We start from the raw sequence: 53,627 nt of genomic DNA on the forward strand, positions 1-53,627 counted from the left end.
ATTCGGATTGGATTGGAGTTCAAGGCAGCGCTGTACGGTGTGTAATTTGATTTCTAAAGAAATGGGACTTCTTTTAGACATGAGAAAACTCCCCTCATAATAGACGTAGAAGTTTTGTTTTTTTCTACTGTCTACTATGAGGGGAGCATATCAGGTCATGCCGGGAGTACTCTTTTTAATTCGGATCAGGTACTCGTTACGTACCTGCCTGCAATAATGTTTTACGATATTCCGCTGGCGTGATGCCCTCCATTTTTTTGAACACTTTGCTGAAATACTTCTCATCCTGGAATCCAACCATCTCCGAAATTTTGACGACTCGCAGGGAAGGATTTTGCAGTAACAGCTTGGCGTTGTTGATCCGCAGTTTGCCCAGATATTCCGACCAGTTCAGACCAAATTGCTGTTTGAATTTGCGGGAGATATACTCCCGGCTCAGATAGAAACGCGCGGCAATCTGCTGTAAGGACAGGTCCTCCTGATAATGGGCGTCCATATAACGTGCAATCTCACTCATGGGATCAGGATTGGCGTGGTGATGAGCGGTGAGTGCCTTTCCAGCGGCAAGCAGTCGTTGTTCCAACAATGAACGAAGCAGGGGGAAGGATAACATTCCTTCAGAGTCCAAAGGTAACTCGGCAAAGGGAATAGACTGTTCCTCCATCACTTCTTCCTCTTTGAATGACGAACCTGCCGTATCATCAAGCCAGCGGCTCAGCATCCATTCCAGCTCATCAATCCATTGCTGGATCTGCTCAGCACTGACAACCTCAAGATCAGTAATCGGGTCAAGCCACTCGGCGACCGCAGCAGATACACTGGAAGCCCGGCAACTCATGGCTGCCATACGCAGGGGTTCTTCATGGGCGGTTAAACGCCTGATTTTATTCCCATTCAATGATTCCACGGAAGCGTGAATTCGCTGTTTGATTTGCACACCATTACGTCGCCACAACCTTGAACTTGCTTCCAGATAGGCCGCTGCGATTCCGCCAGGGTAGGACTCACACGTGGAGATGCCGAAATGAAGCCGGCGCTGAATCGTCTGCTCCAATCCATGATTGACCTTGTCCAGAATATGTTCCAATGAAATAGATGGACCCCAATGCAGCAGAACAATCTCGTCCGGCTGATCCAACTGACGAAACATAACGCCTTCGTCTGGTGTGGATAACATCTCCGCACAGATATTGAGTACCGAGAACACAAGCAGGTCGGGTTGACTGCGATATTTTGCCAGACAATCTGCATCCAGATGGGACAGGCTGGTGACAGCGACACTACAGACAGAGATTAGACAGGGGAGATTTAACTCATCCTGCAATCGCTGCATGTGTGATGGGCTGCTGCCTCTTCCGACGGCAAGTTCGGTGAGCAGACGATCCTGGTAGTGTGGGCGCATTCGATTAACGACAATGGATTGCCTGGTGGATTGTATCCGAATGGCGTCTTCCTCTTCCCAAGCTGTAACGGCCTTTAATAGAGATGCATTCAGCTCATCTGCTTCTACAGGTTTCAGGAGGTAGTCCATGCCACCATGCCTGATTGCATGTCTTACGAGTTCAAAATCGTCATACCCACTAATGACCAGCACCTTGCTGTGTGGGGCCTGAGCCGATATCCACTCAAGTAATGCCATACCGTCCTTGCCCGGCATACGCATGTCACTGAGTATGATTTGAGGTTGATGTGCTATGATGGCGGCGATGGCTTCATCCCCGTCTGCTGCTTCAAGTAATGTATCAATGCCAAACTCTTCCCAATGACCAAGCAACCTTATGGCATCGCGGACATGTTTTTCATCATCTACAAGCAGTGCCTTCATGTTGTTCACTCTCCTGCGTATAGTTTAACCCTGATCTTTACACCATTGGGTTCCCGATTACTGATCTCAAGCTTGGCTGAGTGACCGGGATGTGAGTTCAATTGAAGTCGGCGTATCACATTTCGTAGACCGATGGACTCAGACTCGTCGGATTCCTGCGTGGATAACCCGGTTGTTGTATGACTTTGATGTAGCCATCCGCGGATCTCCAGTAATTTATCTTCAGGTATGGAGGGGCCGTTATTGTTCAGTTCTATTTCAATCCAATGATCGTTGATCCGGCGGCTGGATAGGGATATGTGACCTTTGCCAGGGTGAATATCTGCTCCATGTTTGAAATAGTTCTCAATTAAAGGTTGTAACGTCATTCTTGGCATTTCGACAGATAGCGTATCTTCGGCAAAATCCAAATCCACCTCAAGGCGGTCACCAAACCGCTCTTGCTGCAGTTCCAGATATAATCGGGCATGCTCCGCCTCTTCGCGTAAGGTCACGCAGGTCTGATCCCGCATGCTGTAGCGCAGCATTTTGGACAGGCTAGAGAGTAGTGTATACGCCCGTTGTCCTTGCTGTTGAAGGGCAAGTGTACCTATGGATTGCAGTGTATTATACAGAAAATGCGGATGAATCTGCGCTTGCAACGCTTTGAGCTGATTCGTCTTATTGGCGATTTCGAGTCGATATTCTCGCAAAATAAGGTTATTTACCGTATCCATCATATCTCGGAAATGACGAGCGAGCACCCCGAATTCATCTCGGCTGGATAGATGGATATCCACATGCAGGCGCCCGGCTTGAATCTGGTTCATATACCGCATGAGTTGCTTGAGCGGACCGGTGATTCGGATGGAGATGAACAAGGTTGCAACAATGACCAATACAAGTGCTGCAATGGCAATCATCGCGTTATTCCACGTGAGTGTGGTGGCTCTGGCATATAACGTCTCATTCGGAATCTGTTTGACGATGGTCCAGTTAGCGTACGTGCTGCCAAGTTGCTGGTATACATACATGGAACGATCCTGTTCAAAATGCCCTGCGACATTCTGGGCTGTACCTGCGCTAGATCGCGCAATATTCAGTTCACTAGCCGTTTCCTCTCGTAGTGCATCCGTATGATTGACCTCGGAATGTCCTTGGTAAATGATCTGATTCTGACCATCCACAACATAGATCTGTTCCTTAGCCGGATCATACAGCCTGCCACAGATTGCTGCAATGGTATTCATATTCAGATCAATGGCGAGTACACCCAGACGCTCGGTGGACGGAATATCCTTGATGACCCGATGCAGGGTAATGACCGTTCTTGCAGAATCATCGGGGGAGGCGGCCTTGAATCCGTACGTGTGACTCATATGGGCCGATTCCACCCAGATATCCGGGCTGTCACCGCCTGTTTTTCCATGAAGCGAGCCGGAATAGGCCTGTTTGCGTTCCTCCCGCTTCGGAAAGGGGTTCGTAATTAAGGTGGATTGATTGGCGGCAAAAGAGTGCAAATACAGCTGGAATACATCCGGCACAGCCGCGCGGATGGTCTGCAAAGTGGTGTACACCTCGGCTACCGCACGATAATCACCAGGAATCTTTGCCAAGTTACGCAGAAAGTTCGGGTCGTTATACACAGCGAGCGACGCTCTGGCCACGTTATCCACATAGTTATTGAGATTGGTGGATGCTTGGTAGATCAGGCGTTTGTTCTCTTCAACAGCCTGTTCCCGCAGGGCTGTCTTGGTCTGGATAAACGTCATGCTGATCGATGCGATCAGCGGAAGGGTGGTAGCAATAAGCATAAAGGCAATCAATTTGGTGCGTATACTGTAGTATTTGGACATCGGAACACCCCTTCTGGTTGCAGGTTAAGAGAGGACAATATTTTACCCCCAACTGTTCACAAGGGTCGGTGTTTCCCTCGGCGATAATGGGGTTTAATAGAAAAAGAGACCAATTTCATCCATCTATAGAAGGGGAGAACGATATGAAGCATCGCAAATCTTCACAGCTGTTACAGCAGCTTGTGTTCGTGGGTCCCTCCATCGTGTTTTTTATTCTCATCATCGTGGTCCCTTTCCTGCTTGGCATGGTGTATTCCTTCACGGACTGGAACGGGGTATCCGAGAACATTAATTGGGTAGGGTTTGATAACTTCGTGCATGTTTTTGCAAATGATCCCAAGTTCCAAACGGCGTTTTGGTTTACGGTGCGCTTCACCGTGGTTGGTGTGGTACTGACCAATGTGATTGGCTTTTTCCTGGCGTATTTCCTGACCAAACCGCTCAAGACGAGAAACATTCTGCGTACGATCTTTTTTATGCCTAACGTGATCGGTGGGTTGTTGCTCGGCTTTATCTGGCAGTTCATATTTGTGAAAGGGTTTTCAGCAGTAGGCGATGTAACCGGCTGGTCCTTCTTCAACCTTCCTTGGCTGGGAGACGAACCAACCGCCTTCTGGGGAATCGTGATTGTGTTTGTATGGCAGACCGCAGGATATCTGATGGTCATCTACATCTCATCTCTGACAAATGTATCCCCTGATCTGCTGGAAGCTGCCGAGATTGATGGCGCAAGTCGCTGGCAGGTACTGCGGAGCATCATTCTTCCGCTCATTATGCCGGGTGTAACGATCTGTCTGTTCCTGGCGATCTCCTGGTCGTTCAAAATGTTCGATCTCAATCTGTCACTGACCAAAGGTGGACCTTTCGGATCAACAGAGTCGGTTGCACTTAATATTTACAATGAAGCCTTTGTGAATAACAGATATGGCATCGGAACCGCCAAAGCACTCGTGTTCTTCGTAATCGTTGCCATCATCACCATGATTCAGGTACGTCTGACGAAGAGCAAGGAGGTAGAAGCCTGATGGAGACGACGAAAAATTACCGCTTCAGTACCATTGTAACCGAGATTGTCATGGTACTCCTTGGACTTTTATTCCTGGTTCCGTTTTACTTCCTGTTTGTCAATTCTGTCAAAACCTTCGGTGATTTGCTCACCAATTCGGCCGCATGGCCGGAAGTATTTCAGTGGGGAAACTATGCGAACGCCTGGGAGAAAATTAACTTCCCGTCCGCGCTGATGAACTCGCTTATCGTTACGGTAGTCAGCAATCTGTTGCTTGTGCTGATCAGTTCCATGGCCGCGTACCGAATGGTCCGCAGTAATACCCGATTCAACCGGATTTTGTTCGGCATGTTCATTGCCGCGATGGTGATCCCGTTTCAGTCTATCATGATTCCACTCGTTACTGTAACCAGTAATCTCGGACTGATCGATAGCCTTGGTGGACTCATCATCTGTTATCTTGGTTTCGGGGCACCGATGTCGGTCTTCCTGTTCCACGGATTCGTGAAATCCGTCCCATTGGAGATTGAGGAAGCGGCTCGGGTGGATGGAAGCTCGGTCTACGGGGTGTTCTTCCGCATCGTATTTCCACTCATGAAACCGATGTATGTAACCGTCATCATTTTGAACACACTCTGGATCTGGAATGATTATCTGCTTCCATCTCTGATCCTGCAAAGCTCCAACCTGCGTACGATTCCAATTGCGACCTTTGCACTCTTCGGACAATATACGAAGCAATGGGATCTGGCCTTGCCTGCACTTGTGCTCGGCATCATGCCAATCATTATCTTCTTCCTGCTGATGCAGAAGTATATCATTCAGGGGATTACCGCTGGATCAGTTAAAGGGTGAGTGTTGCGAGGGAAGGGTCGCTGGCGGGATCAAGTTGCGCTTTCGGTCGCTGTTGCTCCTCGGTGGCCTGAATGGATTGGGGCAAGGAAGCCACCGAGTATCAAAGGCGAACGCTCCGCTCCTACAACGCATTCTTGATCCCTTTGCTCCCACCTCGCATGGAGGTGTGCAAAGGGAAGTCATGCCCGCATAGCTTGGGCATGATTCCTAGGGAAGAGATCAATAAAGAAAAGAGATCCTTAAAGAAAAGATTTAAAGCTAAATCCGGTATGGCAGAAAAGGGTCGCTTGCGGGATCAAGTTGCGCTTTCGGTCGCTGTTGCTCCTCGGTGGCCTGAATGGATTGGGGCAAGGAAGCCACCGAGTATCAAAGGCGAACGCTCCACTCCTCCATCGCATCCTGATCCCTTTGCTCCCACCTCGTATGGAGGTGTGCAAAGGGAGTCATGCCCGCATAGCTTGGGCATGGCTCCTGAAGGTAAGATTATGAAAGGGAAAGACCATAAAGGAAGGTTATTCTGTCATCGGTGTGCCAGTGTAAATATGCATTAGTGGAACTGTTATACTGAAACTACTATAGGGAGAGTGTATGTATGAAAAGAATGACAAAATTGACGTTGCTTATGCTGATTGCTTTTTCGGTAATGCTCGCGGGTTGTGGCAATGGAGACAAGAGTGGCAGTCCGGTCAATACGGATGCTCAAGGTGGTGGAGAGGCTGCTGCTGGAGATAAAACCATTAAAATCTTCCAATTCAAAGTCGAAATTGCGGAAGCGCTCAATCGTCTCAAAGCGGAATATGAATCCTCACATCCAGGTGTCAAACTGGATATCCAAACTGTAGGTGGCGGCAGTGACTACGGTGCTGCATTAAAAGCCAAGTTTGCCGCAGGCGAACAACCGGACATTTTCAACGTAGGTGGTTATCGTGAGCTGGATACATGGCTTGAATATCTGGAAGATCTATCTGGAGAATCATGGGCCAAGGATGCGCTTGAAGTAGCCAAAGAGCCCATGACCAAAGACGGCAAGCTCTACGGACAGCCACTCGCGCTGGAGGGTTATGGTTTCATTTATAACAAAGACCTCTTCCAAAAAGCTGGTATTACCGAAATTCCAACGACACTTGAGCAATTGGATCAGGCTGCACAGAAACTTCAGGCCGCAGGCATTACGCCTTTCTCGAACGGATATCAGGAGTGGTGGGTGCTGGGTAACCATAACGTAAACGTGGCATTTGCGAATCAGGCAGATCCAGTGAAATTCATCCAGGGACTCAACGAAAGCACGGAGAAAATTCCTGGCAATCAGGTGTTCACTGACTGGATGAACCTGCTCGACTTAACGTTGAAATATAGCAACAAAAACCCGCTGACAACCGACTACAATACGCAAGTTACGTTGTTTGCGAGTGGAGAAGCGGCGATGATGCAGCAAGGAAACTGGACTCAAGTACAGATCGATGGAATCGATCCGGATCTGAATCTGGGTATCCTCCCAATGCCAATTAATAATGAACCAAATGACAAATTGTTTGTCGGCGTGCCGAACTACTGGGTTGTGAACAAGAACTCTCAAGTGAAAACGGAAGCAAAAGAGTTTTTGGAGTGGCTCGTAACTTCGGATATCGGGAAACAATACATGACCAAAGAATTCAAGTTCATCCCGGCGTTCAGCTCTATCACGGCATCCGAGGAGGATCTGGGTGACCTCGCCACAGAGATCATGAAGTATAGCCAGGAAAACAAAACACTCAGCTGGAACTTCAACCGTTTCCCTGAAGGGGTTCCACAAGAGTACGGCAGCACGATTCAAGCTTACGTTGCAGGCAAATCGGATAAAGCCGGATTGCTCGACGCATTGCAGCAGAACTGGGATAGTCTGAAAAAATAACAGGTCCCCATGTATTTAATGAATGTGTGAATAAGAAAAAACATAAAAAGAGGTGATTCCGGATGAATTGGAGTCACCTTTTTTTGATGTGAAAATTTCCAGTTAGGAACTGCCATTATGAATGAATGGAACGACTAATACAGAAAGTGGAGGTGTTTGTATAATGTCTACAACCTGTTGTTAGTACAAAATTTGGCAACAATTAGCCAAAATTTAAATATTTGTAATTTTTAGATTGACATACCTGAACAATATCCATATTATAGAAAAATATAACAGAAAGTAAAGAAGTTTGAATTGGAGGTGAAGTTCTTTATGAGGGATATCGTCTTTCTATGTGACAAGCGAATGAACACCAAAACGGGGTTTCTCGATGCTTTGTCCAACATATCGGAAACAACCAACATTTTGTTGGTAGAGCAGGGATATGAACATTTTTACTCCTTACCCGAAGGGTTGTTCAGAGCTGTGTTCGAAGTGGAAGATATTACTCGGATTGATCAGGTGGAAGAGGTTTTTGAGCGCATTTTGGATGAATACGATGTGGAGCGAGTGATTGCCCCGACCGAAAATGTGGTGGAGACGGGTGGGTATCTCAGAACGCGTTTTGGCATACCTGGCATTCAAAAGAATCAGGCCGAGACGGTTCGGAACAAATGGATCATGAAGGAGACATTGCGGCAGGCGGGAATCTACACGTCACAGACGCGTATAGCATCCAATGCAGTACAGATTAGAAAGATTGTCACAGGTATTGGCTTTCCTATCATTATCAAACCCATTAGTGGCTGGGCGACGATCATGACTTACAAGCTCAATAATCAAGAGGAGCTTGAGCGGTATATCAGCCAATCCTGGAATCGGGAATCAGTGCTCATTGAGGAATTCATTACGGGTAGGGAGTTTCATATTGATTCGATCGTTTCAGAAGGTGAGCTTGTATTTTCCTCCGTCTCTGAATATTTGTTTAATTGTCTTGAGATTGTCCAAAATGATCGCCCTTCCGGCACGATCTGTTATCCCGCTAACACACATTATGAATATGTGGAACGGATGCAGTCGTTCAATGAAAAGATCATACGGACACTCGGAATACGTAACAGTGTGTTCCATGCAGAGGTATTCCTTCTGCCGAATGGGGAGATCTGTTTTGGAGAGATTGGAGCACGCATTGGAGGGATTGTCATCATTCCACCTATGGTGTTGAATTCCCATCAGGTGAACTTGTTTGATGCAGCCATTCAAACAGAACTTGGGATATATGAAGCTCCAACCTTGGTTAATACAGGCAAGTACACCGGTGCGGTTAATTTCCCATCTGCTGTAGGCAAGATCGAAAGCATCTCATCAGCAGAAGATTTCAAATCGATGGAGGGACTCATTGATATCCGAATTAACTATACATCAGGTCAGTCCATTTCAGGTGGTCGAGATACGATGTCCAGATCCGGATATGCCATTGTGGAAGGTCCTGATATTGATTTTGTTAGAAAACAACTTCTAGAACTACATGACAAGTTTGTCCTGGTTCACCAATAAACCATTCTAGGAGGGCTTTGGGTTGTTGCTAGATAACGCTGATGTGAAGAGACTGGATAGTCATGATTGGAGAAAGCAGGAATTTGAGCATTTTGAGAAGGACATGACCGGTGAGAATCCACGGTTTCCCTGTATATTCGGTTCCATGGGACTTAACCGTAATGAGCTACGTTTCTCCTTTTTTGATGATGTGGATGACCATTCCATAGAAGAACTGGGGAGGGCATTGAGAGAATACGTGGAACAGGCAAGGAGCTTTGGAAACTACACCTCCATGGTCACGTTCTTTAATATTGATAAGGATCTATCCATCCATGAATATCAGCATACGTTCTGGTCCATCCTGACCCGGCTGCACACCATTGACTTGAAAGAATGGCCAGAGTTCATACCGAATGAAGAGAATGATCCCTTGTGGGAATTTTGCTTTCATGGGGAACCCATTTTTGTCGTTTGTAACACACCAGCACATGAGGTCAGAAGGAGCAGACGTGCCAATACATACATGATTACCTTTCAACCCCGATGGGTCTTTGATTCGATTGGCTTGGGAACACCAAAAGGAGATAAATCCAAGGATTTGGTGCGAAGCTTGCTTCGGCAATACGATGCAATTGAACCATTCCCGCATCTAGGGGTCTATGGGAATCCAAATAATCGAGAGTGGCTGCAATATTTTATTCCAGATACTAATGAAGTTTCCGCTACAGCGCAATGCCCATTTCATCATATGAGGAGGAATAGTATGAGTTCAGTTCAATATATCCAAGGGTCTGACGTAACACTTGAAGAAGCTGTAATGCAGTTGTTGCCTGTAACCGGTTCGGTAGAGGTACAAAGAGATACACCGTTCAGGGAGCACAAATCCCATACACATCCTACAGACGAAACCCTGTTGATTATAAATGGAGATATTACTTTCTTCACAGAGGAAGGAGAACTGTATTGTACGCCAGGTGACCGCATTCTGCTTCCTGCTAATACGGTGCATTCATCCAAGGCTGGGGAGAATGGAACATTGTATATTATTGCTTTGGAGTTTGTGGAGCAGCCGAAAGAAGAGGTTCTGGCATGACTCGTTCCTCCGTTGGTCTGCTCATGAGAAAAGGTTTTTCCCTGCACGGGGATCATATTGAAGCTCTGGGAAGAATTTTTGAAGAGGTCCATTTATGGACCTCTGTTTCTGGATATGAACAAGATCCGCGCTTTCGGTCTGTTCAGCATATTCCCAAGTATGAGAATGTGGAAGAAATGATCACGCAGGCGAGACAAAAAGGAGTTCCGTTTTTCATTACCTGGCAGGAGACAGATATTGTACTGAATGCGAGATTAAATGAAGGATTGGGAAGACAGGATATTCCTGTCCAGGCGGCTGAAATTGCCAGAGATAAGTCAAGACAGCGTCAGTTCCTAAAGCAGGAGGGCGTGGCCTGTCCTGAATTTTATGCTGTAAATACGTTGGATGAGGCTGTTTCAGCGACAGCAAGCGTAGGCTATCCGGTTATTATTAAACCCACGCTGGCCGCATCCAGCAGCCATGTTGCACTCGTGCATTCGCATGCCGAATTGAAGGAGGCCTTCGATAGCATATCGCAACTTGCTATCTCGCAATCGGGGCTATATTTTGACGAGGAATGTCCTGCAATAGCGCTGATTGAAGAGTTCCTGCCAGGGGAAGAGATTACGCTGGATGGAGTAGTTGTTAATGGACGGTTTTATCTGGGCGGAGTCCATAACAAGCTCAGAATGCCAGGTCCATACTTTGAAGAGGATGAATATACGCTACCTTTTCAGGGACAATCCAATGTGGAACAAGACCTTTGCGAGATGGCTCAGCAAATATGCACAGGTCTGAAACTTGTAAATGGGCTGTTTAACGTTGAAGCCAGACAGAACGCCAACGATGAGTATAAAGTGGTGGAGTTCAGCTGTCGTATCAGTGGGGGGCATGTCTATCGCAATATTCGCGATGTGTACGGGACTGATTTGGTGACCGCCCATGCTTATGGTCTTCAGGGGGAGGAGACATTGGCTCCCCATTTTGCGAAAAGAACGGCTCCCAAGTGCGCAACCTGTATCAAATTTGTGTACCGTGATGGCAAGGTGTTGAATAATGCCAGCGGTGAGGCAGCAGACGATGTGAGGTACCGGGCTTATTATCCAGTGGCTGCCAAAGGTAGAGTGGTTCATTCTGCTCCGAAAGGATTCGATATTACAGGTCTTCTGTCTGTGCGTACTCAATATGAGGGACCTGAGGACATCGAATCAGTAAAACAAGTCGCAAGATTGCTGGAACAAAAGCTGGATTTGCAAGTTGCTGAGGTGAGACAGCTTCAATGATACAGACTATTTTGTTCATCCTCTTCCTGTCAATTACCTTATGCGGAGATACAATTCTAAATATTACCTTGATCTGGTCGGTACTGGAGCAGGGCGGGTCGATTACTCATCTGAGTATTATTATTACGATCATGAGTTTGGTACCTATTTTGTTGCAAAAGTATAGTTTTTTTCTTAAAACTGCACTTAAAGAACGACCTTTGCTGATTTTCAGCTTAGCACGCATCCTGGGTATTGTGTTTCTGCTGGTGTTTTTAATTCAATTTGCCGGTAATACCAATGTGTATGGCTTATATCTGATTGGTGGCGTATTCTCCGTGATTCTGTTTTTGACCAATCAGAGTCTGGAAATCTACATGTCCCAGATGGTGTTGGATGGGAAAATCAAATCACACAAGGCCTCGCATGACTTGCAGACTGCGATTCAGATTGGTGCATTTGGAGGAAGTGCGGTAACTGGAGTTTTACTCAGTATAGGCGGATTGCCAATGATCTCAACGGTACTGATGGTGACGCTGGCTGTGGGTATGATGGCTCCTTGGCTCATTCCAATTCTGTCCCGATCCGGTCAGGCTGAGCAGAACGTACAGAAAGAAACAACGGAGGCTCCGCAGATTACGTACTCCGACGCTGTGCGAAAAAAAGTACTGAACATGACCATATTGGCGGTGGTTGTATTAACCGTGCAATTGGGAGCAATCAATTTTATCGTACCGATTTTGTTCCATGATATCTACAATTGGGATTCATCCCGTTACGGGGCTATCGGAGCAGCGATGGGGCTTGGTGCCTTTCTTGCAACGCTGATTCGTAAGTGGGAACACCGAATTCCAATGTATCTATTTGTACTGATTGGCGTTATTGATATCATCATTGGCACGGTACAGGTGTTTGCTGTATCGTTAATCTGTGGATTTCTGCTTGGGTTTGTGTTTAATCGGACTCGTATTATGCAAAGATCTGTCATGTTTGATAACTTGCGCAGCCGCGAAGAGACCATGAAGTGGTCGGGAAGATCAACGTTCGCCACTCAATTCACAAGATCTGTTGTCCCGCTGGTACTGGCACTTCCGCTGTCCCTGATGGGACAGGAGAACACGGGCGTACTGCTAGGAACAATCGGTGTTACGGTGACAATAATCCTGTTTGTCGCCATCCGTTTGGAGAACAGATTGCCACTTCAAGGCATCGAGCCGATTATTGCCGGGGACAGTAAACCTTCAATTTGAAGCAGGCAAACAGTTGTTAAAGGTTGGGAAATGAAGTGTATGTAGGGTCAGCCAGATACGTTCTGGTTGGCCTTTTTTTGGTGGTTCAACCGGAAGACATGTGGATAACCCGAAAGCAGTTAACGATCTCATGACGTATTTAACACAGAGTTAATACTATATGTGGATATCCTGTGTGTATAATACTCTAAATGTGGACAAGTAAGGAGTAGCTTGAGCTAGAGACGATCTTTTGTTAACAGAAATACTTGTTTTCAATTAACTAGTACTATATAGTTCTATATATGACAAATCAAAAAATGAACACGGGACCTGCCAAATCCAAGAGTTCCAATCCGGTGAACCGGACCAAGGCAGTTGAAGTGGCGGCACAATTATTTCTGCGTCAGGGGTACAGCTACGTCAGCATGGATGAAGTCGTGCGAGTGAGTGGGGTATCCAAGTCTAATATTTATTATCATTTTAAAAACAAGGAGGAACTGCTTCAGGCCGTGGTTCAATACTGGATTGCCCAGTATGAGTCAGAGCTGTATCTGCTGCTCAGTCAGCGTGAGCGAGGAGTGGAGGAGCGTATCTACTCGTTCATGGCATTGCTGTCGGCAGGTATTGAGGGCCGAAATTACGAAGGGAGCTGCCCTTTTGTTACGTTATATATGCAGACACCGGACAGTGCACCCCAAGTGAAGGAAAGTATATCCAGATTCTTTCGTGAGCTTAGACCTATGGTGGAGAAGTTGTTTCAGCAAGGTTTGGATCGCGGTGAATTTCGCAAAGAAATCGAACCGGGACCGGCTGCGTTGTTGTTTATTGCAGCATTGGAAGGTTCACTAATCCTAGCGGGAACTGCCCGTGATGTAGGGATTATAGAACAATCGGCACGTACGTTTTGTCAGATGCTTCGTTAATCGAAGCTCTTTTTTTTGAATTTAACTAGTACTATTTAGTACTAAAAGGAGCCGAAAAAGAATGATTGTACATACTAACCGTGTATCCAATGAAGAAAACACAGCATCAAATTCAACAAACATGAATCAGGTAATAAGCGATTCTGATATTGCAGCCACGACCATTTTTATGACAGGAAGCACAGGTTTTATTGGCAAAGAAACGGTCAAACAACTCACACAGGGAGATGCAAAATTACTCTTGCTGGTTCGTTCGGAACAGCGAGCCAGAACTGTGCTGAAGGCTTATGGAGTGAAGTGTTTCGACCGAATTACCTTTATTACAGGTGATTTGTCCATGTCGGGTCTTGGACTTACCGCAGCGGACCGGGAGCGTGCTCTGGAAACGAATGTGATCATTCATGCGGGTGGAACGATGGACGTCACTTTGGAACGAAAAGTAGCCGAGCAGATATTCATGAACGGAGCCAGAGAAGTGGCCCAGCTAGCACAAGAAATTCACCATACCCGCGGATTGAGACACTTTATCCACGTTGTTGGTTATATGAGTCCTTATGGAGAGCGGAATGAACAGGGGAATTATCTACAGGTTGAGCATGTGGATAACAATGAAAGTGCATATGAAGAGATGAAGTTTCATGCCGATCTGCATATTCGCGAGCATGCAGAACAGCATCACTATCCCTTATCGGTTGTAAATCCGAGTACAGTGGTTGGACCACGTCCCACAGGTGAAACCGAGCAAACGGGTGGGATTGGACTGCTCATTCAGGCGATTCAGAAAGGACTTATGCCGGTAGTGCCGGGAGGTTCATCCTATTGGTTACCGCTTGTGGAGAATGACATTGTTGCACAGACGCTTGTTTTTCTATCCAGGGAAGCTGCTCCAGTCGGAGGAACTTATCCACTGTTGGTGCGGAAGGAAGACAGTCCCAATATGAAGGAACTGCTGCAACTCTTGGCGCAGCAATTGGACGTACCCAAGCCCAAAGGGGTTGCGCCACTACCATGGATTCAATGGATCATGAGATCAGGTGGTTCACGCATTAGTGGTGTTCCAGCGGAGTCGGTTGCTTTTATTACCAACAGGTCATTCCCGGTTGAAGAGACGGAGGCCCTGTTTACACGTATGGGGCAATCGTGGCCGGATATCCGGGAACAGCTTCCGCTGGTTACAGCCGATCTGGACTATCGTCTGCGGTATACGCCGTTACCTGAGGATTTTCCGACAGATTATATTCGGTCACGGAGCGGAAATATGGCTACGCTTGGTTGGGAGGGTGAGGGGGAGCCTTGGATTATTGTGCATGGTTTGCTTCAATCTGCAGATGAGATGTTACCGTTAGGAAAACAGCTTAGGGCCCGGACCGGGAACCCGGTATGGTTAATCGATCTCGCTGGATTTGGACGGTCCCCGGTGCATCAGGGAGATGAAGCATTTGAAGGTCAGGTGGATGCACTGCTTGCGGCTCTTGGTGAGTTTGAAGGTCCGGTGAAGCTGGTGGGGCATTCGATCGGTACTGCTATTGCAGCTGCGGCACAGATGCGTAGCGAGCGGACAGACATTCGGCTGGGGTTGCTCCAGCCAGTTGCCAACAATTCGAATCCGAATGTCCTAAGATGGGTTTCCCGTTTGCCAAGAGGGGTGATGCGCTCCCTGCTGCGTGGCAGATCGGAGAAAAGTTGGAATCAAATGTTCAGTTCATTTAGCGGCGTAGGCGTCAGCAGTGTTATGGCTGATACCATGGGCAAGAGAATACGCTCCAGTCTCCAGTCCCCTCGCATTGCAGGAGCACATGCAGACTTGTTGCGCTGGATCCACTCGGGTCAGAGGAAAGGCGCCAGATCAACGTTGTGGGCGAAAATGGAAAGTCAGCATTTTGCCAAGAATGTATTAGTTGTATGGGCCAATCAAGATCAGGAATATCACTATCCCCAGGATATGAACTCACAGGTCGAACGGATAGATGTACCCTATGGACATTACTTTCCGACGTTTCAGTATAAGGAAACAGCTGCAATTCTCGCCGAATGGGCCGATACCTTGAGGTGAGTTCAGGTTTGGACATGCAGGAATCCCGTGCCAATTGTCGAAAGGGTCAAGTCGACTTTTGAGAGCTGAACCAAAGACAGGAGAGATGAATGTATGAGCAAGCAACGTGTGGAAATCAGTAAAAATGTACTAACGGAATGTCTCGGACTGCGCAGCGGAGAGAATCTGGTGGTTGTCGCAGACGATATGAAACGGGATCTGGCTGAATCCATCTATGAGGCAGGTAAAGCACTTGCCGCAGGTGTTCATATTGATGCAGTTGTACAAAAGCCGGACGTATACATCGATGACAAGCTGATCATGCGTCAGGGTGAATTGGTCGAATAACTACAGCGAAGGAAATTGGGCATGTCCACAACGTGTCCACAGTAATGGATAACTGAAGCGGAAATTCAGATTTTACGTCAGATTTACAAACAAATACACAACATGTCCACATTAAATTAATGAATATCCACATGAAACGCCAAAGATATCCACAGCATGTGTGCAATATGTGCACAACTTATCCACAAATCAGATATAACTCGTGTTTTCATCCGATAAAACAGTCGTTTTGGAGTGATAAAACAAGTTATCCACAGGAATATCGCTTTTTTGTTCCAAGTATTTGAAAACATAGAAACAGACTGACTTCCACCACCCGTCACAACCGGGCAAATGAGCAGAGCGGAGACAGCAACCGTATTGCAACGTCTGTTGAAGTTGGCAAAATTGATCTGAAGCCTAAACATTTGATCAAAAATAACCGATACACCAAAGTAACATCTAATGGGACGAAAGCAGTCTGATTATAAGGAATGAGAGGGTATGGGGATAACTATGGACGAGGGAATGCAATATATTAATTTTTCGGTAGGAGACCAGATCTTTGCACTACGAATTGATGAAGTTCATGAGATCATCAGAATGGTGCAGGTGACAACGGTCCCGTTTGGAAGCCCGGAGATCAGAGGTTTTGCTTCGCTGTACGGTAAGGTTGTTTCGGTGGTGAGTCTTCGTGTATTGTTAGGCATGCCGGATCAGGAGGATACTTCTTCTACACGTATTATTGTGGTGCCTTACAAAGGTGGATTTGTACCTTTGATCGTCGATATGGTCGATTCTGTCGTAAGTTACGATCGTTTCGAGGAACCTGCTGAGGAACACCGCCGTTTCATGCTTGGCGTTTTTGACAAAATCGGGTTCTGTAAGGATCATCGTGCGGGCATTTTGAACCTGGATGTATTACTGGGCAGCTTGATCAGATCATCGTAAGGTAACGATCGTAATTCTTTCAATATTCAGTATTATCCTTTGGTTTACCCAAATGTTCCTCATCCGCTTTTCGGGAGAAGGGACATTTTTTTGTGTTGCTAACCATCGAAATAACCACTTTTTGTGGGCGAAGGTTTTTAAATCCGGTCATTTTCGTATATGATGGAGAGTAACAATGCGAAGGGATGACGGGAGACTTTAATGATGCAATCGCTGTATGGAGTGTGGCTTGGTGACGTATTTTTTTGTTTTTCCGGTGAAACATCGGAACCGCGTGTGGATGCATGGAGCCACGTGGTAAGAAGGTTGAATTTTGGCGACGGGGGTCGTCTGTTTCAGCCTGCCGCTCTGCGTCTTGCGGAGCTGCGCTGGCCGAATCCGCTGAGGAACACGGCCGAAGCCAAGAATACGAAGCGGCGTCAACTGCTGGGGCGCACATTGGAAGGATTGGCAGTCTCGCCTAAGGATGCCTTCAGGTTGCTGTTGCAATGGGATGACCGTTTGTTAAATGCAGCCGGAATTCAGGTTGGAGAAGAGATGCGTTACTGGATCAAAGCAGCGCAGTTCACACAGGAGCTGCTGTTGCGGGGAGCAATTGCTCCATCGGCTGAATTCTCAGCAAAGACCGGAGCACGGCGACGGACCGGGCAAGAGACACTGACAGGCGTATGGCGGCCACGCTTGCAGCAGGAGGAGGACATCGAACGATTCCGCGATCTTGCTGAAGCGATGCCTCCGATTGGACTTTCTGCTCCTGGAGCTTATGCTTCATTGGAACCGGAAACGCGTGAAGAAGCAGGTGCTGCGGTATTATTTTCATTCATGAGTGGCATGATTCATGCTGTAGTGACAAGTGAACTGGAGGGCATGGACAGTGAACTGTCCCGTTACCGCACCCCATATCGACGCGGATCTTCGCCAGTAGCCGAGCTCTGGTGGAACAGTCTGATCTCGATGTTCCGTCCTGTGACGGTGCAAGGGCCGACGAACGATATGACAGCGTTTATTCATACGCTGCAAGAAGTTGGTGGAACGTCAATGCCAATCGTGGGAGCAGAAGAGATGGCACCTGCGGAAGGCCAATTGAAGCTGGTGCTCCGCTTGGAGCCGCCGCTGGGCGAACATGAAACGATCTGGGGAATAAGCTTTTGGGTGGACAGTGAGCAGGAACCAAGCCTGAGGTTGCCTGCACGGACTATCTGGGCACATCCAGAGCGAGATCTGGACCGAGGGAAGGTGTTATATACCTCGGCGGCAGAGCAATTATTGATGGCACTCGGGCAAGCAGCAGAAATGGCACCTGAACTGGAGACGGCGCTACTTACCGCTCGTCCGGAGGAAATTAAGCTGGAGCAGCAGGGTTTCTTTGAATTTCTCACGCATGCGGTTCCACGTTTGCAGAAGGCCGGGATAACCGTTCTTATGCCTTCAAGGTGGAGTCGTGCCGGGAAACGTCGTGCGGGACTGCGTCTGCAGATGTTGAATCGGGGAACAGAGCGGTTGCCTGGGGCCACATCGGCACTTGGAATGGAACAATTGGTTGCTTTCAAAGCAGAGCCCATGCTGGATGGTAAACCGGTCACGGCGGAGGAACTGGCAGCACTTGCTGAATCCACAGTCCCGTATGTCATGTTCCGCGGTGAATGGATTGAAGTGGATACAAAAGAGATTCGCCAAGTCCTGCGTTATATGAAAAAAGAAGAAGAACAATATATGCCTCTCTCCGAATGGTTGCATCTGGCAGCGGATGAAGGGGAGGATTCTGCATGGAAGGGTCTTTCCGTCTTTGGCGCAGAATCTGATGGGATGCTTGCTTTCCTGCTCGATGGACAGGTGCTTCGCAGCATTGAGCCTCGTCAGGTTCCGGCAGAATTGCATGGTGAACTAAGACCTTATCAGGAACGAGGCTACCAATGGTTATCCGCGATGCGTGAGCTGGGCTTTGGCGTATGTCTGGCGGATGATATGGGACTTGGGAAGACGATTCAGGTCATTACCTGTCTGCTGGACCGCAAACACGAGGAACGTCAGGCGGCTGAAGAGGAAGCCCGTGAAAATGAGCTGTTGAATGGATCAGATGATTCATTCGCGGTGGATCAGCATTCTAATGTGCAGCAGCCTGTTCATCTGCCTGCACTTATTGTGTGTCCTACCTCGCTGCTTGGAAACTGGCAGCGTGAGCTGAAGCGATTTGCCCCGGATCTGTCGCTGTACATTCATCATGGCGGACAACGGCTGCACGGGAATGATTTTCAGGCAGAAGCGCAGACGCATGACATTGTACTGACGACCTATCATCTGGCAGGCAGAGATGGACCGGATCTGGCTTCGCTGCATTGGTCCACCATTGTGCTGGATGAGGCTCAATATATTAAGAACTACCGTACCAAACAAGCGCAAAGCGTGATGCGCCTGTCTACACTTCATCGTATTGCGATGACGGGTACACCCGTGGAGAATCGACTGAGCGAACTTTGGTCAATTTTCCAGTTTCTCAATCCGGGGTATCTGGGCACAGCTTCATCGTTTCGCCAGCGGTATACGGGACTGGGTCCATCCGAAGAAAATGCAGCAGCCTTGCGTGAGCTTCATCGACTGGTATCTCCATTCATGCTGCGCAGGCTGAAAAGTGATCCGGATATTCGCAAGGATCTGCCGGAGAAGCTTGAACTGAAATCCTATTGTTCTCTGACGCCAGAACAAACGGTGTTATACCAGCGTGTGGTGGATGATCTGATGGGTGGTCTGGACGGCAGAAATGGCATTGCCCGGAAGGGGATTGTTCTGTCCTCCCTGACCAAGCTCAAGCAGATCTGTGATCATCCGGTGCTGGCGGACAGCAATCGAAAAGACCATGGCAAGGCTGAGGCATCCGGTAAGATGGAACGATTGCTTGAACTGCTGGACGCCATCCGTGATAACGGGGAATCGGCCTTGATCTTCACGCAGTATGTTGCTATGGGAGATCTGCTGGTATCGAGGTTGAAACAGCGATATGAGGAAGAACCTTATTTCCTGCATGGTGGTGTGTCCAAGTCGCAAAGGGATGAGATGGTGGAGACTTTCCAAAAAGGAGAGGGTCCGTCCATGTTTGTTCTATCTCTTCGTGCCGGAGGAGTAGGTCTGAATCTGACACGGGCGAGTCATGTCGTTCACTACGACCGGTGGTGGAATCCTGCGGTTGAAAATCAGGCGACGGACCGTGTATTCCGAATTGGGCAGAATCGCAACGTGCAGGTGCATAAGTTGATCTGTCAGGGAACTCTGGAGGAACGGATTGATGAGCTGATTGAGAGCAAGAAGGCACTCTCCGAGCAGGTCGTTGGTTCAGGTGAGAATTGGCTGACCGAGATGTCGGATGATGAGCTGCGTGGCCTGATTTCACTTCAGGGTGAGACGTGGCTGTGACCTTGAACATTCAGGGGAATATAGATGTTGAGAAAGGGGGATTGTTGTGAGTGAAAAATGGAAGATCGAGCTGCATATGTCCCCCGGTGGATGGACAGCAGAAGTAAAAACAGCAGCGGATGCGGATCAGGAAGTTTCCGTTTCTGCTTCCGCTGCTGAGGGCAAGACCGGATCAGCCGCAGGCATGTTCACGGTCACGGGAACGCCGGCGCGACTGAGCGGAGCCCAGCGCGAGGCTGTACTGGCTCAGCTGCGCAAGCGCCCGCTGACGCTGTACGCCTTGCTGCGCGGCGGCCCGGCGCCCGAGGAGCTTGCCGGGCTACTGCCGGCAACGCTCGCGCCCGAGGGCTCGCCAGGCGCAGCCACGGCCCGGGCGGCCGTAGCGTGCACCTGCGGCCGCCCGGGCTGCGCGCATGCCGCGGCCGCTGAGCGCGCCGTAGCCGCGCGCCTCGCGGCCGCCGCGCCGCTGCTGCAGCTGGCGCACGCCGGCCTGCCGCGCGAAGCGCTGCTCGCCGGCGTGCTGGGGGCATGGGCGGAGGAACTCGCCCATGATCCCAGCGGCCCCGGCCGCGCAGCGGAAACGGCTGGCCGCCCGCAAGTGCGGGGCGGCGAAGGCGGCGCGGCCGTCGGCGAGTGGATCGCCGAGGCCGCCGCGGACGGCGCCATGCACCAGCCAGGGCCGGGCTTTGGCGCGGTTGAGGTGCGCCTCGCGCAGCCGGGCAAGCCGCCGGCCTTGCCGGAGCTGACGGCGCTGCTGCCTGGCGTGCCGGCCACCGCAGGGCTGGATCTGATCCGCGAGCGTGTAGCCGCGCGGATGTGGCAGGCTGTCCAGAAGAAGACGGACAGCCCGGCAACCAAATGATGCACCCATTAGAGCGGGGGAGATCTCAGATCACCCCTGCTTGTTTTTATTGCAGCCTGTTGCTCTAAAAGTCCAAAAAACGATCATACAGGCTGTACAGCCCGTATATGTTCATTCGGATCTCTTCTAAAGGACGTCTTTACTAGTGGAGCTTCGCTCCCAATTAAGGTATACTGTCGCAGGGAACATTGCATACAACAACTAGACAACATTTATATTATTGCGATAGGAGTTTTTACATGAAATCAACTACAGGAAGACAGCGCCGCATGGTGGTTATGCTGTCCTCATTGATGATATGCGGAGCTTTGCTTGCCGCGTGCCAGAACGGTTCAGGCACAGAGGAGAGCCAGAATCCGAATGGAACAGGTAACACACAACAGGAGACGGACGGCACAACGGTTCATTTTACGGAGGATAAGGGAACGGATGGCGACAATGCTGGCGGGGATGACACATCATCTTCTGGCAACAGCGGTGAAGGCACGGATAGCGAGTCTGGGAATGCTTCAGCGGGCGAAGGGCAGGGCTCTTCGGACAATGGGAATGGTGCGACAGCGGAAGATCCATTGCTGGAGAAACGCAGTATCAGCGCACTGCAAACGACAATTGATGCACAATCCGTGGTAACCAATGCTGAGTCCATGACCGTCATTGTGAACAAGCAACGGAGTCTGCCTGACGGTTACGAGCCGGACGATCTGGTGGAGCCGAATGTACCGTTCTCCTTCGACGAACCTCACGAGAAGCGGCATATGCGCAAGGAAGCTGCGGAGGCACTGGAGAAGTTGTTTGCAGGTGCAAAAGCGGATGGCATTGAGCTTCGTGCGGTGTCGGGCTATCGTTCATATCAGCGTCAGGTATCCATCTACAACAACAATGTCAAAACCAAAGGTCAAGAGTACACGGATCGCGTGAGCTCTGTGCCAGGCCGAAGCGAACATCAGACTGGTCTTGCCATTGATGTATCCAGCCCGAGTGTGGGCAATGTGCTGGAAGAGGTATTTGGTACATCGAAGGAAGGCCAGTGGCTGGCTGAACACGCTGCAGAATACGGATATGTCATCCGTTATCTGCAAGGTGAAGAAGATACAACAGGTTACGTCTATGAGCCTTGGCATATCCGGTACATCGGTACAGATTTGGCACCGGATGTGGCGAAGAGTGGGTTAACTCTGGAAGAATACTTCGATGAGGCTAATATCAAGTTGTAATGCGGATGCTTTCTCCTTAAAGAAAAGATACTAATACTAATTCTCATAAATCCCCGATTGAACCGTCCTTGATCTAAACAATGGGCAGTCATTCAGGGGATTTTTTTTCTGTGCAAAAATGTTAATGGAGTTAAGATAGAATTAAACCTCATTCTATTGTCCGAGATGATGGTGGACTGATATAATTCATGTTTAATCCAGTGTTCAATTTAGACAAATTCAACCAAAGCGAGGGACGAGAGAATGAGCAGACAGCAGGTTTTTACGGGCTCCCCATGGGAACCGTTGGTGGGATATTGCCGTGCCATCCGTGTAGGGAACCGAATTGAAGTGGCGGGTACAACCGCGATGCAAGATGGTGTAGTTGTTGGGGCAGGTGATCCGTATGCACAGACAAGGTTCGTTTTGCAGGCGATCGAGAATGCACTGAAAGAACTGGGGGCTGACATGTCGCATGTGGTGAGAACCCGGATGTTTGTGACCGATATCTCCAGGTGGGAGGAAGTTGGCAAGGCGCACGGTGAATTTTTTGGACAGATCCAGCCTGTAGCCACCATGGTTGAAGTTAGCGCACTCATTGATCCCTTGTTGATGGTTGAGATTGAAGTGGAAGCGATTGTTGAAGATGCAACCCAAGCCGACTGATCCTGACGGTTATCGGGAAGATATCTAAGGAACACAGGATGTTTTATTTGTGGCCTTCAGGTCCTCTTTTTAAAATGTAAAATGTAAAGAACACCAGACACGTTGTTTCTCGAATTCCTCTGATAAAAACGCTGTAAACAGCTGTGTATTCTGGTCTGATCCGAAAAAATTCAGATACGCTTCGCTTTGGAGCAAGTTTGAGGACACGCTCTAAAAAACCAAAAACCAAAAACCAAAAACCAAAAACCAAAAACCAAAAACCAAAAACCAACAAACCAACAAACCCTAAAAATAACCTTACCCGTGCCTGTCAGATGACAGGCGGATAAGGTTATTTTGATTAGGCTAGCCGTATAGCTGCTGGCTGGTCATCGTGATGCGTTACACGCATTACAACACATGCCAGAAGATACATGCGATTTGCAATATTCAGTTTCAGCATATGCTTAGCACGTGCTTTTCACTAATCGTATTCATTATTTCGCTTCCAGCTCCGCTGCAGGTGCTTCAACAACCACTTTCCATGCTGTTCCGATCGGAGGCAGGCTGCGTGTCAGCATAGGGCTGTAGAATCCAATGACTTTAGCGCCTTTGGTGAGTTCTTCCGCTTTCACCGTCTCACCTTCGTGGTTCACGATCCGTGTGTCTTTGTCGATGTTCAGCACGACATGGTCAGGAGCTGTTTCTGTTAACCGTGTACCTGTGATCTCAATCTGTGAGACGCTGCCTTCAGCTGTTGTTACATTTTCAATCGTACCAGCCGTCCCCAGAACCTCTTTGGATTGTGTCTCAGACACCGCAGTCGCATCCAGTACAGTGACTTTATAGGTAGGCGTTTGTGGTGGCAAACTTTCAAGCATAACTTGGGAGTGTGTAGCCTCCACATTCATGCCAATGGCCAAGTCCTTCAGTGCAATCTCTTTACCTTCTGCCGAGATGAATTGCGTATCTTCATTCAGATTGAGCACAATACCATCCAACCCTGCACCGCCAATCTGGATGGACTGATATTTATCTTGGTTCGAGATTCTGGTAATCACACCGTGCTCAGTAACCGTCTTCACTTCCTCTTCACTGGAGATCGTCACCTGATTGCCCGTTGTGTTCACTTGTCCATGCAGTGCTTTCTCAGCAAAAGAAGCCGGTACATACAATTTGCCGCCTGTGATTTCGGGCGCTGTGCCCAGCGTGAGCAGCATTTTATTCAGGGAATATTGATCCTTGCCTGTAATTACCTGTGTCCAGAGAGCACCACGAGTCAGCTCTGCAGTTTTAGTTTCTTTATTCCATTCCAGTTCAATACCCAGAGCGTCGGTAAGATCACGCAGCGGGATCATGGCTACTTTGCCATCTTTGTTCCAATAACCATCAGAGATGGATGCACCATTTACGGATACGTTTACTGCACCAGCTGCGTTACTATCTGCTGAAACGGATGTTTGATGGACTGGTTGTGTGTTGTCCAGTGTTGCTGCATAAGCGGCTCCACCACCCAATGCCATGGATAGGGCCATCAGTGCACTTACTTTTTTCATGTTGTTCTTCATCCATATTCATCCCTTCTAATCTGTGTACTGACGCGGTAAAATCTTCCTTAGGGCCGCGCTTCAAGTTAATAGACGGGACAAATCGTCTAAGTGTTGCAGTTGGAATGCAATGAATGTAAGCGGTATGTTAGTTTAAATTAGAAATATCGCTTGTATTGCAGGTTACCCGCAGCGGGATCAGGTTAATTTCAGGTAGTGCCCAAACCTTTGTCCTATTTCACATTCAAGTACGAGGAGGAACGGATAAGATGAGTGATATGTTGGTAGCGCTCTATCGTTTGCCGGAGCAAGAGAGTGGACTGAGAACGCTTAAGGAATCCTCCATTGTGATTCGAAGAGCCATTGCCCCAGAAAAACAGCTTGTACTGGATTGGGTGAGGTCACATTTTAGCCAGGCTTGGGTGGATGAATGTGAGGTCGCTTTTGCGCGTCAGCCGGTGTCCTGTTATATTGCGGTTGAGCATGGGAAAATGATTGGATTTGCCTGTTACGAAGCGACATGTCGCAACTTCTTCGGACCGACAGGTGTGAGTCAGGATGCACGGGGCAAAGGTGTAGGCACAGCCCTGTTACTGGCCTGTATGCATGCGATGAAGGCGGACGGTTACGGGTATGCGATTATCGGATCAGCGGGACCTGTGGATTTCTATGCCCGGACGCTGGGTGCCGTGAAGATTGAAAATTCAACGCCGGGTATTTACGAAGGCATGCTGCGGGCAGACTAGACGATAATGATGTTGTGGAAGTTGTGGAAAAGGAAGGGAGGACGATGATGAGCACGAAACAAATGTTACACATCGGAATGATCGGTACAGGATCAATCTCGGATCTTCATATGAGGTGTTATGCCAAAAATGAGGATGCCGTCATCTATGCGATCTGCGATTTGAACGAAGAGCGGGCTAAGGCTGCGGCACAGAAGTATGATGCTCAATCCGTATACACCGATTATCGGGAGATGCTGGAGGACCCGCATGTGGATGCTGTCAGTATCTGTACCTGGAATAATACACATGCGGAATTTGCCATTGCTGCACTGGAGGCAGGCAAGCATGTATTGCTGGAGAAACCGGTGGCAACGAATGTGGAAGATGCGCTCCGGATTGAAGAAGCGGTGAAGAAGAGCGGACGAACGTTTATTGTTGGATTTGTGCGTCGGTATGATAACAATATGCAGATGATGCGCAGATTCATTGACGCCGGGGAGTTTGGTGAACTGTATTATGCCAAAGCTTCCATTCTGCGGCGTAACGGCAATCCAGGCGGTTGGTTTGCTGATAAAAGCCGTTCCGGCGGAGGCCCCCTGATTGATCTGGGCGTACATATTATCGACCAATGCTGGTACCTCATGGGCAGGCCGAAACCTGTTTCGGTCAGTGGAAATACGTATCGAAAGTTGGGCAATCGTGCCCATATCGAACATCTTTCTTTTTATAAAGCAGCCGACTACAGCGCAGCTGTGAATGACGTGGAAGATATGGCGAATGCACTCATTCGGTTTGAAAACGGGGCTTCGCTGGCGGTGGATGTAAGCTTTACCTTGCATGCACGTGGAGATGAATCTTCGGTGAAATTATACGGCGAGCGTGGTGGGTTCGAACTGGAGCCGGAGACACTGATCGTCACGGAGAAAAATAATACCATCCTGAATATTGAACCCCAGACGGACAATACGGGTCTCCATATTCATAGTGCATTCCAGAACCAGATTGACCACTTTGTGGATTGCTGCCTGAACGGTACAGAGCCGATCAGCCCAATTGCGGATGGGGTGGCTTCCACGCGCATGCTGTGCGGAATCTACGAATCCGCTGAGAAAGGGCAGGAGATTCGTCTGGATTGAGTTCATCTTACATGGCAGTTGTCCTTCATCATATTAAAAAGCATGCGACTTCCGCGTGATCTGCGGCTGCGCATGCTTTTTGGCATCAGTCATTTGTTCAACGGTGAATTTTCGTACCCAGGGTCATCATAATCCGTATCCTGCAGCCTTGGAAGCACGTTCATGCTCTCAATTGCCTGCCGGGTATCCGGCGTGCCATGATCATACAGAAAGGTATACAGCAAGGTCATGCCATCCGAAAATTGCTCTGTTGCCTCATCGTGGTCTGCTGATTTGTAGGGTACCGGGGCTCGTTGCAATGTATAGGCATCGTCATCCTCCAGCACCTTCATCAGATCCTTCAATCGACCCAATTGCCCGTCATCTACCAACACTTCAAAGGGTGTAGATTCGTTCTTTGTTTGCTCAATAAGATTATGTGATACCGATACATACAGATGTTGTTTGTCGTCCTGCATAATCCAACCCCCATTCTGAAATGGAAAAAAGACGCTTCTACTGTTAATAAACAGCAAAAAGCGCCCTGAAACGAGCTACTATGCTCGTGTGTTATTTACTCATCCACATGTTCAGTCACATAGTTATTTCCCAAATCTCCCCGTTACGGGCACCTGGCGGGTACCGGCCTCCATCGATCCTGAACACAGGGGACAGGCGGGAGGGCCTGAGGATGCCTTCTTGTTTGTTTTTGAAGGCACAGCTGGCTTCTGTCTTAGCCAAGCTTTACAGGTGGATGAACTGCACTTCCAGACCGCAACGGTCTCCGTACGCTCAGCATTACCTGAACCTGAAGTGTGCGAATGTGAAGTGGAGGAACTCGCAGCTGTCGGACTCACACCTGTGGTACTGAACGCCTTATGGTTGCGAATCTCCCCACTGCCACGCCGTTCACCGAGGCGATCCTCATCACGTTCGTTGTGGACCTCGTAGTCACGACGGTCACTGTGGCTGATGGCACGACGCTGTGCCGCATCCCGACCTTCTGAACGGGCACCCGAGCCGGAAGAGCGGCCATACTGTCCGTTGCCTTTACCATATGAAGTCTGACTGCTCGTCCGGCTCTCCTCACGTGGTTTGCGTTTGTCCGGTACTTCCATGCCGAAGGCTTCAAGCAGGAAGCGGGACACATCGGCTGGCTTTCCGTGATGACTTGCCGGCGAGGTGACATACAAGTACTGCTTGGCCCGTGTGATGGCAACGTAGGCGAGCCTGCGTTCTTCCTCCAGCGCCATGTCCAACTCCGCGTCTGTCTGCTGCATAGCAAGCGCAGCTTTCTGATCCTCGGGGATATCTTGGCGCAACGCAGTACTGTGGGGGACAATACCTTCACTGGCTCCAATCCAGTACACACAAGGGAACTCCAGTCCTTTGGCCCGGTGGATCGTCATCAGTTGTACCGCGTCACTGTCCTGTGCGCGGCGCAGAGATTCCATCTCACGGTGTCTTCGGGAGAGCTCATCCGCGAATTGAATGAACTCTTCTACCGTTTCGAATTTTTTGACGGCAGCTTCAAATTCATCCAGGGTTTCCAGCATCGTTTCCTTATAATGGGTGAAGATGCTGGGATCACCACTTTCCATATACTTGTCGTAGAACTGCCTGCGCATCTCCTGAATGGCGATGATGGGTTTTAGTTTGTGCAGCGATTTGATCAGCTTGATGCGTTCCTTGACCTGTTCCTGCTGGAACGGTTTCAGCTTGTCCCATTTCACCAGATGGATGAGCGGGTATTTCTTCGCCTGTTGTTGTTCACAGCGCTGAATCCACTCTAGCCCTGCATCCCGTGATACATAGAGCGGTCCCAGTGCACTGGGAAGAGCATCCATGGCTCGTGGATCAAGGGACAGACGCAGATGATCCATCAGGGGTCTGATGAGAGACTGGTCGTAGAACACCGGGGAAGCACCATGCTGTACAAAAGGCACATCTTTCAACACAAGCTGCTCAAATACAGCTCGGCTGCTGCTGGCTGTCCGGTGAAGAATCGCAATATCACGATAGGTGTGTTGTCCTTCTTCAACCTGTTGACACAACTGGTTTACAACCCACGCCGCTTCTTCCTCTGCATTGGAAGGTGTAGCGAAACGGGGCGCATCGCCGCGGTTTCCGGCGGCACGCAGCCGTTTGTCACGTCTGCGTTTATTGCGGGCGACCAGTTCACTTCCGAGTCCCAGAATGCGTGCATCACTGCGATAATTGATATCCAGCGTCACAATGCGTGCTCCTGGGTATACTTTATCGAATTCCAAAATCGATTCCTGGCGTGCACCATTAAAGGTATAGATCGTCTGGTCATCGTCTCCCACAACCATCAGGTTGCGGTGTGCGGAAGCCAGTTTTTGCACAATCTCATATTGGAGATGATTGGTATCCTGGAACTCATCCACCATAATGTACTGGAAACGCTTTTGAAGCGGCCCCAGAACAGCAGGATCACGAAGCAGCGAGGCTGCCCGTAGTAAAATATCATCAAAATCCATTTTGCCCCGATCCTGCTTCCAGGCTTCGTAACCAAGCAGGACACGCTTGGCATCGCGTTCTTCCTGCGATTTTTCAGGCAAGTCGGTTGTTTCCGATCCTTGCATCTTCCATGCGGACAGCATGGCCAGCAGACTTTCAGGCTGGAAAGCTTCACTCATGCCATTCTGGCGAAGAAGCATCTTCAGCACCGTATGCTGAGCTCGCGACTCGCCAAAGATCTCTTCCTGCACACCGTAATGACGCAGTAATGTCAGGGCAAAAGAGTGGAAGGTGCGAGCCTGCACGGCTCTTGCGGCTGCCGGGCGTATGCCTGGCAATGCGGCAATCCGGTCTTTCATCTCGGTGGCGGCTTTGTTGGTGAACGTCACCAGCAGGATACTGCCTGCATGTACGCCACTGACCTCTATGAGGTAGCCTGCTCTTGCAGCCAGCACAGTTGTTTTGCCACAACCGGCTCCGGCGAGCGTCAGAATAGGTCCTCTGCCATGACGGACAGCCGAAATTTGTGGTGCGTTTAGCTTGATGCCTGCCTCTTCAAGCGCACGAAAATAGAAGGCATCCTGTTGATCATTGTCCACGAGTTGCCGACTGGTCTCCAGCGGAGCAGACGGGGACTGGGGCAGGGACGCCGCCGGGGTAACCCCGAGCGGACGGGGGTAGAACGTTGAGTTCGGACTTAACATGTTTCATCCACCTCTGTATGCATTCAGGGATAGGACTATCCCGGCTAAAAGTAAACCATTTGCCCTTTTCACAATCGCATTGTAAATTGGTATGATAGAGTTAGTCGCCTAATCAGGCGGTTAAGTATGGTCAAAGCTTCATTATACCCGAACATATGGTCTTGACGAAAGCCCCCGATTTCATCCAGTATCGGTATAAAACGGGCAGCTGCACGAGATTACGCAACTTTTTGGCATGATATCGTATAAGTTATATGCCTGAGCATTTTGCATGAAGGATGTAATATGCTAATTTACTATTAAATAGAAATGATAATATTGGTTTTGACGGGACAGAGGAGGAATGGTCATGAAACTGCTTCAGCGCATCAAAGACGGAGCGAACAAAGCAACAGAGCGTGCCCAACACGCCGTTGAGATTGGGAAATTGAACAACCAGATTGTGGGCTTGCAACAGGAACAAGAAGTCCATTTTACAGATATGGGTCGCATCTTCTATGAGGGTTATCGGGCACAGGATATGACGCGTGCAGAAAAAGAAATGGTGGATCTGTCGCAGCTCTGCGACGAATTGCAGGACGAGATTGATGGGCTTCGCAACAGGATTGCACAGCTTAAGAACGAACGGTTGTGCGAGTGTGGACACGTCGCTTCTCTGGATGCCAACTTCTGCCCTAAATGCGGACGCAAGTTAGGTGAACTCAAGACGCCAGCACCTACAGTAGGAGCTGCAGGAGTCGCAGGAGCCACCACAGCCGCGAGACAGGAGGCCGCTGTAGCTCAGACCCAAACTCCGGAGCCGGACTTCTACGATGCGCCACCTGAGTTGGAACTGGAGGAAGACGAGCCGTATCACACGGTCATTCCGTCCATAGCGGATCTGGAGACGGAATCCGAATACAACAGTACGGAGTTTACCCAGGAAGAGAAGGAAGCGTTCGATGCGGAGTGGGAACGTCGCAGAGATGAAGAGATGCAACGGGAACGTGAGCGTCAGCAGGAACTGGACGAACGCATCCGCTACTGGAAAGAAAACAACCCGATCGTGAATACGGTGGACGTACAGACCGAAGTATCACGCGAAATGGTGAATTGTCAGATTTGTGCAGCTGAGCTGCCTAAAGGTTCGAAGTGGTGCCCGCGCTGTGGTGCTGAACAGATCTGATCTGATGCAGTAGAAGCACTGTCGCATCATTGTGAGGCAGTGCGGGTTGCTGACAGCATGGGGGGACGGGAATATGGACCAACTGCTGCATCATTTGCGTCATCTCGGGTTTACCGAGATGGAATCTAAAATTATGGTGGAACTCGCTCGTCAGGGATCGGCCTCAGGATATGAGGTTGCGAAGCGGCTGGGCGTGTCCCGTTCCAATGTATATGCGACCCTGCAACGGCTGGAACAGCGTGGATTCTTGCGGTGTAGTCCTGGGGAACCGGCGAAGTATAGTGTGCTGAAGCCAGAGGAGATGACACGTATGATCTCCGATCAAATGCGTACCTCACTGGATTATGTCCAGAGCAGCATGCCCAAGAGTGAACCGGAGAAGCCTGTCTTCTATAACGTCGAAGGGGACAAAAATGTGTTTGAGAATCTGAGCCGTGAATTGGCCGAGGCTCAGCATGAGATTGTTGTAGACGTCTGGCGTGAAGAGGCAGAGCTGCTACGTAATGATTTACAGCAAGCTGAAGCTCGCGGTGTAAGGCTGTTATGGTCGTGTGATGGTGGCGAAGGCATGCTCGATCAGCCTGTTCCTTTGCCGGGACTACCTTTGTACGGCACAGGTAATGGTCGGAAATTTTCCCTGGTGGTGGACCGCCGCTGGTGCATGCTGGGCATGCGCGGGGAATCATGCGCCACACAGGCAGTGGTGACGGAGCATCCGGTAATGACCGGACTGCTGCTGAATCATTTTGCTCAAGAGCTGGTGTTGTACGAACTGGAACAGGATATGGGGGAGGAACTGGAGTCTCGCTATGGGCACCGGTACGAAGAACTCTCTGCGCGTTATTGGTCTGCTCCTTCAGGAGAGGGTGACCAGAGCTAGACAGATCGGCAACTAATTCACCTCTGATGGAGTGAACATGTCAGCACAAAGGTATGTATCTTGATGGAACAAATACGTATGTACATAAAGCAGGCGCTGCCCGAAGGCAGACGTCTGTTTGTGCTGGTTTGAGATATGACAGTGATGTTCGTCACAGCATCTGTTTCCAGTCAAGTCGATAGTAAAGGTATGAAGTTATGCTATTTTTGAGAAAATGAAGCTATGAACATTCGATTGAACTGGATCGGGTTGAACAGGATCCTACATGATCACTCTTTGGGCACGTGATATAGAGCTTCGAGCACATCCGTATAATAAGCTGTACCATGGGGTACAAATTCCGTTGCCCGAATCACGCGAACGATACGTTCCGGTTCATTAGCTGCATGATCGCTTGGCGACTGAGTCTGAACTCCGGTAGCTTGAATGACGTCGATCTCACTACGGAACAGAGCGAGTAGATCATCCAGCGGCACCTCATACAGGCTATCCACCTCGCTGGGCTGCAGAACGTAGGATTCAAGCGGCTGGTTCAGACATAATCCATAGACCGCACTGAATTCCCGATCTACGAATGGAACACCACGCACCTCTCCTTGGAGCTGCTGTGTAGCCGTGAATAGATAGGTTAGTGCCTCGAATGGAGTATTCACACCCAGTTCTTCCTCCAGCTCACGACAGGCGTCTTGCAGTTGTTCACCTGCGGTGAGATGACCTGCTGCTGTAATGTCGTAACATCCGGGGAAGGTATCCTTAATATCACGCCGCCGCTGAAAAAGAACCCGTCGCTGTTCGCCTTCGTCACGCACGATCCAGCAGTGAAATGAACGGTGCCAATAACCTTTGGCATGAACCTCACTGCGTAGTGCTGTACCGATCCAATGTTGCTTATCGTCATAAATGTCGAAACGTTCTGGGGTCATGAAACGTATCTCCTTATATAGCAGATTTTAAAGTTCAAAATTTCACAAAGTATGTTTTAAACGAAAGGGGAACGATCGTATGGAATGCATTGTACACTTTCAGGTGATTTATCCGCAACCTCAGGAACGTAAAAGTCTTAGAGGACTTATATTTGTAGGGCAAGGTCAGGAACCGGCTAACAGTCAATTAAGCAGCATGTTTAAGGATATGGGATTTAATGTACGTTTGGAAGATGAGGCCCAATTGTTGTTCAAGCCAGTGGATGCTTCGGCAAACTTTGAATATATTCGTGTGACAGAGCTTGATACGGGGGAAGAAGTTTACAAGGAAGATAAGGATCTGAAGTCGATCCTGGAACATTTGCTGCCACGCCGCTTCTAATTCATGAGTATGGCCGCGAATGGTATTCATGGGGGAGCATATGTAATACATGTATGATAGGCATAAAAAAGGCCCCACCTTTACGGTGGAACCTTCAAACCTTTAAGCTACGCAATAATTTGTTAATGAAGCCCATATGGCTAGCTTTTCATACATAAATCCTAGCAAGTTGGGAAGTTGTTCTCGACATTTGCTATCAGGATGTATATCCGGAATTTAACTTCGGTGTACGGTGTACCATTAACGCTAATTGTAATTACGCTGTTGCGCCGCTGCCTTCTGCAGCGAGTTCTGAAGTACAGTGCGAGCAGCGGGTAGCTGCGGCTGGAATTTCAGATAGGCAATACTTGCAGGCCTTGGTCGTTTTTTCTGGCTCGGGCTTTTTGTGTTCTTTGCTTTTGAGATAGTTGATGCCCTTCACAAGCATGAAGATACAGAACGCAACGATAAGAAAATCAATCATGACGTTGATGAACTGCCCATAAGCAATCACGGTAGCCCCGGCTTCGTTGGCTTGAGCAAGTGTGGTGATCTCCTGTCCGTTTGCTGTTTTGATATCCCCGTCCAGATTGATGATTTTCTGACTGAAGTCAATTCCACCCATCAGTTTTCCAACCGGGGGCATAATGATATCATTCACAAGGGAGGTGACGATTTTACCAAAAGCAGCCCCGATAATGACACCGACCGCCAGATCGATGACGTTGCCGCGTACGGCAAATTCCTTGAATTCGTTAAGTACGCCTTTCATGTTTGCATATCTCCTTTGATCATTCAATTTAAAATATAGGTCGCGTATCCATCCATTCTCCGTTCAGATCCGCGCTTCCGTTCTCATATTGTACATAAAAAATAGATTCCAATCACCCCCTGTTTGCAAATTAAGACAAGTTTCCGCAACTTCCATGAAAATACTTCTTTATTTCACGGCGCTGATTCGGTATACTTCTAACATTGTTAGTTATGTTTAACCTTTTATATTCAGGTTCGCGATCATACATTGTAACGAATCATGGAGCCAAAAATTAAATATGCCGTTACTCGTATATGTGCAGGAATAGGCCTGCATGTCTCTACCCGATCACCGGAATGATCGGACTACGGGAAAGATGTTGCAATGTTTTGTATGGATGGCATGAGATCATTCTCAGGCAGTTTGACTGAAGAGCTGGTTCAAGTAGCTTCTATCTGTTTCTGATTACACTGTCTGGAGTTTCTCACAACAGGCTTGAACTCCTGTCTTTCTGTCCATCCAGCACACTTGCAGCATCCATACGGCTTGTCCTTATACGTACAAGTCCGTCTTTCCCGTCTCCGGTTATTCCGTAGCGTGTGAAAAGGCGGGCTTTTTGCTTTTTTACCATGCGATTGGAAGAGCATGTGAGCTTCTGTGCGGAGGGCATTCAGGGGGAAGAATTACAATGCAATTGTTAAAAGACAAGGTAAGACAGGAAGGCATTGTCCTGTCCGAGCAAGTACTCAAAGTGGATTCATTCCTGAACCACCAGATGGACCCGGTTCTGATGAAGGAAGTAGGTAAGGAATTCATTCGCCGCTTTGAAGGTGAGAATATCACACGTGTGCTGACGATTGAGTCGTCAGGAATCGCACCCGGCATCATGACTGCGTTGGAGCTGAACGTGCCGCTGATCTTTGCACGGAAGCAGAAGTCGCTCACACTGACCGAAGATATTCTGGTGGAGAAGGTCTACTCCTTCACGAAGCAGGAGACCAATGAAATTACCGTTGCCAAGAAGTTCATGAAGCCTGGTGATCGCGTGCTGATCATTGATGATTTTCTGGCGAATGGTGAAGCGGCATTTGGTCTGGCTCGCATTGTGGAGCAGGTTGGAGCCGAAGTGGTTGGCATCGGTATTGTTATTGAAAAAGCATTCCAGCCGGGAGGTCGCTTGCTGAAAGAAGCGGGATACCGTGTGGAATCGCTGGTTCGTATCGGGGCACTATCGGACGGACAGGTTACATTTGCGGACGAGGAGGGCACGAACTAATATGGCACGCGAACGTATTTTTCAACGGCATCGGCATCCAATCAAAACGTTCTCCCTCGGACTACAGCATGTGCTTGCGATGTATGCAGGAGCCGTTGTTGTCCCATTGATCGTCAGTAACGCATTGGGTTTTACACAGGAACAACTAACCTATCTCATTGCCATTGACCTGCTCGCATGTGGTGTGGCTACACTGCTTCAGGTATGGGGAAATAAATATTTTGGCGTAGGGCTGCCAGTCATGCTCGGCTGTGCATTCCAAGCCGTGTCTCCGATGATCCTAATCGGGATGAACAGTGGAGTATCTGCCATTTACGGAGCGATTATTGCCTCAGGGCTGTTTGTATTGATCTTCTCCGGAATCTTTGGGAAGCTTATTCGGCTCTTTCCGCCAGTGGTTACGGGTTCGGTGGTTACGATTATCGGTCTAACCTTGATTCCGGTTGCTTTCCATGATCTTGGCGGCGGTCAGGGGTCAGAAGATTTCGGCAGCGGAGTGAACTTGTTACTCGGTTTCGGTGTGCTGCTCTTTATCATTTTAATGACTCGTTTTACAACCGGATTTATTCGCTCCATCTCGGTACTGATTGGTCTGCTAGTAGGTACAATTGCGGCAGGGTTTATGGGCGAGGTTAATTTTGCCCCTATTCGCGATGCAAGTTGGTTCCATGTTGTTCAGCCGTTTTACTTCGGTAGACCAACCTTTGAGATTGTACCGATTTTGACGATGATCCTGGTGGCGATTGTCAGCGTGGCCGAGTCCACAGGTGTATTTATGGCTCTGGGCAAAATTCTGGACAAGGACTTGTCCTCCAAGGATCTGGCGCGCGGTTATCGCGCAGAGGGTCTAGCCATTGTGTTAGGTGGTATTTTCAACTCATTCCCGTATACAACGTATTCGCAAAATGTAGGGCTGGTACAGATGACACGTGTGAAAACACGTGATGTCATTGTGGTGGCTGGTGGAATCCTGGTGGTCATTGGATTTGTACCAAAAATTGCAGCCCTCGCACAGCTCGTTCCAGGGGCAGTACTTGGCGGAGCCATGGTGGCCTTGTTTGGCATGGTGGTATCATCAGGCATTCGAATTATCGGCAGTCAGGTCGATCTGAACCGACATGAGAATTTGTTTGTCATCGCTTGTTCTGTAGGTATGGGGCTTGGGGTTACTGTTGTACCTGAGTTGTTCGCAGGTGCACCGGCCTGGGCTCAGATTATGCTCGGTAATGGTATCATTGCAGGCAGCTTCACGGCGATCTTCATGAACCTTTTGTTTAATGGTCTTGGTACCAAGGAAACGACTGCCAAGATGGCTGAACAACAGGCTGATAACATCCTTGTGGAGTCTGGCAAATCCGCTTAATCAGTGCAATTTAATTATCATCCAGCACGATTGTTACGTTAACTCTTCTGAATAGAAGTTTAACAGGATGAACATTCAATCAGGTTAATCAATACTATATCCAGCATGAATGATCTATGAAATAAATCTTTTATGCTATGAATGTTCAATCGCATGAACGAATGAAAGAGACACTTTTAGATGAGAAACACCGAAGATACAGGCTCAGCAGAGTCGTGTTTTCGGTGTTTTTTTGTTTTGTTTATCATCAGCATAAGTGTCCAATGTGCCGCTGTACAGGAACAATACAGGAACAAGACCTTATGCCGGATGTAAGAAATTATTCACCTAATTCGATGGCAAGCCATGTTGTATGAAGAATAGACTGTTATCATGCACGGGGATATACAGCCAAGAGATAAGTGATCCAATCGCTTTTTGATTACATAACAATAATTTCACTGGGAGGAACTATGAATTACCAACCTGTATTAAAACAAGATCGAATGAAGTTTCTGGATTTGTTTCGAGGGTTTTCCTTGATAGGCCTACCATTCGTAAATATATTAGCACTGTGGGTTATGTTGAAGCCGGATACTCGTGTAGATTTTTGGATCCAACGAGCATTATATTTTTTGGTGGAGGCGCGTTTTTACGATATCTTCTGTTTTTTATTTGGCCTTGGATTTTATCTTTTTCTAAGCCGGTCAGCTGCCAGAGGTCAAACCAAGCTGTTTCTCTATATCCGCAGGATGCTTATTTTATTAGCGCTGGGATATATTCATCAACAGTATCAGGCTGGAGAAGCTTTATTTCTTTATGCCATCATAGGGCTGGTTGTCATTCCGTTATACTGGGCACCTCGAACTGTGAATTTGGTGATCGGTGTGGTGGGATTCATTGCGGCCGCCGCGATAGGTGTCAAAATGCTAACGATTCCTTTTTTAATTATACTGGGATTGTCAGCAGGTCAATATCAACTGATGGAGAAGATCCAGAAAGGACTTCCGTATCTGGGCAGACTCTGGTTCATTTCATTCATCGCTTCTATCGTGGGGATCGGTATCATGTGGTGGGTTGCTCCTCCGGATGCGATGAGTCCGTTTCTATATGAAGTGATTGGTGTGAGCCTGCCTGCCGCTGAGCAAGCCAATATGGATGCTGCTTTTCGATTAGAACATATCGGTGTGGCAATTGGTCCGGTCGTATCCATCTTTTATCTAAGTACATTACTGAGATTGAACCAGAACGTGACCTTTGCCAAAATCTTGAGTCCCCTGCATGCATTCGGACGAATGGCCCTGACCAATTATATTGCACAGACCATCATTTTGTTGGTGGTATACCAACTCATACTTGCAGATGCTGCTGTATCGTATATGGTGTCTACTCTTGTGTGCATTGGTATGGTTATTGTACAAGTCATCGCCAGTAATCTGTGGATGCGCTGGTTCCAGTATGGGCCGCTGGAATGGGTATGGAGATGTGGTACCTATCTAAGTTTCATTCCGATCCGTAAAAAGCATTCTGAGCCACGTGTTCATGACACAGGGGTGAGAGGTTGACTCGTTTCCCTCGTTATAATCAGAGACGATCCACATCCGGTTGAACGGAAATGGATCGTCTTTTCTTTTTGGGACACGTATACCTTCTGCCTGAAGTTACAGATGACGCAGCTGTTTTTCTGCAAAATCGCCAACCCACGGCAGCTTCAACCATTTCCCCTGCAGGCTGGTAACGACCATAATAAGCCAGACCACAACACCAAGCAGGGATAACAGCGATGCCACCAGTGGTCCGAACAACGGAAGGAAAGCTGATAATACATGCCCGACCATAATGATGCCAAAGACCGTTACAGATTGCAGCGCATGAAATAACACGAATCGGCTCCGCTTCTCCACAGCGAGAAAGACAATCCCACCTACAAAGGTAAACAGATAACAGAGCATGCCAGCAATATTTTCATCCAGACCGCTAGATGATTTCATGGGGGACATCCGGCCCAGCCTCCTTTGTCCTTTTTATATAGGCTATGATGGAGATGGACAGAACTGAACCGGTGAATTTAGTTGAGATAATAGATAGGGAGAAAATATGAAGCATGAAACAGGGGCGATATCAGCTGATGTACAGCTTGAACCGCCCCTGTTTCGATGATGACTCTGTACAGTTAAAGGAACGAAGGGTTATCCACCTTGAAACTGTCTGCGTGGGCTGTCGATCTTGCCTTTTTTGTCTGTATCGTCTTCTTTGGGGACCAACCGCTCATCGGTTCGTCCTTCGTGGTGATTATCAAAAGCATACTCCGTCAGTTTCCATTCTGACTTGCCGAGAACGGGATCGGCCGGGAAATGTTGCCCGCGGTGCAAATGTTCCTCACGTCCGGCTTCGTTGATATATACTCCATCAACTTCCACCTTTTCATGTGAAAGGGGTAGCATATCCTGTTCTTTGCGTTCCATGAAACGGCGCCTCCTTTGGATACCAATAATTTAACTGTATGGGTTGTCCGTGATAATATCCCCCGAATAGTTCCGTGTTATGCTGGATATATTAATTCCGTATAGAATAGCGGCATTCATAACATATGATTCGGAATTAAACTTTTTGGGCATGAAAACCGTTATATTTATTAGAGGAAATCGTCAAGTCGTAAGATACTTCCGAATATGCTACAATAAGATTATGATTCATTCCGAATCATATCGGGTATTTATAGTGTCAGGTACTTGCTTTCTAGCGAGGTTCCCGACCTAAAGCTTGCTTTAAGCCGCGCACACAACTTCATGGATGGCATTTAAGACTTATTCGGCATTCTCTAAACGGAGCATTCACTTTCAACGTTTTGGGAGGGAATTACAATGGCAACGAAAGGTCACAATGAGGTCAAAGAAAGTTTGAGGGAAATGACTCGGATTTTCCGTCCTAAAGATCCAAAAAAATTCGTGAAGGAGTACGTGAGAAAATACCGGATTACGGGTGGATACGAGGAAGAATTGACTTCTGTGGTTGAGCATGAGCTTGTCAAGATGGATTCTTCCGTGTCCTGAAACAACACACAACTCTGATTATACTGTTCCGATAATGAATAGAACCGTCTCCCGGGCGATAAGCTCCGGCAGGCGGTTTTTTTTGCGTTCCTGCTGCATATATATGGGAGTACACCTACAGCGGGAAGGATGAATGCATGTGGACCCTATTTTGAAAACCAAAGAAGAGATTGGCTACATGCGGGAAGCTGGACGAATTTTGCGAAGTTGTCACCAGCATATTGAGCAGTGGATGATCCCTGGTATCACAACAGCAGAGATTAATGAGCGGGTGGAAGAGTTTCTGGCAGCACGAGGTGCCACACCGGAGCAAAAAGGGTATAAGGGATATCCGTACGCGACGTGTGCCTCTGTTAATGAAGTGGTCTGCCACGGATTTCCGGGGGAAGAGGAGCTGGCGAGCGGTGATGTAGTGACCATCGATATGGTGGTGAACAAAGACGGCTGGCTTGCTGACTCGGCCTGGACATATGGCATTGGTGAAACAAGCAGATCCATTCGCAAGCTGATGAAACGCACGGAGAAGGCACTTGAGCGAGCAATTGCCCAGGCGGTTCCAGGGAATACACTCGGAGATATTGGAAGTGCCATTGAACGAACAGCCAGATTGTATCGGTACGGAATTGTTAAGCCTCTCATTGGTCATGGAATTGGTCAATATATTCATGAACCCCCAAATGTTCTGCCTTATGGCAAACGCAGAACGGGCACGATGCTCACGGAGGGTATGGTTATTACGATTGAACCAATCTTTACAAAAGGCAGTTCCGGGGCCGTTGTGTGGGATGAAGATGGATGGACGGTAAGGACGGTAGATGGCAGCTGGGGGGTCCAGTATGAGCATACGGTTGCGATTACTGGGAATGGCCCCTTGATTCTGACCGATGGCACGTGAGAAGAAGTCAGTGAAGAAGAGGACTTGAGTTTTCTCCGAAATGCTCCATGCTGTTTTGAGCTTGAATGTAGCGGTATGGAGCGATAGGCATGTCTTCTGAATGGATATGGAAGAGGTTTCCCATAAATTCGGATCTTTCTTTTGCATAATAGCACATGTTTTCAATGTGAGAAAAATCGCCAATAAATCGAGATTCATCACCGAAATTTGGCAAAAATTTTCAAATGTAGAGTGTAATACTTTTAACTGAAATCGTTTGCAAATCAAGTTGTAGAGCGGTTTTTTACATAAAGTGAACAATTTGTGAACATGTGTCCAAAGATTGACAAAATCATACCCTCAACTTATATTTAATAAGTGATTGAAGCATATAGAATGAATTGGAAGAATGCGCAGACATGCCCTGAGCAGGAAATCACGGGAGTACTGGAAGCGTCATTTTGTAAGCGTTCTGTATGATGAAGAGGATTATGCGTATCGTGCTGAAACGTATCTTTTGTTGCCTTTCTACCGAACGACAGCGGTAATCTACGAAAACGTAAAAAAGTGGGGTAGATCAATGATGAAACAGTGGCAGGTTGCAAAGCGAATTCTCCCCTTGCTGGCGGTGTTCTCTTTGCTGCTATCCGCATGCGGGCGGGAAGACTTGTCGGTAATGAAACCTCAGGGTCCTGTAGCGCAAGGGCAATATGATCTGATGAAGTTATCCATCGCGATTATGATCGTGGTGCTCATCATTGTATTTGCCATAGCGGCCTATGTTCTGATCCGGTTTCGTAGACGAGCCGGGCAGACTGAGATGCCCGAACAGGTTGAAGGTAATTTCAAGCTGGAAGTAATCTGGACAGCCATTCCGTTATTGCTGGTTATTGTTCTGGCAGTACCGACGGTCCAAACGATTTTTGCCCAAGGCGAAGATCTGTCCAATGACAAAAACGCACTTAAGGTCCAAGTCACCTCGCATCAGTACTGGTGGGAATTCACTTATCCTCAATATGACGTAACCACCGCTCAAGATCTCATCATCCCGACCGGAACAAAAATCGCATTCGAATTAAAAACCGCTGACGTGCTTCACTCCTTCTGGGTGCCGTCACTGGCGGGCAAAATGGACACAAACCCGGATGGAACACTTAACAAGTTCAGTTTCTCTGCACCGAATGAAGGCGTTTACCGCGGTAAATGTGCCGAATTATGTGGCAGATCGCATGCTTTCATGGAGTTTAAGGTAAAAGCAGTGAGTCAGGAATCCTTCGACAGATGGGTGAATCAGATGAAAGCACCCGCAGTCCTTCCTGAAGACACTCAATTGGCCGAAAAGTTCAAAACAAACTGCCTTTCTTGCCACGCTGTTGGTGATCAAGGTGGACCGGTTGCACCTAACCTGACGGGCATCGGCGGCAAGGAATCTGTTGCAGGCATTCTGCTGAATTCTCGTGAGGGGCAGGAAGAAGGTAGTCCCGTACTGGATAACATGAAACAATGGCTCCATGATCCACAATCCGTGAAGCCGGGTAATACCATGCCGAATCCCAAAGATCTTGGGTTGACGGATGAAGAAATCGACGGAATTGCCGAATATCTGGCCAACTACAAATTGGACTATGAATAGAACAGCAAGGACGAAGAAGGGGGTACACAACCTTGGCTCATGCGCATAGCGTCAAGAGGTACAGGGGCTTGATGGATTGGATCACCACCGTCGATCACAAAAAAATCGCCATTCTTTATTTGGTTGCGGGTGGATTTTTCTTTGGAATCGGCGGCATTGAAGCCATTTTGATTCGGATTCAACTGATGAAGCCTATGAATAGTTTTGTATCGGCACAGGTCTTCAACGAATTGATTACAATGCATGGAACAACGATGATTTTCCTTGGTGTCATGCCACTTATTTTTGCCATTATGAATGCTGTCGTGCCTTTGCAGATCGGGGCGCGGGACGTAGCTTTTCCGTTTCTTAACGCGCTGGGTTTCTGGACGTTCCTGTTTGGTGGATTGCTGCTGAACCTGAGCTGGGTTATGGGCGGAGCGCCGGATGCGGGCTGGACTTCGTATACGCCGCTTTCGGGCAGTGAGTACAGTGGAACGCATGGTGTGGATTTCTATACCATCGGCCTTCAGATCGCGGGTCTGGGAACGCTCATTGGGGGCATTAACTTTCTTGCAACGATTATTACAATGCGTGCTCCAGGCATGTCCTACATGCGGATGCCGATGTTTACCTGGACGACATTTATTACATCAGCAATCATCCTTTTTGCATTCCCTGCCGTTACGGTAGGATTGGTTCTGTTAACGTTTGACCGTATACTGGGAGCGAATTTCTTCGATGTTGCCGGTGGCGGTAACCCGGTACTCTGGCAGCACATCTTCTGGATCTTCGGGCACCCGGAAGTATACATTCTTATTTTGCCGGCATTTGGTATTATCTCGGAGGTTATTCCGACCTTCTCGCGTAAACGGTTGTTCGGATACAGCTCCATGGTATTTGCCACCATTCTCATTGCCTTCCTGGGCTTCATGGTATGGGCGCATCACATGTTTACAACAGGGCTGGGCAATGTAGCGAATGCGCTTTTCTCCATCTCCACGATGTTGATTGCCGTACCTACAGGAATCAAAATATTTAACTGGCTCTTTACGATGTGGGGTGGACAGATCCGTTTTACCGCAGCAAACCTGTTTGCTGTTGGTTTCGTCCCAACCTTCGTTATGGGCGGTGTTACAGGCGTCATGCTGGCATCTGCTCCGGCAGATTTTCAGTTCCATGATACGTACTTTGTTGTAGCTCACTTTCACTACGTTATTGTAGGGGGACTGGTGCTTGGCTTGTTCTCGGGACTGCATTACTGGTGGCCGAAGATGTTCGGACGTATTCTGAGCGAAACACTGGGTAAATGGACATTCTGGACATTTATGATCGGTTTCCAATTAACGTTCTTTGTACAGCATTTCCTCGGTCTGATGGGAATGCAGCGCCGGATCGTTACATATTTGCCGAATCAGGACTTTGACCTGCTCAATCTGGTCAGTTCCGTCGGTGCGTTTCTAATGGGTGTTGGGGTTATCATGTTCCTCGTGAACATCGTGATCACAACGAGAAAACCAGCCGGGGCACCGAATGATCCATGGGAAGACGGCCGTACACTGGAATGGTCTATTCCATCTCCGCCGCCGGAATATAACTTCAAGCAGACGCCGCTGGTACGCGGAATTGATGCATATTGGAAGGAAAAAATGGCAGGACATACGGAGATGACACCGGCAGAACCTGTAGGTTCGATTCATATGCCTTCAGCAACACCGTTGCCATTTGTAATGTCGATAGGTATCTTTATCGCCGGACTTGGCTTGATGTTCAGCAAGGATGAATTTGGTAATGCATTTATGAATGTCATATTTAACAATTATATTGTAGTTATTATTGGTCTCGTAATCACATTCGGTGCAATGGCACTTCGTTCACTTTATGATGATCATGGCTGGCATATTGAACCGGAGGATCAGGATGAGAAGGAGGCTAGAACATGACAACCTCACATGCCGAACCGGTGAACGACAAATTGCCGCATGAACCGGAGAAAGCAACGCTGGAAGGCCGTAACAAGCTTATCGCCTTCTGGTTGTTCCTTGGCGGCGAGACGGTACTGTTCGGTACACTCTTCGCTACCTTCCTGGCTCTTCGTGGCCAAACCAATGATGGACCTACGGCGAATGAACTGTTCCACCTGCCACTCGTGGCCGCCGCAACGTTCATTCTCCTGGTCAGTAGTTTGACGAGTGTATTTGCGATTCAGGCCATGCATAAGGGCAAGCGAGATGCACTTGCGTTATGGCTTGGCATCACGGTAGTACTGGGTATGGGATTTCTCGCACTGGAAATTTACGAGTTCTACGAGTATGTGAAACATAAAGAGTTTGGCATGACCACGAGTGCATTCAGTTCAGCATTCTATACACTGGTCGGGTTCCATGGAGCCCACGTTGCTTTTGGTATTGTGTGGATCGGAATCATCATCGGGCAGCTGTTCAAAAAAGGATTGACGGTCGTAACTGCACCTAAAGTATACGTCTCCGCAATGTACTGGCACTTTATTGACGTGGTCTGGGTGTTCATCTTTACGGTCGTGTACCTGCTCGGAAAGGTGGGGTAACACATGTCGGCACAGGATAAGACAGATCAACAGCCTGTGAAACACCGTCACCGGACGGAAGGGCCACAGAAACACGTCGTGGTGTTTATTTTCTCCATTATTCTCACGCTGATTGCGTTTGCAGCTGCTTCTGCTGGAGGGGTCAACACAACCTTTACGATTATTATTTTGCTTGTCATGGCTATTCTTCAAGTATTCGTTCAGTTGGGTTACTGGATGCACATGAAGGACAAAGGGCACTTGATGCCGATCCTGTTTATGGCCTTTGGCTTTTTCGTAGCCTTTACGGGCATCATTATGGCACTCTATTGGGTCTGGTGGTAAAAGAGATGGCGGCGGCGCATTGCCGCCGTCTTTTCCCCTTTTTGGAGAATGGATCCTATCAAAGAAATGCAGGCAACAACCAAATCAGGTCACGGGGAGGTTTCCCGTATGCTCGGGTTGCAATATTTTAGCTTCAACGACTTATGGAGTCCGCTTATCTTGGCTTTATTTCTTATTATTGCTGCAGCTTATCTGGTGATTGTCGGACCATTAAGCGAGCAAATAAAGGATGCAGAGCCAGCGACTGCCGCACAGAAAATTATGTTTATTACAGGGCTGTTTGTCCTGTATCTGGCTCAAGCTGGACCGTTTAATCTGCTTGGTCACGTGATGTTTAGCTTCCACATGGTGAGCATGGCGTTCTCCTATCTGGTAGCCCCGCCGCTGATGATGAAAGGTTTGCCGATCTGGGTATGGCGTAGAATCGTACGCTGGTTGCCTACACGCCAGCTATCGTTCCTGGCTCATCCGATCGTTGCGGCAGTGCTCTTTAACGGGCTGTTCTCGCTGTATCACCTACCGATTGTACATGATTACGTCATGCTGAATTTTACCGTTCACCGGTTGTATTATATTGGTCTGTTTATCACCTCGATGCTCATGTGGTGGACATTGCTTAATCCGTTGCCAGAAGGCAGACAAGCATCGGGGTTATCCAAGATCGGTTTTATTTTTCTGAATATGGTACTGCTCACGCCTGCGTGTGGATTGATTATTTTTGCGGCCGAGCCGTTGTATCAGACGTACAGCAACCCGGCAGTATGGGCTGAAGCCATGCGGTATTGTGTGTCAGGAGATTCTACGGCGTTACTTCGCTCCTTCGGTGGGCCTGCGTTCTTCAACTTCCTGTCTTCTGCGAAGGAAGATCAGCAGGTCGGTGGCATTGTCATGAAGTTTATTCAGGAAGGGATCTTTGCCTCCATGCTGGCTTATGTCTTTTTCCAATGGTATAGGAAAGAGAAACAGGAAGATGATGATGATTCGTATCCCGCAGGGGACACGGGAGGGCCACTCAATCCGGCTGCCAAGTAATTAAGTCAATGTTCTGACAAGAGGGGGAACACACGATGGATATGTATTTTTGGCTACCCACGATCAGTACTTCTTTCATTGTGATTAGTGCAGTACTGGTGGGAATTGGATGGATACTGATTATTCGGGGCAAACGTGAGGCTCATCAGTCCGCCATGGTAGCTGGAGCGATTGCGGCTCTAATCTTCTTTGTGATCTATATGTCTCGTACAGTGTTCGTAGGCAATACGGCTTGGGGCGGGGACCCGGATCTGGAGATCTTTTACCGAATATTTCTGATCTTTCATATTATCCTTGCTACCGTGGCAGCGATATTTGGCATCTCCACACTGGTGCTGGGGTTCAAAAAGAAGTTCGGGACACATCGCCGTTGGGGCAAGTTCACGTCCATGATCTGGTTCGGATCAGCGCTAACGGGTGTTGTCGTGTATGTTCTTCTATATCTCTTATATCCGGGTGGTCATACACGTCCGGTATGGGAAGTTATCCTCGGCGTGTAATAGTAGAGACCACAACCTCAGGCTAATTGTGCATGTGTCACTATGATATTCTGAAAATATGAAAATGGACGAATCTAGAAGATGATCCGTCCACGCTTCCTCTTTCATTCATTCATAGAATGAGTTCGAGAGGGGGAAACAAGATGAAAAAAACAGTCAATGTCAGTCAAACGTATCCACGTCTTACCGTGTATTCTGAAGAGAACTACAGAGGGAGAAGCCGTATCTATCGTGGCAACACGGGTCTTCGTAACCTGGACAATATTTTGGATGGGGTGGAGAGCCTGCGCTTTTTCTCAACAAGTTCCAATGCAACACTCGTTGTGTTTACACGTCCAAACTTCCAAGGTGGATTCCGGGTCTTCCGAGGCAACACCAACTTGAGAGATTTGGATGATCTGATCCGTGGCAATGACGTGGAATCCCTGATCTCTACGAATCAGCGGTTGACTCTGGCCGAGATTCGTGCGATCCGCGCCAACCGCAGTCTGCCTAGTGGTTATAACCTCGTTTAATCGTAAGGCCTCTTCTTCTAACAGGTGCTAGAGAGCGGCAAAGGGCTGTATCCGAATTGTGTTTACACAATAACGGGTACAGCCCTTCTTTTGTGATTGGTGAATGATGTTTAATCCCCGCCACCCCCACTGTCTCCGCCGCTACTATCTCCTCCAGAGTCGCTGCTACTGCTGTCACTGCTGTGATGGTGAGAATCGGTTTCCGGATGTCTGTGATCAAAGCTATGTCTGGAATGTCGCTCATGAGAGTCATCTCCTATAATGACCGGGGAGCCCGAGGTAGAGTCGGTATAACTGTTACTACGTCGGATGGGGTGTCTGCCTTGGTCGCGATGGTGACGCTGACGGTCACTTCGGATGAGCAACCAGATCACACCAATGATGATAAGTAAGACTATTCCGGGCTCTATCAGCCAAGTCATATCAATAACCTCCCTTTCACTAAGTTCAGTGCTGTGTTTTATTGTAACGTAAATCAGAGCGGTAGCCCACCTCCCTTCCTGATTCAGGAAAATTAGGGGTTGACGGGATATGAGATCGGTCTGTATACTGTGTATATTGATATATACAGTAAACACAGTGAACACAGTAAGCAAGATGAGTGAATGACAGGTGAAAGGCAGGCATGCATATGAACGAATGGAAGCAGGCGTGGTGGTTGACCCGCAGCCAGACGAGTAAGGATAAGCTCCAATGGCTATGGTCTGCAATATTCATGATATACACTGGTAGCATGAGCGGTGTGATGTTAGTAGGACAACAACAGACAGATTTCATTAATCCTGTAGTGGATTCCTTCTTTTTGATCATGATACCGTTTCAAGGGTTTTTGTTCTGCAGGCGCTCCTTCCTTTACATACAGGAGGATTCTTATACGCAGATGCTGGCCTACTATCGCAGAATTCCCATCCCTGAACAAGTGGTGATGTGGTCCAGGCTACAGCAGTCTCTGATGGCGTTTGCTTACAATGGGATCTTTTTCTACGGATCGTTATATGTAGTTAACCTTCATGCTGAAGGATTCCGATGGGATCAATATCTGGCCTTTAGTCTTACCTGTACAGGTTATGGACTTATGGTAACAGGATTGTATATTTACGGAGAGTTTCTGAACAGTGGCAAGAAATACTTGCTTCTCAGTACGCTTTTTATACCCATCGCCATTGGCATATCTTTAGTGATTCGAATTTCAGGCAGTTACGGATTTCGGATTGTAATGGATACAAGTAAATCATGGGGGCTGCTTTCCCCGATCATGTGGATTGCTCTGGTGGCTGGCGTAGGGGGGATATGGCTGTTTAGTCGCTTGACGCTGAAGAAGCTGGTTCATCGGGATTTGAATTAAAATGAGAATGAGCTTATGTACGAATACAGGATGAAACCGGCACGGTCAGGTAACAGACTGGAGTGTACCGGAGGGCGAGGTGCAAGATGTGAAAATACCCATTCAAATTAATGAAAATAGCGCTGAACCTTTATACCACCAAATTGAAAATCAGTTAAGATCGTTAATTATTACGGGTCAGTTGGGGGAGGGAACACATTTGCCGTCCATTCGTGAGTTCGCCGGAGCACTGAATTGCAGTGTTATTACGGTTAGACGGGTCTATCAGGATCTGGAGAATGAAGGCCTGCTTCGTACGAAGCAGGGGACAGGTACATTTGTGGCCCAGGTGGAAGCCGGCGACAGAGAAAATTATAGATTAAAGGCCGCACAGGAAGCGATGCAGGCAGCGGTGCAGTCCGGGAAATCGGTAGGCTGTACGGAAGAAGAGATGGAGAGCCTGTTCCGGGAAGTCCTGAAGGCTATTTATGTGAAGTAAGGGAGTGATTCATACGTGGAACCGATAGCAATCCAGTTGAACGGCGTATCCAAAATGCGAAAACGCAGAGTTATTGGCCCGATTGATCTGACCATCCCGGAAGGGTATATAGTCGCTATTCTCGGTCACAACGGTTCAGGCAAAAGCACCCTTCTTAACATGTTGCAGCAAGTAGTGCTGCCAGATGCTGGGCAGATTATATGGTTTGGTCAGGAACATGATGGGCCACTTCCCATTGAACTGAGACAACAGATTGGTTTTGTGGCAGATAACGCTGGCTCGGAAGAGAACCGGATAACAGCACGGGAAGCGGCCCATTTCCGGGCGTACTGGTACCCGCGTTGGGATATGAAGTTGTTCGACCAACTGATTCATGATATGGAAATCCCTGTTGATGTGAAGCTGAACAAGATGTCCAAGGGAGAGCGGCGAAAATTTGAGATTGCAGCTGCAATTGCAGCTCGCCCAAGACTGTTGCTTTTGGATGAGCCTTCATCAGGACTGGACCCCTTTGCCTGGAAAGTGATGGTTGAGCAGTTCCGTACCTATATGGCGGGGGGAGACACCACGATTCTGATTGCCACACATATTGCGGACGAAGTCAAAAGGCTTGCGGATTACATCGTATTGATGCACCGTGGTCAGTCGCTGGGGATGGCCGAGAAAGATATGGTGCTCGATCAGTGGAAGGAAGTCTGGTATGAAGGAGATTTAAGGCCAGAGAGTATCCCGGGTGTTGTGGAATCTTCTTTGGAAGAGGGAGGTCTGGTTCGCGTAATTACAACCCGGGTCAGCGAAGCGCAGGAAAGGATGGAGCTGTCGAATAACCGAGTATTGAAAATCCGTAACTTGGAATTGGATGAAGTACTGGCATTCTGGATTGCCGGGTATGCACCCGTACAGTGGAAATAACCGAAGGGAGACGATAAATGATGAACCGATTGGAATTGAAGCAAGTCGTCAAGCAATATGCAGACAAAACAGCCGTTAATGGAGTCACGCTCAATGTAAAAGAGGGGGAGATCTACGGACTGCTCGGAGCCAATGGTGCAGGTAAAACAACAACAATGCGCATGGTGCTTGGACTGATTCACCCTGACGGAGGGAATATCCTGTACAACGGCAAGCCCTATGGTACGGAGTTGCAACAGATTATGGGTTATCTTCCGGAAGAGCGAGGATTGTACCCGAAGGTGAAAGTCAGCGAACAGATTAATTACCTGGCTCGGCTTCGCGGTATGAATGGCAAGGACGCAGATCAGAGTCTCAAGTACTGGCTGAATCGGTTTGAGGTACCTGAGTATTACGATAAGAAAATTGAGGAATTATCCAAAGGTAATCAGCAGAAAATGGGCTTTATCGCAGCCGTAGTGCATAGACCGCAGATTCTTATTCTGGATGAAGCGTTCAGCGGGCTGGATCCTGTGAATGTGGAATTACTCAAGTCCACCGTCAAAGAATTGCGTGATGAAGGCACGGCCATTCTGTTCTCAACACATCGTATGGAGCACGTTGAAGAGTTGTGTCGTCAGATCACCATTCTGCATCGTTCCAACACGGTGGTACAAGGAGAGATCAAAGAGATCAAGAGCCGGTATCCGCGTGAACAGGTATTCCTGGGTACGATTGGTAGTGTGGAAGGACTCGAACAGTTGTCTGGTGTGAAGAAAGTCGAGCGGAATGAGCGCGGGTACCTGATACATATTAGTCAGGTGGAAGCGGCTCAAGAGATTCTCAGAACAGCCATGACCCAGACGACAGTGGAACACTTTGAACTGAAGGAACCAACGCTTAACCAAATCTTTATTCGTGAGGTAGGTGAGTCGAATGAATAAAATGGGAACGATTACGGGTTTTACATTTAAAAACAAAGTTAAAACGAAATCATTCATGGTAACGACCATTGTACTTGCACTTTTAATTTCAATTGGACTCAATGTTCCGTATTTCATTACCTTATTTAATGGAGGTTCCATTGGTGGAGCTTCAAGCAGTAATCCTGTAAATATTGGTCTTCTGAGTACAGGTCAACCTGAAGTTTCCGAGAAGCTGGAGAGCTTCTCTGCGGCTCAAGGAGATCAGGCCTATCGATTCATTGCCAGTGGAGACAGAGATGAGGCTGCTCTTGCGGCAGATGCGGAAGCAGGGCTTACCGATGGTTATCTGAAGTTTGAAGCTGTTTCCGGGCAAGAGTTCCCGCAGCCCATTCTATATTCAGCAGAAGACGTATCACCTCAAATCATTGCATCCATTGAAGCGGCATTACAGAGTGTGAAGCTGGATGTGGTTGTGAAGGATGTACTCACAGCGGAGCAGAAGGAACTGATTACAACACCTGTGAAGCTCACCGAGCAAAGTTTGAGTACAGATGAGAGCGGGGCAGGTACTGAGTCTAAAGGTGCAATGAGCCCGATTAACTATATTGTGGTGTACTTGCTGATCATCCTGCTGTTTACCTCGACGATGATGACAGGCAACATGATTGCCTCCGAGATTACAGCTGAGAAGAGCTCGCGTATTATGGAGATTCTGATTACGAGTGTATCACCGCTCAGTCAGATGTTTGGTAAAATCATCGGTATTTTCATGGTGGGGATGCTGCAAATCGGGATCTTCGGAGCGGTGGTTGCCGGAAATATCTTGTTGCCGCATAACCGTGCAGTGTTAGGTGATTTCAATATGAATCTGAGTGATGTGAATATTGCGGTTATTGTGTACGGACTCATATTCTACATTCTGGGTTACTTCCTGTATGCCGTGTTGTTTGCTGCCATTGGTTCAATGGTAAGCCGTACTGAGGAACTCGGTCAAGCTGTTCTGCCGATTACAATGTTGTCGCTTGTTTCCTTCTATATTGCGATCTTCAGTATTTCTACACCGAACATTCTGTTGTTGAAAATCGCAAGTTTCATTCCATTCACGTCACCAACAGCGATTCTGGTACGAATCGGCGCAGGAGTTGCGCCAACATGGGAAATTCTAACGTCTTTAGCGATTCTCATTGTATCCATTATCATCTTCGGATGGCTTGCAGCCAAAATCTATCGCACAGGTGTGCTGATGTACGGTAAACGTCCAACCTTTAAGGAATTGTTTAAAGCCATGAAGGCATATAAGATCTAAGATAATTAAATTTGAGAAAAAAATGGTTGAGGGAAGGTGCTGCTTCGGAAAGGAGTGGCACCATTTCCCACCTTTATCCGTAGTATCTAAGTATGTCCATTCTATTAAAAAGATTGGCAACTATATTCAATAAAGGAGATTACATAATATGAAGAATTGGAAACGCATGCTCTTATCTCTTACAATCTCGGTGGGTTTGCTTGCATCTGCAGTACCAGCTATGGCTGCTCCACAAGGAACTTCCGTCAAGGTTAATGACCAAGCTGTGAAATATGCTACAGGAGCACCAATCCTGGATAAAGGTACGACATTAGTTCCACTGCGGACTACGCTGGATGCTATGGACGTGAAGCTAACAACTGCGACAGATGATACGATCACGGCTGTAGTAGATGGCAAAACGATTACACTCAAAAGCAAGCTTACACGGATCAACGGTGTAACGTACGCTCCAATCCGCATCGTCGGTGACGCTGCGGGTTATGAAGTTCGCTGGGATGCTGCAACGCGCACCGTGCTGTTGGTATCCAAAGGGGGAGCAACGGAAACTGCGCAAACCGGTGGACGTGGCTTCATGTGGGAAGTTGAAAGCAATGGTAACACGGTCTATCTGGTAGGGTCCATGCATATTGCTGATGAGAGCTTCTATCCACTTCGTCCAGAGTTTGAAGAAGCTTTTGCCGAAGCTGATTATCTCGGCGTAGAGATTGATATTAGCAAAGCCGCTGATGAAGAGCAGCAAAAGCTGGTTCTAAGTCTGGGTTCGTATCAAGATGGTACAACACTGAAAGATCATATTTCAAGTGAAACATATACTAAACTGGGCGATGTATTGAAGAAAAATGGTCTGGAGCCTAACGCTTTGGATGCATTTAAGCCTTGGGTAGTAGAGAGTACACTCGCAAGTTTGAAGTCCACAACGGCAGGATACGAAGCGTCAGCAGGGGTGGATCTGTATTTCATTCAGAAAGCAATCGAACGCAAACTTCCAGTTATTGAGTTGGAAAGTTATCAATCTCAACTTGGCATGTTTAACGACTTTTCCAAAGAAACACAAGAGGAAACACTGAAAGCGACAATCGAAAACTTCGACGTGCTGGATAACAGTGTGAATGAAATGGCTGAGATGTGGAAAACGGGTAATGACGAGCAACTGCTTGAACTGACAAACAGCTTCTCCACTAACGAGGAGTACAACAAAGCAATGTTGGTTGATCGTAACATTGGTATGGCGGACAAAATCGATGATTACTTGAAAAACGGCAAAGGCGAGGAGTATTTCATTGTTGTTGGCGCGGCACACTACCTGGGTGATCACGGCATCGTGAAACTTCTTGAGGATAGAGGATATAAAGTAGAACGTAAATAAATATAGATTGCTGTAGAAGGTAACCCTTTCGTCTCGAATATGAGAGTTGAGAGGGTTATCTTCTTTTATATAGAAGAAAGAGAGATTAAACAAAGAAGATCAAGCTGCAGGATAATACAATTGAACCTAAGAGTTCATTGTAGATTGAAGGTCCTGAATATGGTTAGATCGTGGATTTGATATGTTTTGAAATTAACTCTTTACAAGTACCTCTGCTGCATGGTATATTATATTTCCGGCCAAAAAAAAGAGATACACGGTGCGGCAAGCGATTGAAATAAGCTTCGAAAGAAACTTAAAAAAAGATCTTGCAAAGTTGGTTCGGAAGTGTTATGATATAAGAGTTGCTGAAGAGAACAATATTCGGTAACGAAATAAGTTTGATCTTTGAAAACTGAACAACGAGTGAGTGAACATTCTGCTTGCAGGATGAACGCGAAAGTTTGAGACAAGCCTTGGCTTGAATCGACTGGAGCGCAATTGAGATTTTTGATCTCGTCAGATTCAAAATGAGCTTATCGCTCTTTTCAATACTTTATTGGAGAGTTTGATCCTGGCTCAGGACGAACGCTGGCGGCATGCCTAATACATGCAAGTCGAGCGGACTTGAAGAGAAGCTTGCTTCTCGGATAGTTAGCGGCGGACGGGTGAGTAACACGTAGGCAACCTGCCCTCAAGTTTGGGACAACTACCGGAAACGGTAGCTAATACCGAATA

Annotated in this window: 48 protein-coding genes, 1 rRNA gene and 1 riboswitch; of the genes, 39 read left to right on the forward strand and 10 right to left on the reverse strand. The window is 48.0% G+C overall.

The features are described 5' to 3' along the window. Positions 1-196 precede the first annotated feature (196 nt). Entirely contained in the window at positions 197-1,825 is a 1,629-nt protein-coding gene (locus J7E78_RS21730; RefSeq protein ID WP_215078166.1) for a response regulator, read from the reverse strand. A gap of 5 nt (positions 1,826-1,830) precedes the next feature. Continuing rightward, positions 1,831-3,660, reverse strand: a complete 1,830-nt coding sequence (locus J7E78_RS21735) for a sensor histidine kinase (RefSeq protein WP_215078167.1) — start codon at positions 3,658-3,660, stop codon at positions 1,831-1,833. 143 nt (positions 3,661-3,803) lie between these two features. Here J7E78_RS21735 and J7E78_RS21740 point away from each other — a divergent pair, with 143 nt between their 5' ends. The 15 genes from J7E78_RS21740 to J7E78_RS21810 all read left to right on the forward strand — a co-directional run bounded on the left by J7E78_RS21740 (position 3,804) and on the right by J7E78_RS21810 (position 22,864). Beyond that, the gene (locus J7E78_RS21740; protein WP_036607341.1) at positions 3,804-4,685 is read left to right on the forward strand and encodes a carbohydrate ABC transporter permease; all 882 of its coding nucleotides are present in this window, start codon (positions 3,804-3,806) and stop codon (positions 4,683-4,685) included. Continuing rightward, positions 4,685-5,521 carry a carbohydrate ABC transporter permease gene (locus J7E78_RS21745; protein ID WP_215078168.1) on the forward strand — a complete coding sequence of 279 codons (837 nt, stop codon included), beginning with the start codon at positions 4,685-4,687 and terminating at the stop codon, positions 5,519-5,521. Before J7E78_RS21740 ends, J7E78_RS21745 begins: the two co-directional genes overlap by 1 nt. 592 nt (positions 5,522-6,113) lie before the next feature. Beyond that, positions 6,114-7,412 (forward strand): ABC transporter substrate-binding protein, encoded by a 1,299-nt coding sequence (locus tag J7E78_RS21750; RefSeq protein ID WP_215078169.1) that lies wholly within the window; start codon positions 6,114-6,116, stop codon positions 7,410-7,412. Positions 7,413-7,727: 315 nt separating this feature from the next. Beyond that, positions 7,728-8,951 (forward strand): ATP-grasp domain-containing protein, encoded by a 1,224-nt coding sequence (locus J7E78_RS21755; RefSeq protein WP_215078170.1) that lies wholly within the window; start codon positions 7,728-7,730, stop codon positions 8,949-8,951. A 22-nt stretch (positions 8,952-8,973) separates the two neighbouring features. Then, complete coding sequence (locus J7E78_RS21760; protein WP_215078171.1) at positions 8,974-10,026, forward strand: YqcI/YcgG family protein; 1,053 nt, start codon at positions 8,974-8,976, stop codon at positions 10,024-10,026. Beyond that, entirely contained in the window at positions 10,023-11,291 is a 1,269-nt protein-coding gene (locus J7E78_RS21765; protein ID WP_215078172.1) for an ATP-grasp domain-containing protein, read from the forward strand. The genes J7E78_RS21760 and J7E78_RS21765 overlap by 4 nt, the downstream gene beginning before the upstream one ends. Next, a complete protein-coding gene (locus J7E78_RS21770; RefSeq protein ID WP_215078173.1) occupies positions 11,288-12,520 on the forward strand; it encodes an MFS transporter in 1,233 nt (410 codons plus the stop codon). The genes J7E78_RS21765 and J7E78_RS21770 overlap by 4 nt, the downstream gene beginning before the upstream one ends. A 338-nt stretch (positions 12,521-12,858) precedes the next feature. Beyond that, entirely contained in the window at positions 12,859-13,425 is a 567-nt protein-coding gene (locus J7E78_RS21775) for a TetR/AcrR family transcriptional regulator (RefSeq protein ID WP_036607516.1), read from the forward strand. A 61-nt stretch (positions 13,426-13,486) separates the two neighbouring features. Then, the gene (locus tag J7E78_RS21780) at positions 13,487-15,478 is read left to right on the forward strand and encodes an alpha/beta fold hydrolase (protein ID WP_215078174.1); all 1,992 of its coding nucleotides are present in this window, start codon (positions 13,487-13,489) and stop codon (positions 15,476-15,478) included. A gap of 93 nt (positions 15,479-15,571) precedes the next feature. Continuing rightward, the gene (locus J7E78_RS29505; protein WP_251035188.1) at positions 15,572-15,805 is read left to right on the forward strand and encodes a hypothetical protein; all 234 of its coding nucleotides are present in this window, start codon (positions 15,572-15,574) and stop codon (positions 15,803-15,805) included. A gap of 483 nt (positions 15,806-16,288) precedes the next feature. Next, the gene (locus J7E78_RS21790) at positions 16,289-16,735 is read left to right on the forward strand and encodes a chemotaxis protein CheW (RefSeq protein WP_215078175.1); all 447 of its coding nucleotides are present in this window, start codon (positions 16,289-16,291) and stop codon (positions 16,733-16,735) included. Between the two features lie 201 nt (positions 16,736-16,936). Further along, complete coding sequence (locus J7E78_RS21795) at positions 16,937-20,143, forward strand: DEAD/DEAH box helicase (RefSeq protein WP_215078176.1); 3,207 nt, start codon at positions 16,937-16,939, stop codon at positions 20,141-20,143. 46 nt (positions 20,144-20,189) lie between these two features. Next, positions 20,190-21,005, forward strand: coding sequence for a hypothetical protein (locus J7E78_RS21800; protein ID WP_215078177.1), 816 nt, complete (start codon positions 20,190-20,192; stop codon positions 21,003-21,005). 239 nt (positions 21,006-21,244) lie between these two features. Next, positions 21,245-22,219: a M15 family metallopeptidase gene (locus tag J7E78_RS21805; RefSeq protein ID WP_074093333.1), complete on the forward strand. Its 975-nt coding sequence runs from the start codon at positions 21,245-21,247 to the stop codon at positions 22,217-22,219. 243 nt (positions 22,220-22,462) lie between these two features. Next, on the forward strand, positions 22,463-22,864 hold the full coding sequence (locus J7E78_RS21810) for a RidA family protein (protein WP_215078178.1): 402 nt from the start codon (positions 22,463-22,465) through the stop codon (positions 22,862-22,864). 476 nt (positions 22,865-23,340) lie between these two features. Here the strand turns inward: J7E78_RS21810 and J7E78_RS21815 are convergent, their stop codons facing one another. Next, positions 23,341-24,411: a copper amine oxidase N-terminal domain-containing protein gene (locus J7E78_RS21815; protein ID WP_215078179.1), complete on the reverse strand. Its 1,071-nt coding sequence runs from the start codon at positions 24,409-24,411 to the stop codon at positions 23,341-23,343. A gap of 248 nt (positions 24,412-24,659) precedes the next feature. Here J7E78_RS21815 and J7E78_RS21820 point away from each other — a divergent pair, with 248 nt between their 5' ends. Both J7E78_RS21820 and J7E78_RS21825 read left to right on the forward strand, forming a co-directional pair. Then, entirely contained in the window at positions 24,660-25,136 is a 477-nt protein-coding gene (locus J7E78_RS21820; protein ID WP_215078180.1) for a GNAT family N-acetyltransferase, read from the forward strand. Positions 25,137-25,183: 47 nt separating this feature from the next. Next, a complete protein-coding gene (locus J7E78_RS21825) occupies positions 25,184-26,254 on the forward strand; it encodes a Gfo/Idh/MocA family protein (protein ID WP_215078199.1) in 1,071 nt (356 codons plus the stop codon). A gap of 89 nt (positions 26,255-26,343) precedes the next feature. Here the strand turns inward: J7E78_RS21825 and J7E78_RS21830 are convergent, their stop codons facing one another. Further along, entirely contained in the window at positions 26,344-26,712 is a 369-nt protein-coding gene (locus tag J7E78_RS21830) for a hypothetical protein (protein WP_215078181.1), read from the reverse strand. A gap of 123 nt (positions 26,713-26,835) precedes the next feature. Next, positions 26,836-29,418, reverse strand: a complete 2,583-nt coding sequence (locus J7E78_RS21835) for a UvrD-helicase domain-containing protein (RefSeq protein WP_215078182.1) — start codon at positions 29,416-29,418, stop codon at positions 26,836-26,838. A gap of 349 nt (positions 29,419-29,767) precedes the next feature. On the opposite strand from J7E78_RS21835, the gene J7E78_RS21840 reads away from it, so the two are divergent. After that, positions 29,768-30,583, forward strand: a complete 816-nt coding sequence (locus tag J7E78_RS21840) for a zinc ribbon domain-containing protein (protein WP_215078183.1) — start codon at positions 29,768-29,770, stop codon at positions 30,581-30,583. Positions 30,584-30,656: 73 nt separating this feature from the next. Beyond that, positions 30,657-31,463 (forward strand): TrmB family transcriptional regulator, encoded by an 807-nt coding sequence (locus tag J7E78_RS21845; RefSeq protein WP_215078184.1) that lies wholly within the window; start codon positions 30,657-30,659, stop codon positions 31,461-31,463. Between the two features lie 269 nt (positions 31,464-31,732). Here J7E78_RS21845 and J7E78_RS21850 read toward each other — a convergent pair whose 3' ends face one another. Next, positions 31,733-32,386, reverse strand: a complete 654-nt coding sequence (locus J7E78_RS21850) for an NUDIX hydrolase (protein ID WP_215078185.1) — start codon at positions 32,384-32,386, stop codon at positions 31,733-31,735. A 79-nt stretch (positions 32,387-32,465) separates the two neighbouring features. Here J7E78_RS21850 and J7E78_RS21855 point away from each other — a divergent pair, with 79 nt between their 5' ends. Then, the gene (locus J7E78_RS21855; RefSeq protein WP_017690846.1) at positions 32,466-32,768 is read left to right on the forward strand and encodes a hypothetical protein; all 303 of its coding nucleotides are present in this window, start codon (positions 32,466-32,468) and stop codon (positions 32,766-32,768) included. Positions 32,769-33,024: 256 nt separating this feature from the next. Here J7E78_RS21855 and mscL read toward each other — a convergent pair whose 3' ends face one another. Further along, a complete protein-coding gene (mscL, locus tag J7E78_RS21860; protein ID WP_215078186.1) occupies positions 33,025-33,519 on the reverse strand; it encodes a large conductance mechanosensitive channel protein MscL in 495 nt (164 codons plus the stop codon). 270 nt (positions 33,520-33,789) lie between these two features. Then, positions 33,790-33,889, forward strand: a riboswitch (purine riboswitch). A gap of 300 nt (positions 33,890-34,189) precedes the next feature. Between mscL and J7E78_RS21865 the strand changes: the two genes are divergently transcribed. The 3 genes from J7E78_RS21865 (at position 34,190) to J7E78_RS21875 (ending at position 37,684) form a co-directional block, all read left to right on the forward strand. Then, a complete protein-coding gene (locus J7E78_RS21865) occupies positions 34,190-34,777 on the forward strand; it encodes a xanthine phosphoribosyltransferase (RefSeq protein WP_036613196.1) in 588 nt (195 codons plus the stop codon). Position 34,778: 1 nt separating this feature from the next. After that, a complete protein-coding gene (locus tag J7E78_RS21870; protein WP_215078187.1) occupies positions 34,779-36,140 on the forward strand; it encodes a nucleobase:cation symporter-2 family protein in 1,362 nt (453 codons plus the stop codon). Positions 36,141-36,871: 731 nt separating this feature from the next. Next, the gene (locus J7E78_RS21875; protein WP_215078188.1) at positions 36,872-37,684 is read left to right on the forward strand and encodes a DUF418 domain-containing protein; all 813 of its coding nucleotides are present in this window, start codon (positions 36,872-36,874) and stop codon (positions 37,682-37,684) included. A gap of 96 nt (positions 37,685-37,780) precedes the next feature. Here J7E78_RS21875 and J7E78_RS21880 read toward each other — a convergent pair whose 3' ends face one another. Both J7E78_RS21880 and J7E78_RS21885 read right to left on the reverse strand, forming a co-directional pair. Continuing rightward, complete coding sequence (locus J7E78_RS21880) at positions 37,781-38,119, reverse strand: DUF4870 domain-containing protein (protein ID WP_047840268.1); 339 nt, start codon at positions 38,117-38,119, stop codon at positions 37,781-37,783. Positions 38,120-38,308: 189 nt separating this feature from the next. Further along, the gene (locus J7E78_RS21885) at positions 38,309-38,584 is read right to left on the reverse strand and encodes a transposase (protein WP_215078189.1); all 276 of its coding nucleotides are present in this window, start codon (positions 38,582-38,584) and stop codon (positions 38,309-38,311) included. Positions 38,585-38,983: 399 nt separating this feature from the next. On the opposite strand from J7E78_RS21885, the gene J7E78_RS21890 reads away from it, so the two are divergent. The 9 genes from J7E78_RS21890 (at position 38,984) to J7E78_RS21930 (ending at position 46,595) form a co-directional block, all read left to right on the forward strand. Next, positions 38,984-39,172, forward strand: a complete 189-nt coding sequence (locus J7E78_RS21890; protein WP_017690840.1) for a hypothetical protein — start codon at positions 38,984-38,986, stop codon at positions 39,170-39,172. Between the two features lie 133 nt (positions 39,173-39,305). Then, entirely contained in the window at positions 39,306-40,067 is a 762-nt protein-coding gene (map, locus tag J7E78_RS21895) for a type I methionyl aminopeptidase (protein WP_215078190.1), read from the forward strand. Between the two features lie 559 nt (positions 40,068-40,626). Further along, the gene (gene coxB, locus J7E78_RS21900) at positions 40,627-41,679 is read left to right on the forward strand and encodes a cytochrome c oxidase subunit II (RefSeq protein WP_215078200.1); all 1,053 of its coding nucleotides are present in this window, start codon (positions 40,627-40,629) and stop codon (positions 41,677-41,679) included. A 71-nt stretch (positions 41,680-41,750) separates the two neighbouring features. Further along, positions 41,751-43,601 carry a cytochrome c oxidase subunit I gene (gene ctaD, locus J7E78_RS21905; protein WP_397330608.1) on the forward strand — a complete coding sequence of 617 codons (1,851 nt, stop codon included), beginning with the start codon at positions 41,751-41,753 and terminating at the stop codon, positions 43,599-43,601. Beyond that, on the forward strand, positions 43,598-44,224 hold the full coding sequence (locus J7E78_RS21910; protein WP_047840264.1) for a cytochrome c oxidase subunit 3: 627 nt from the start codon (positions 43,598-43,600) through the stop codon (positions 44,222-44,224). Before ctaD ends, J7E78_RS21910 begins: the two co-directional genes overlap by 4 nt. A 3-nt stretch (positions 44,225-44,227) precedes the next feature. After that, positions 44,228-44,548 carry a cytochrome C oxidase subunit IV family protein gene (locus J7E78_RS21915; RefSeq protein ID WP_215078192.1) on the forward strand — a complete coding sequence of 107 codons (321 nt, stop codon included), beginning with the start codon at positions 44,228-44,230 and terminating at the stop codon, positions 44,546-44,548. A 108-nt stretch (positions 44,549-44,656) separates the two neighbouring features. After that, entirely contained in the window at positions 44,657-45,580 is a 924-nt protein-coding gene (gene ctaG, locus J7E78_RS21920) for a cytochrome c oxidase assembly factor CtaG (protein WP_215078201.1), read from the forward strand. Between the two features lie 35 nt (positions 45,581-45,615). Then, the gene (locus J7E78_RS21925; protein WP_215078193.1) at positions 45,616-46,080 is read left to right on the forward strand and encodes a DUF420 domain-containing protein; all 465 of its coding nucleotides are present in this window, start codon (positions 45,616-45,618) and stop codon (positions 46,078-46,080) included. Between the two features lie 143 nt (positions 46,081-46,223). Further along, positions 46,224-46,595 carry a hypothetical protein gene (locus tag J7E78_RS21930; RefSeq protein WP_074093350.1) on the forward strand — a complete coding sequence of 124 codons (372 nt, stop codon included), beginning with the start codon at positions 46,224-46,226 and terminating at the stop codon, positions 46,593-46,595. Between the two features lie 110 nt (positions 46,596-46,705). Here the strand turns inward: J7E78_RS21930 and J7E78_RS21935 are convergent, their stop codons facing one another. Beyond that, entirely contained in the window at positions 46,706-47,017 is a 312-nt protein-coding gene (locus J7E78_RS21935; RefSeq protein ID WP_215078194.1) for a hypothetical protein, read from the reverse strand. Between the two features lie 209 nt (positions 47,018-47,226). Here J7E78_RS21935 and J7E78_RS21940 point away from each other — a divergent pair, with 209 nt between their 5' ends. From J7E78_RS21940 to J7E78_RS21970, 7 genes are all read left to right on the forward strand, one after another. Continuing rightward, a complete protein-coding gene (locus tag J7E78_RS21940) occupies positions 47,227-47,940 on the forward strand; it encodes a hypothetical protein (protein ID WP_215078195.1) in 714 nt (237 codons plus the stop codon). A gap of 88 nt (positions 47,941-48,028) precedes the next feature. Next, entirely contained in the window at positions 48,029-48,418 is a 390-nt protein-coding gene (locus J7E78_RS21945; RefSeq protein WP_036613231.1) for a GntR family transcriptional regulator, read from the forward strand. 15 nt (positions 48,419-48,433) lie between these two features. Next, on the forward strand, positions 48,434-49,330 hold the full coding sequence (locus J7E78_RS21950; protein WP_215078196.1) for an ATP-binding cassette domain-containing protein: 897 nt from the start codon (positions 48,434-48,436) through the stop codon (positions 49,328-49,330). Positions 49,331-49,350: 20 nt separating this feature from the next. After that, on the forward strand, positions 49,351-50,253 hold the full coding sequence (locus J7E78_RS21955) for an ABC transporter ATP-binding protein (protein WP_215078202.1): 903 nt from the start codon (positions 49,351-49,353) through the stop codon (positions 50,251-50,253). Next, positions 50,246-51,541: an ABC transporter permease gene (locus tag J7E78_RS21960; RefSeq protein WP_215078197.1), complete on the forward strand. Its 1,296-nt coding sequence runs from the start codon at positions 50,246-50,248 to the stop codon at positions 51,539-51,541. Before J7E78_RS21955 ends, J7E78_RS21960 begins: the two co-directional genes overlap by 8 nt. Before the next feature lie 148 nt (positions 51,542-51,689). After that, on the forward strand, positions 51,690-52,910 hold the full coding sequence (locus tag J7E78_RS21965; RefSeq protein ID WP_215078198.1) for a TraB/GumN family protein: 1,221 nt from the start codon (positions 51,690-51,692) through the stop codon (positions 52,908-52,910). A 535-nt stretch (positions 52,911-53,445) separates the two neighbouring features. Next, positions 53,446-53,627 (forward strand): 16S ribosomal RNA (locus J7E78_RS21970); the annotation flags it as partial.

It is taken from the genome of Paenibacillus polymyxa, from assembly GCF_018614975.1.
In the GTDB taxonomy this organism is placed as follows: Bacteria; Bacillota; Bacilli; order Paenibacillales; family Paenibacillaceae; genus Paenibacillus; species Paenibacillus polymyxa_E.

Bases quoted from the DNA above. Each gene is read 5' to 3' on its own strand.
- J7E78_RS21850 (WP_215078185.1), bottom strand. From the start codon at position 32,386: ATGACCCCAGAACGTTTCGACATTTATGACGATAAGCAACATTGGATC.
- J7E78_RS21965 (WP_215078198.1), top strand. From the start codon at position 51,690: ATGAAGAATTGGAAACGCATGCTCTTATCTCTTACAATCTCGGTGGGT.
- J7E78_RS21845 (WP_215078184.1), top strand. From the start codon at position 30,657: ATGGACCAACTGCTGCATCATTTGCGTCATCTCGGGTTTACCGAGATG.
- J7E78_RS21925 (WP_215078193.1), top strand. From the start codon at position 45,616: ATGGATATGTATTTTTGGCTACCCACGATCAGTACTTCTTTCATTGTG.
- J7E78_RS21870 (WP_215078187.1), top strand. From the start codon at position 34,779: ATGGCACGCGAACGTATTTTTCAACGGCATCGGCATCCAATCAAAACG.
- J7E78_RS21880 (WP_047840268.1), bottom strand. From the start codon at position 38,119: ATGTCCCCCATGAAATCATCTAGCGGTCTGGATGAAAATATTGCTGGC.
- coxB (WP_215078200.1), top strand. From the start codon at position 40,627: ATGATGAAACAGTGGCAGGTTGCAAAGCGAATTCTCCCCTTGCTGGCG.
- map (WP_215078190.1), top strand. From the start codon at position 39,306: ATGCATGTGGACCCTATTTTGAAAACCAAAGAAGAGATTGGCTACATG.
- J7E78_RS21765 (WP_215078172.1), top strand. From the start codon at position 10,023: ATGACTCGTTCCTCCGTTGGTCTGCTCATGAGAAAAGGTTTTTCCCTG.
- ctaD (WP_397330608.1), top strand. From the start codon at position 41,751: ATGGATTGGATCACCACCGTCGATCACAAAAAAATCGCCATTCTTTAT.
- J7E78_RS21820 (WP_215078180.1), top strand. From the start codon at position 24,660: ATGAGTGATATGTTGGTAGCGCTCTATCGTTTGCCGGAGCAAGAGAGT.
- J7E78_RS21875 (WP_215078188.1), top strand. From the start codon at position 36,872: ATGCTTATTTTATTAGCGCTGGGATATATTCATCAACAGTATCAGGCT.
- J7E78_RS21915 (WP_215078192.1), top strand. From the start codon at position 44,228: ATGTCGGCACAGGATAAGACAGATCAACAGCCTGTGAAACACCGTCAC.
- J7E78_RS21735 (WP_215078167.1), bottom strand. From the start codon at position 3,660: ATGTCCAAATACTACAGTATACGCACCAAATTGATTGCCTTTATGCTT.
- J7E78_RS21935 (WP_215078194.1), bottom strand. From the start codon at position 47,017: ATGACTTGGCTGATAGAGCCCGGAATAGTCTTACTTATCATCATTGGT.
- J7E78_RS21755 (WP_215078170.1), top strand. From the start codon at position 7,728: ATGAGGGATATCGTCTTTCTATGTGACAAGCGAATGAACACCAAAACG.
- J7E78_RS21840 (WP_215078183.1), top strand. From the start codon at position 29,768: ATGAAACTGCTTCAGCGCATCAAAGACGGAGCGAACAAAGCAACAGAG.
- J7E78_RS21805 (WP_074093333.1), top strand. From the start codon at position 21,245: ATGAAATCAACTACAGGAAGACAGCGCCGCATGGTGGTTATGCTGTCC.
- J7E78_RS21795 (WP_215078176.1), top strand. From the start codon at position 16,937: ATGATGCAATCGCTGTATGGAGTGTGGCTTGGTGACGTATTTTTTTGT.
- J7E78_RS21745 (WP_215078168.1), top strand. From the start codon at position 4,685: ATGGAGACGACGAAAAATTACCGCTTCAGTACCATTGTAACCGAGATT.
- J7E78_RS21780 (WP_215078174.1), top strand. From the start codon at position 13,487: ATGATTGTACATACTAACCGTGTATCCAATGAAGAAAACACAGCATCA.
- J7E78_RS21955 (WP_215078202.1), top strand. From the start codon at position 49,351: ATGAACCGATTGGAATTGAAGCAAGTCGTCAAGCAATATGCAGACAAA.
- J7E78_RS21740 (WP_036607341.1), top strand. From the start codon at position 3,804: ATGAAGCATCGCAAATCTTCACAGCTGTTACAGCAGCTTGTGTTCGTG.
- ctaG (WP_215078201.1), top strand. From the start codon at position 44,657: ATGCTCGGGTTGCAATATTTTAGCTTCAACGACTTATGGAGTCCGCTT.
- J7E78_RS21940 (WP_215078195.1), top strand. From the start codon at position 47,227: ATGAACGAATGGAAGCAGGCGTGGTGGTTGACCCGCAGCCAGACGAGT.
- J7E78_RS21750 (WP_215078169.1), top strand. From the start codon at position 6,114: ATGAAAAGAATGACAAAATTGACGTTGCTTATGCTGATTGCTTTTTCG.
- J7E78_RS21790 (WP_215078175.1), top strand. From the start codon at position 16,289: ATGGGGATAACTATGGACGAGGGAATGCAATATATTAATTTTTCGGTA.
- mscL (WP_215078186.1), bottom strand. From the start codon at position 33,519: ATGAAAGGCGTACTTAACGAATTCAAGGAATTTGCCGTACGCGGCAAC.
- J7E78_RS21855 (WP_017690846.1), top strand. From the start codon at position 32,466: ATGGAATGCATTGTACACTTTCAGGTGATTTATCCGCAACCTCAGGAA.
- J7E78_RS21730 (WP_215078166.1), bottom strand. From the start codon at position 1,825: ATGAAGGCACTGCTTGTAGATGATGAAAAACATGTCCGCGATGCCATA.
- J7E78_RS21890 (WP_017690840.1), top strand. From the start codon at position 38,984: ATGGCAACGAAAGGTCACAATGAGGTCAAAGAAAGTTTGAGGGAAATG.
- J7E78_RS21865 (WP_036613196.1), top strand. From the start codon at position 34,190: ATGCAATTGTTAAAAGACAAGGTAAGACAGGAAGGCATTGTCCTGTCC.
- J7E78_RS21770 (WP_215078173.1), top strand. From the start codon at position 11,288: ATGATACAGACTATTTTGTTCATCCTCTTCCTGTCAATTACCTTATGC.
- J7E78_RS21885 (WP_215078189.1), bottom strand. From the start codon at position 38,584: ATGGAACGCAAAGAACAGGATATGCTACCCCTTTCACATGAAAAGGTG.
- J7E78_RS21815 (WP_215078179.1), bottom strand. From the start codon at position 24,411: ATGAAGAACAACATGAAAAAAGTAAGTGCACTGATGGCCCTATCCATG.
- J7E78_RS29505 (WP_251035188.1), top strand. From the start codon at position 15,572: ATGAGCAAGCAACGTGTGGAAATCAGTAAAAATGTACTAACGGAATGT.
- J7E78_RS21830 (WP_215078181.1), bottom strand. From the start codon at position 26,712: ATGCAGGACGACAAACAACATCTGTATGTATCGGTATCACATAATCTT.
- J7E78_RS21825 (WP_215078199.1), top strand. From the start codon at position 25,184: ATGAGCACGAAACAAATGTTACACATCGGAATGATCGGTACAGGATCA.
- J7E78_RS21910 (WP_047840264.1), top strand. From the start codon at position 43,598: ATGACAACCTCACATGCCGAACCGGTGAACGACAAATTGCCGCATGAA.
- J7E78_RS21810 (WP_215078178.1), top strand. From the start codon at position 22,463: ATGAGCAGACAGCAGGTTTTTACGGGCTCCCCATGGGAACCGTTGGTG.
- J7E78_RS21960 (WP_215078197.1), top strand. From the start codon at position 50,246: ATGAATAAAATGGGAACGATTACGGGTTTTACATTTAAAAACAAAGTT.
- J7E78_RS21930 (WP_074093350.1), top strand. From the start codon at position 46,224: ATGAAAAAAACAGTCAATGTCAGTCAAACGTATCCACGTCTTACCGTG.
- J7E78_RS21835 (WP_215078182.1), bottom strand. From the start codon at position 29,418: ATGTTAAGTCCGAACTCAACGTTCTACCCCCGTCCGCTCGGGGTTACC.